The organism is Candidatus Nanopelagicales bacterium (assembly GCA_028687755.1).
Classification (GTDB): domain Bacteria; phylum Actinomycetota; class Actinomycetes; order S36-B12; family S36-B12; genus UBA11398.
This window is the reverse complement of sequence record JAQTZL010000006.1, coordinates 57,672-115,342: the sequence shown is the minus strand read 5'-3', so window position 1 is coordinate 115,342 and position 57,671 is coordinate 57,672. Positions and strand designations below refer to the sequence as shown.

Genomic DNA, 57,671 nt, shown 5'->3' with positions numbered 1-57,671 from the left:
AGCGAGAGTGTCGCGTTCAACTCGAATCTTCACGTGTTCCCCTTAACCAACAGATCACCACAAGGTGTGAGGGGTGATTGTTGCACTACTTATGGTTGTTATTTATCTCGCTATCTAGTTATAAGTAGTAGTAGTCATAGGTCCTGTGGATTGTGTGGATGAGCATTGTTTTGCGTGGTCAGTAGGCGTGGGGTCATCCCAAGGGGGTGGGGACAGCCTGAGGGCGAATCTTTACCCAGTGTGGATAACTACAACCGTGTGCAGATTCGTCCACATCTGAGCTCTTCGTCATCCCCACCCAACGCATGTTCATCAACGGAAATACAAAGTTGTCCACAGGCTGTCCACTGGTGGGGATAGAGGTAATAGAAAATGATGATATTTCCCAAAATTTTGCAACAACTCTGTAAAACGCTGCATCATCCACAAGGTTATACACAACCTTTATCCACACCTGTGGGAAAGATGGGGATGGATGTGACTCGTGTGACGAACGAGGTGTGTAACAACCTCTCAGTTACATCGGCCGCGGCTGGGACTTAATTCTGCTGGTGAGATCAGAAACCTGATTGAACAAACTTCGACGCTCGGCCATAAGTTGGCGGATCTTTCGGTCGGCGTGCATCACTGTGGTGTGGTCGCGGCCTCCAAAGGCCTGACCAATTTTCGGTAGCGATAAATCAGTGAGTTCACGACACAGATACATCGCTATCTGGCGAGCGGTAACCAACACACGGGATCGACTTGAGCCACATAGGTCGTCAACGGTGACACCAAAATAGGTTGCTGTGGCAGCCATGATCTGAGCCGCGGTGATTTCAGGGCCGGCCTCTGATGGGAAAAGATCCTTGAGCACCACTTCAGTAATAGACATATCAACTGGCTGACGATTCAAAGAAGCAAAAGCGGTGACGCGAATAAGTGCACCCTCAAGTTCACGAATATTGCTGGAGACCTTTGAAGCGATGTATTCAAGAACCTCAGGGGGAGCAACCAAACGCTCTTGCATGCTCTTCTTACGAAGGATGGCAATACGAGTTTCGAGATCGGGTGGCTGAACGTCAGTGATCAGGCCCCATTCGAAACGCGAACGCATGCGATCTTCGAAGTCCTGTAACAACTTTGGTGGCAAATCAGAGGTGATGACAATCTGTTTATTTGCATTGTGCAACGTATTAAAGGTGTGGAAAAACTCTTCCTGTGTCTGGACTTTTCCACTTAAGAACTGAATATCGTCGACGAGCAACACGTCAACATCACGGTATCGGCGTTGAAAAGCTGAAGCTTTGTCGTCACGAATACTGTTGATGAATTCGTTGGTAAATTCTTCTGAGGAGACATAACGAACGCGAGTGCCTTGGTACAGCGTTCGGGTGTAGTGACCAATGGCGTGAAGTAAGTGCGTCTTTCCCAGACCTGAGCCACCATAAATAAACAGAGGGTTGTAGGCGCGAGCTGGCTGTTCGGCTACTGCAACTGCAGCTGCGTGAGCGAATCGGTTACTTGAACCAATGACAAAGGTGTCGAAGGTGTATTTCGCGTTGAGGCGACCTTCTTCAGGTCGGGTAGAAGGTGAACCCATACCTGGACGATCCTCACGAGACTCAGCAAAGGTCTGAGTAGGGGCTTCGTTAACCGCCGGAAGTTCATGGGCGTATGTCGCGTCAGCAACATCATCGGTGGTTTCGTCTAGCCGAGGGTCAATCGTGGGATCAACGGTGACCGCTAATCGGATCTCGCGGCCCATGATTGAGGTGAGGGCCTCGATGACCATCGGGCGAAGACGGGTTTCCAAGACATCTTTTGTGAATTCATTGGGGGCCGCAACCAAGGCGGTGTCTTCCATTAATCCCAGTGGTCGGGTCAAAGCAACAAAGGCACGTTGTTGTGGGGTCAAAATTCCCTCGGAAAGGTTCGCGAGGACCTCTGGCCACACTTCTGCCAGGTCACGAGTCTGTTCCATGGTGTCCCCTGCACTCCCGTTGTCGTAATGGGACGCTCAGTGTGCCACTTGTCCACATGGATTTCCACAGGTGTGGACCCAGCACGCTCCCAAGGCTGTGGACCATAGTGAGGAAACTGTAAATTCCACAAGTAAAGGTCTCATGAATTCATCACTTCACCACCCCAGTTTGACCTCAAGGGTGATCTGTCCGTAATCTGTTCCAGTTCTAAGGCACTGAACCTCGTTCAGACTCCTTAGCTTCCCAATCTTTTCAACCTGCAGGAGTCCGATCATGAAGCGCACCTTCCAGCCGAACAACCGTCGTCGCGCAAAGACGCACGGCTTCCGCCTTCGGATGCGTACGCGTGCTGGTCGTGGAATCCTCGCAGCTCGCCGCACTAAGGGCCGTAACCGCCTTTCCGCGTAATGCTTGCCGCACCTCACCGGTTGCGCCGATCAGCTGATTTCACGCTGACTGTCCGCCAGGGTGCTCGTGCTGGTCGTTCCAACCTCGTTATTCATTGCCTACTTCGTCATGTCGATGAACCCGTTCGCGTGGGTTTCACTGTTGGTGCCTCGGTAGGAAATTCCGTTGTACGCCATCGGATAAGCCGCCAACTGCGCGAAATCATCAAACCTTTAATTGCATCGGTTCCCAAGGGAACCGACATCGTGGTGCGGGCGTTACCTGGAGCTGCGACCTGCAGCCACGCTGCTCTGGTTGCAGACGTGTCCGGGGGACTTGCCACGGCACTAAAGAAAGCCTCAGCATGAAATCCGTGTGGCGATGGTTGGTGTGGATATGGGACCACACCTTGGGTTTTGTTCTGAAATGGGTGCTGATCGCTCTTATTCGGATGTATCAATTAACCCTGTCAAAACTTTTGATGCCGAGTTGTCGATTTCATCCCAGCTGTTCGGCTTATGCCCTGGGTTGTGTCTACGAACACGGGGCAATCAAGGGAAGCGCCCTGAGCGTGTGGCGCCTCATGCGATGTAATCCATGGAATGGTGGCGGATTAGACCCCGTGCCTGAACACGGCTATTGGCGACCAGCCATACTTTCCAATGGAAGCCCGCGTGTCGGAGCGAACCACGAGCACGAGAACTAAGGGAGATCATGTTCATTTTCGATTGGCTCAAGAACGCCGTCAGTTGGGTTCTTGTCCAGTTTCATGGTCTCTTTAGTTCGATTCTTGATGCCGACAGCGGATGGACCTGGACCCTGTCCATCGTTGGCCTAGTGGTCACGATTCGCATCATCTTGATTCCACTGTTCGTTAAACAAATCAAGTCACAACGCAATCTCCAACTCATCCAGCCACAGATGAAGGAGATTCAAAAGAAGTACGCCGGTGACCGCGAAAAGCAGTCGCAGGAAATGATGAAGCTGTACAAGGAAACGGGAACCAATCCCCTTGCTTCATGTTTACCGATTATTCTTCAGGCACCGATTTTCTTTGCACTCTTCAGTGTGTTAAATGGTGTTTCGCAGTACAACCCAGACGATAAAACCTATGTAGCACCTGGTGTTTTCGCTTGGGATCAGTACGCAAACCTTGTGCCTTCGATGCACGATGCGCAAATTTTTGGTGTGCCGTTGTACGGGACATTTATGGGTGCCGATGTAACACCGAATGCCTCGGCAACACGCATTCTTTGTGTGGTCATGATCATTTTGATGACAGCCACGACCTTCTTGACTCAGCGTCAATTGATCGTCAAGAACAGCGCACCTGATAACCCAATGGTCAAGCAGCAGAAGATCCTTTTGTACGTCTTCCCAATTATGTTCATGATCTCGGGCATCAATTTCCCAATTGGTGTGTTGATGTACTGGTTCACCACCAACCTGTGGTCGATGGGCCAGCAGTTCTGGGTCATCCGCAATAATCCACAACCAGGAACGCCCGCTTTTGACGCCAAAGTCGCACGCGAGAACGCTCGTGAGGTTCGCAAGGGCGGCAGTTCAGCTACCACCACACTTGAAGTCACTGAGGTTGATGAAAGCGCGACTCCACGCGTCCAACCGAAGAAGACTTCACGAAGCCAACGCAAGAGTAAGTAGGAGAGTTTCATGAGTGACGTATCAACCGAAAAGCGCAGCCTGCTCGAACAAGAAGGCGATGCCGCAGCGGATTACCTCGAAGGTCTGCTTGATATCGCTGATCTTGATGGTGACATCGACATTGACGTTGAAGGAAACCGCGCAATGGTCTCCATTGTTGAGGTGAAATCAGGTGATTTGTCCCATTTGGTAGGGGATAAGGGTGAAGTGCTTGATTCACTTCAGGAACTCACGCGCTTAGCTGCCGCCCGGGAAACTGGCGATCGTTCACGCTTGATGCTCGATGTTGCGGGTCACCGCGCTCAGCGGCGCGCAGACCTCGTGGAACAAGCCAAGGTTGCTATTGCCGAAGCGCAACGCACTGCAGCACCTGTGAGCATGCCAGCGATGACGCCATTTGAGCGCAAGATCGTGCACGACGCAGTTGCCGATGCAGGTCTAGTGAGTGGCTCTGAAGGCGAAGAGCCAAACCGCCGCGTGGTTATCCGCGTCAGCTAATCACGTTTCACGTGAAACACCCCGACCTACCAGCCTGGCTGGAGCCGCAAGCAGAACTCTTGCAACGCTATGCAGACATCTTGGCAAGTGACGGGGTTGACCACGGATTGATCGGCCCGCGTGAAGTTCCCCGTCTGTGGTCGCGCCATTTACTGAATTCAGCCGTCGTTGTTGATCCATCTGCGGAACTTGTCCCATTGAACGCGACCGTGGCCGATGTGGGTTCAGGCGCCGGTCTGCCGGGATTGGTGTGGGCCCTTGCTCGACCAGATCTTCACGTCACCCTGATCGAACCCCTGTTGCGGCGAGCGAACTTTTTGACTCAGGCCGTGGAAAACCTAGGGGTCGGCGATCGAGTAACAGTGCTGCGCGGACGCGGGGAAGCCGTCAAGGCCGTTTGGGGAACCTTTGATGTGGTCACTGCCCGTGCTGTCGCACCACTAGGCAAGCTCTTAGGTTGGACCATTCCCTTACTTCATGAGGGTGGCCGTTTGGTTACGTTGAAGGGGCAGTCCGCAGTAGAAGAAATTGAATCCGCCGCGGCTGAGATCACCCAGTTCCGACTACGCGATGTTCACGTTGTGCAGGTTGGTAGCCCTTGGGTTGAGCCAGCGACCACTGTGGTCACGGCGCACCTGAGTGCGGCACAATAAGCGCATGTCGTCAGCCGATACCCCGAAGCCTGAAGAAAAGCCCCAAACTTCAGCACTTGGTTGGCCTGTTTCACGTGAAACATTGCAGGAACCCACGAAGGATCTTGGGTGGCCGCAATGACCCGCATCATCACGATCGCCAACCAAAAAGGTGGCGTAGGTAAAACCACCAGCACAGTCAACATCGCAGCAGCCCTGGCCATCGGGGGAGCTCGCGTGGTGGTGATCGATATGGACCCACAAGGCAACGCCTCGACTGCCCTTGGTGCTGACCATCGCGAGGGTGTTCCTGGGATCTATGAGGTGCTCATAGGCGATGCCGCGATTGCTGATGTGATCCAAGACTGCCCAGATATCCCCTTGTTGCGTTGTGTTCCCGCCACAATTGACTTGGCTGGAGCTGAAATCGAGCTGGTCTCTCAGGTTGCTCGTGAGTATCGCCTCACCCGGGCTCTGGATGCCTACATCGCCGAATGTGCCGCCGATGGTGAGCCAGTGGACTACTTCCTCCTTGATTGCCCACCATCACTTGGCTTGTTGACCCTGAACGGCTTGGTGGCAGCACGTGAGGTATTGCTGCCCATCCAGTGTGAGTACTACGCATTAGAAGGACTTTCGCAGCTGCTGCGCACAATTGAGATGGTCAAAACCCACCTCAATCCACAACTGGAAGTCTCAGCAATTTTGTTGACCATGTACGACGGACGCACCCGCTTGGCAGCTCAAGTAGCCGAGGAAGTACGCACCCATTTTGGCAAGCGCGTATTGGGAACCGTGATCCCACGCAATGTGCGGGTCAGCGAGGCACCAAGTTATGCACAGACGGTGCTGACCTACGACCCTTCATCGCCGGGTGCCCTCACATATCGCCAAGCAGCTGAAGAGCTCGCAAGTATTTCTCCACAGACTTATCCACAGTAATAAACATACAAACCTAAACAATTCGGACAGTTTGTACACCGATTACGTGACGGAAAGGCAGTTATGAGCGAGACTCCGAAGCGAGGCTTGGGCAAGGGCCTGGGCGCCCTGATTCCGACTGCTGCTGCGCCCACCGCTCTTTCAGACTCAGCCCATGTGGCGAAAGCCAGCGCTGCCCCGATCCCTCAACCTCAGGTTGAGAGTGTGCATGGTCTTTCCTATGCCGAACTCGACATCAATGCGATCGTTCCCAACCCTCGCCAACCACGAACCATCTTCGATGAAGAAGCGCTTGCTGAGTTAGTGCATTCGATTAAAGAAATCGGCTTGCTGCAGCCGATTGTGGTGCGGCCAGCAGGTAGCGGTTATGAACTCATTGCAGGTGAACGTCGACTGCGCTCAAGCAAGCTTGCAGGACTCACCGTCATCCCAGCCATCATTCGTGAAACTGATGATGATGCACTGCTACGCGATGCTCTGTTAGAAAACTTGCATCGTGCAAATCTCAATCCACTTGAAGAAGCTGCTGCCTACCAGCAACTTCTTGAAGACTTTGGTTGCACCCAAGAAGAACTCGCTACGCGTATTGGTCGTTCGCGCCCGCAGGTTTCTAACACCTTGCGCTTGTTGAAATTACCCAGTGATGTGCAAAAGCGTGTAGCCGCAGGGGTTATTAGCGCAGGCCATGCTCGCGCACTATTAGGTCTTGATGATCCAACAGCAATGCAAAAACTCGCCGATCGCATTGTTAAAGAAGGCTTAAGCGTTCGTAGTGTTGAAGAAATCATCCTGGTTACCAAGGGTGATTCACAGGCGAAAAAGAAGTCACGAACATCAGTCACTGCAAGCTCGGATCTGCTGGAACTTGTTGCTGGGCGCCTGGAAGACGCGCTTGATACCCGCGTGACCATTGCAGGATTGAAGTCAAAGAATTCCCGAGGCAAGATCACTATTGAGGTTGCTGATCTTGATGATCTGCGCCGCATTGCTGATGCGATCGATCCCAATTAATTTCCGAAATAGGCATCACGCCGATGCTGAATCCGAAAAATTTCTACGCGCCGTCTATGGCTATTGACGCGATACAAAACCCGATATTCACCTCGTCGCGCGACGATAGCTCCGGCATACGGTCCAGATAAAGGCTTCCCAATTCGAAGAGGATGCAACGACAATGGTCCATAAGCGAACTCAAAAAACGCAGCAGCAACTGACTCTGGCAGTTGGTTAAGATTACGTCGCGCAGCAGAGGTGAAACTAACCCGATAATCCACGACGCTGGCGGTCGTCGAAATCAGCTTTCACTTCTTCAAGAGAGAACAATTCTCTCTCACGAATTGCCGCACTCAGTTCACGAACTTCAGGAGTGTCACTCAAAATATCCAAGGACTCCTCAAGCCCTTCAAGCTCATCCAGAGTCAACATCACAACAGCAGTGCCATCTTCTTGGGTGAGAACAATTCGTTCAGGTGAGACATTCAGACGTGCCACAAGGTCGGAGAGTTCACCAGCCTCCGATAACGGAAGTTGAATAGCCATACTCATAATTTCGCCTACTTTTCACTAGGAGTCAAGAAGGCAAAACTCCAGTAACCCCAGTAGATATTCAACAGCAATCACGTAGCTGTGGATGTCAGCCCACGAAAAACTAGGCTGTGGAAAACGCTGGCTTACTTCATTGTGGCAACTACGCCATTGTGCAATAGCTGCTATCCCCGCGAAATTGCGCGTTCAACCAACGCCTTGGTGACTTCACCGAGATTGAGCCCAGCAGCTGCAAGGGCTTGCGGGTACAGGCTCGTTTCAGTAAGACCAGGTGCCGCATTGGTTTCCAGGAACCAAGGAGTTCCTGATTCATCAACGATGAGATCGGTACGTGACCAGTCCCGCAATCCAAGTATTTGGTGGGCGAGTACAGCAATGCGTGCGCACTCTTCGGCAATTTCTGGAGTCAGACGAGCAGGCACGAAAAACTCAGTGGTACCAGCGGTATAGCGAGCGTTGTAATCGTAAATACCTGACTGCGGAACAATCTCAATTGCAGGAAGCGCGGTGATGCCATCGCTGGTTTCCAACACACTGATCGCAACTTCAGTGCCCTTGATGTATTGCTCCATCATGGCGAATTCGCTGTAGGCAAAAGCGCCAACCATGGCGTGTGGGAAATCATCAGCAGCACGCACGACGGAACATCCAAGTGCTGATCCACCAGATGTGGGTTTCACCATGATGGGTAATCCAAGATTTTCACGAATGCCATCGAGGAGGGCTGCAGCACCGAGCTCGCGGAAGGTCGCGTGTGGCAATGCGAACACGGCCGGAGTTGCAACGCCTTGGTTTGCAATCAAGGTCTTTGCAATTGGCTTATCGAATGCCAATCGTGCCGCCGAACCCGTGGCCCCGACATAAGACAGGCTCAATGAGGTCAACACATCACGCAGCGCACCATCTTCACCGGCTGCACCATGAAGCACTGGAATGACACAGTCTGGGCGATGACGATGCAAAATCTCAATGAGTGATGAATCAACGTCAGCTTCAATCACTTCCGCGTCCGTGACCGAACGCAAGGCTTCAGCGATACGGCGACCAGATCGCAATGACACATCACGTTCAGGGGAGAGTCCGCCGGAGAGCACGAGGAACGATGACATGTGTTCGATCCTTTCCCTGAAAATGTTGGTACTACGCGAGATCTGGAGCGGGGAAGTCAGCGCCGTCACTCTTGCGCAAGACACTGCTGGTGCCGAAGGTATGGGCGATTTCAAGTTCACCTTCGATAACACTTGCCAATCGCCGTACACCTTCACGAATACGTTCAGGGTCGGGATAGCAGTATGAAAGTCGCATATTTGAACGCCCATCACCATTGACATAAAAACCAGTGCCTGGAACGTATGCAACAAGTTGCGAAACGGCTCGTGGCAACATCGCTTTGGAATCAAGGCCCTCAGGCAAGGTGACCCAACTATAGAAACCACCAGCAGGCTTGGTCCATGTTGTTCCAGCAGGCATGAGTTGCTCAAGAGAATCCAGCAATGCATCCCGACGCTCGCGGTAGAGCTCTTGATACGTCTTAATTTGTTCGCGCCATGGTTGCGTGGCCAAATATTGCGAGATGGTGAGTTGGCTGTAGTTCGACGGACACAACACGGCTGATTCAGCAGCGAGCACTAATTTCTCGCGCACACCATGCGGAGCAACAGCCCAGCCCACCCGCAAACCAGATGCGATGGTCTTGGAGAAGGAGCCGAGATAAATCACGCCTTCTTCATCAAGGGACCGAATAGCGGCGGGAGGTTCGCCTTCAAACCCGAGTAGGCCGTAGGGATCGTCTTCAAGCAACAAAATTCCAGCGCTCTTGGCGATGCCCAAAATTTCAGCACGACGAACCTGTGACTGAGTAATGCCAGCAGGGTTATGGAAAGAAGGGATCGTGTAGATCATCTTCACGGTCTTGCCCTCAGCTCGCACGCGAGCGATGGCTTCACAAAGCGCTGTCGGATTCAAACCTTCGTCATTCATCGGCACATGCACGACATCGCACTCATAGGCACGGAAGACACCAAGGGCACCCACATATGACGGAGCTTCCACGAGCACCACATCACCGGGATTACAAAAGACGCGAGTGACCAGATCCAAAGCCATCTGTGAACCAGTGGTCACGATGATGTCATCGGGATGAGCAGTGACCTTCACTTCGGCCATCACATCAAGAATCTGCTCGCGAAGCACCACATCGCCCTGGCCAGAGCCGTATTGGAGTGCGACTGCCCCGCGCTCTAGGAGCAGCTTGGAAACGGTCTCGGCCATCATTTCCATATCGAGGGCCTGCACGAACGGCATGCCACCAGCCAGGGAAACCACCTCGGGGCGGGAAGCCACCGCGAAAAGGGCTCGGATTTCTGAGGCCTGCATCCCATTGGTGCGCTGGGCGTATGAATCCACCCAGGGATCAAGTCGGGAGCTGCTCATGGGACTCAAGGGTACGGGGAGTGCAGATTTATTGCCTAAACGGGCTTGCAGAACCGGCTAATTGCGGCTGCAAGGGCGGCTGCGACCACATCTTGATGGCTGGCCTGGGTCAACCGAGCTAAATCTTGCGGATTGGACAGGTAACCCAGGTCCACGCGTACAGCGGGCATTCGACTCATCCGCAATAAATCCCAGGTTCGTGGGTGTGAGCGGTTGTTGTGCATCCGGGTGCGGGCGCATAGCTCGACTTGGATCTGCTCTGCAAGGGAACGGCCCGTATAGGAGTGGGTTCCTTCTTCGGATTCACCGAAGTAGAAGGTGGCAATGCCATTGGGGCGCGAACTTTGGACACGATCACAGTGCAATGAGATCAGCAGATCAGCATTGGTGCGGTTGGCAAAATCGGCACGCGTTGCATCGTCGGCCAGTGACTTCACTGCAGAGCGGGTCAAAAATACTTGTGTACCCAATGCAGCAAGTCGACCTTCAACGCGCATGGCAATTGATCGTGTAATTTCATTGGCTTGCTCATCATCGGTATCAAAGCCAGGATCGAGCACGATGACCTTGTCGGCAATACCCGTTTGCAACGCAGACACAGTTAAACGGCCACGCAAGTTCGCAGCATTACCACCGCTGATGGTGCGCACTAAGCGTTCAAAGGCTCGAAAGGTTTCCGGACCACAGGTGCCATCAACAGTGTCACCTACACTTTTTTGGAATTCACGCACGGCAACATCGGTTTGACGACCAAAAGCACCGTCAACGCGACCTGAATTAAAACCCAGTGTGTTTAAACGCCGTTGTAGATCAGCAACATCATCGCCACGCACCAAATGCCCTGGTACGAAACGCAATACGCGATCGCCTAATTTCCAGCGCGCCTCATCGAGTCTGCGAAACGTGTCAGGACCAACAATGCCGTCGACCGTTAAGCCACGTTCTTGTTGAAAGGCGCGAACCGCATGATCGAGTTCGTTGTCGAACACGTCACTTGGCGATTCATCGATATAACCCAGATGTGCGAGCCGCGCCCGCACCTCGGCGACGGCCGCCCCGGTATCACCGCGGCGGTGCATCGTTACAGGTAAGGAGCCAGATCAGCGAGGAGTGCAGCCTTTGGCTTTGCACCGATGATCGACTTCACAACTTCGCCACCCTTGAACACGTTCATGGTTGGAATTGATGTGATGCCGTATTGAGCTGAAAGCGCTGGATTCTCATCAACGTTGAGCTTCACGATGGTGATGCCTTCGTTGTTTGCCGCAATCTCTTCGAGGATTGGAGCGATCATCTTGCAAGGTCCGCACCACTCAGCCCAGAAGTCAACGAGCACAGGCTTGTCGCTCATCAGCACATCTTCAGCAAAGTTTGCTTCGGTCACGATCTTGGTTGCGCCCATGGGGGTTCTCCTTGAAGTAGGCAGGTGAAACTGCGGTGGTCTTAGGTTACTCGGAAGCTGCCAGCCAGCGTTCTGCGTCTAGGGCAGCAGAACATCCAGAGCCAGCAGCGGTGATTGCCTGGCGGTAACTGTGGTCGACCAAGTCGCCACAGGCAAAGACGCCAGGAATATTGGTAGCCGTGGTGCGATCCACGACCTTCACATAGCCCTCGTTATCAAGGTCAACTTGACCCTTGACCAACTCTGAGCGCGGATCGTGGCCAATAGCAACAAACAAGCCAGTAATCGCAAGTTCACGAACCTCATCGGTGAGGCGATCGCGCAACTTAATGCCGCTGACCTTTGTGTCACCAAGGATTTCCTCTGGAATCGAGTTCCAAGCAACAGTGATCTTTTCATTCGACAGCGCGCGCTCTTGCATGATCTTGCTGGCACGAAGTTCATCACGACGAACAATCAACGTGACGCTCTTGGCAAAGCGAGTGAGGAAGGTTGCTTCTTCAAGGGCAGAGTCACCGCCACCCACTACTGCAATATCTTGTTCACGGAAGAAGAAACCGTCGCAGGTTGCACACCAGGAAACACCATGGCCTGAAAGGCGTTTTTCACTATCAAGACCCAACTCGCGGTAACCCGAACCCATCGCGAGAATGACTGACTTGGCTTGGTAGGTATTGCCATTGCCATCAACGACAGTCTTAATGTCACCGGTGAGATCGGCACTGACGATGTCGTCAGTAATGATTTCGGCACCAAAGCGATCGGCTTGTGCCCGAATGTTTTCCATGAGTGCGGGTCCCATGATGCCGTCGGTGAAGCCAGGGAAGTTCTCAACTTCGGTGGTGTTCATCAGCGCGCCACCTGCAGTGACCGAACCTTCAAACAGGATTGGGTTCAACTGCGCACGAGCTGCATAGATAGCAGCGGTGTAGCCCGCAGGGCCAGAGCCAATGATGATCACGTTACGAACGTCGTTCATGAAATTCCTCGCCGAAAGTTGGGAAAGTCCCCGAGTACAAGGAACGATTCTACGGGGCTAGTTATTCCGCTGATGCAGCAGAACTTGTCAGGCTGAACGTGAATTCCTTACGAATGTCTGGATTTGATGCCGAGCAATGTGGTCCGACCACCCACACATGCAACTGCGCGGGCATGGTGTCGGTGGCTTGGGTCACGCTGACGGGAATGACGATAACTCCAGCAGCATCGCCATGGAAGGTGGCCATATCCACCACAAGTGCATGGACATGGTCATCTTGAGTCAAGGCGTGAATGCAACCGGTCAGACCATCTGGGGTAGCAAGCTCATCGGTCATCGGGGTTGCTGGCATAGAAGTGGCCGGGGCGGCTTTGAGCATCTGCTTCATACCTGACATGCCCTGAACCAAGTTCTCTACCTGAGTGGTCAAGGTGGTGGGCTGGTAGTCAGTGCCGCTGGCCAGAATCTGTCTCACTGGAAGTGCCCCGCTGGCTTCACGGTTGAGCTGATTGCTGGCAACGACAGGAGCCGGATTTGAGCTTTGAACGCTTTGTACGACGACGCCCACGCCAAGGAGTGCGACACCAGCAGCAGCACTGCCCAATACCCAACCCCGTTTGGATCGGCGATGAGCCTCAAGGCTGACCACATTGGACTGACCACTGGCTTCACGAGCAACCTGCTCTGCGAACAGGCTGCGTTCCAGGTTTGCCCACACGGCATCTGGCATGGGCGGTGTTAGTGGAGCAGTGTCAGGGTTTAAAAATGAGGCCAGATCGTCAAGGGGTGACTGGTTATCCCAGTCATCTTGATTGTCTTGTCTATTGCGCACCATGGCCTCCTTCCGAGTCTTGGACGGGCTGTTCAATGTTTGGGTTCCGTAAATATTCAAGACGTTTGGCTAATTTGGATCGCCCACGTGAACATCGGCTTTTCACGGTGCCAGGTGGGCAGTCCAGGATTCGAGCCGCCTCTTCGATCGGATACCCCTCGATATCCACCAAGAGCACCGCAGCTCGCTGATCATCGGGCAGTTCGGCCAGAGCCTGCGAGACCATGAGTTGGGTCTCGCGCTGTTCAATGAGGTCCTCGCCCTGGGGTAGGCCCTGCTCAGCGGACTCAAATTCCGGTAGCGGCGAACTGGGGCGAGATTTATTTCGACGGATTCGGTCCAAACAGGCATTCACCACAATGCGATGCAGCCAGGTGGTCACCTGTGAATCTCCACGAAATTGATCAGCGCGCCGAAAAGCAGAAATCAGAGCGTCTTGTAGGGCGTCTTCTGCTTCACCCGAATCACCAATGGTGCGCAGCGCAACTGCCCAAAGTCGATCGCGGTGACGAAACACAAGTTCAGAAAATGCGTTCGGATCCCCGGCGACGTGCGCAGCCAGCAACTCCTCATCGGTCATTGTTGCTGGCATAGATGCGCAGCCTACTGCTGCCCTCGAACGATGACGTTTGAAACTCGCACCTGATGTGTGTCTGGGTTCTGCACTGACGGTGGCAGCTTGGGAAACCACAACAACACATATTGACCAGTCACTTGGCGGGGTGTTCGCAAGGTGACACGGTTCTTCCCTGCTGGTGCTTTGGCGAAGATGGTCCACTGGGCAGGGTCGGCAATGACAGTGTTTGCAACACTCGCACGAACAGGCGCACCAACCTCACCGAACTTCACGGTGATGGATGAGATTAATTGCGGTGATCCCAAATCAAGAACGAGGCCAACACCACCCTTGCCGTCAGCATCAGCAGAGTTGTACTTGGCTGACTTCCATGATGTGGTCTTACTGGCGTCAATTGCATTCTTTGCAAGTGCATCACGTTCGCGACCAGTTATGCCATCTGCTTTCCCGTCACCATTGTCATCACCAAAAGGATCAAATGATGTGACGGATGTAATCGTGAGAATTTGCGGTGGCAGTTGGCTGATCGTCATTGATGGACTTGGTGTTGGCATTGCAACAACTACGGACTGATTCTGTGATGTTCCAGATCCAACAAACAGTTGTCGGTAGGCAACCACGCTAATGCCGATGCCAACGAGGACCGCAAGTGCTATCACTGCACGCAGACCCCAATACATGAACAAACTTGAGTCTCGAGCAATTGCAACAGGGTCCACGTGGTCGCGAATTTTGGTGAGTTCGGTGAGAAATTCATCGATGTTGCGGACCTTGGCTGTGCCGCGAGGTCTTTTTATTTCGATCATGGAACGACCGATGAGTACATTCAAAGGTGCTGGCACATCAGCGCGAACATCGGAAGGTGCTGCGATGTATTCCCCATGTCGAGGAGCGGCCGGAAGTTCGTCAGGATTATCGGGCGTATTCACCATGGTGGCGAAGAAGGGTGATTTTCCAGTCAGCAAGAAGTAGAGCAGGCCGCCGAGCGCATCAACATCGGAGCGAATCAAATCTTCATGTGGAGCGCCGAGTAACACTGCATCGATACTCATACCGATGATGCGAACTTCGGCAGCATCGGTCATCACCACACTCGATGGCAAAAGGCGCCCATGGCGAATCCGCAATTCATGCGCACGATGAAGTGTCTGCGCAACTTCCCAAACGATTCCAACGGCCTGATCAACATCAAGTGGTTGCCACTGTCGACTTTCCATAATTTGCGCAAGGGTGTGGCCTTGCACCCACTCATTGATGACTGCGATCAATGCGGGTTGAGTATCAGTGGCGGGAACTTCAATGACATCGAGCACGCGAATAAGTCGACGATCCTCAATCATGGCGCACGAGCGTGCTGCTTCACGTAGAGCCGCAGCGCGTGGATCGTCGGCAACGAGTGTGCGGATAACCACTTCGCGATCGAGGGTGAGGTCGTAACCACGCCAGTATGCGGCCGCTTGATCCGGCACGATTAAATGTTCAATGAGGCGATAACGATCCAAGGGACTACTCATGAACGGCGCAGCACTTTCTTCTTGACTAATGCAGTCGCAGCACGAAGTTCATGCACGCGTAACACGTATGCGGCGAGTAAATACGCCATAAGACCAATGGGTGCCATCACCATGACATCAACGACGACGCTTCCGCGACTTTCAAGTCCTGGGTTATATCCCTGCGAACCAAGCAGCCACCGCGTGAGATACATCGCGAACAACGCAATAAGAGCTGCAAAAAATATGCGAGCGAGCGCCCATGAGGTTGCCCCTGAGCGCATACCTCCCAGTTTGCGTGCGAGGAACCACCATGCAATCGCCATGCCAATCCAGTACGAAAGACCATAGGTCAACGCTAAGGAAGCTACTTGTTGCCCGCCGCCTTCAACCAGATTGAACAATGGAATAGCCATCACCATCCAGGCGATAGAGAAACCTACGGTGACAAAGAATGGTGTTTTGGTGTCTTCAAGTGCAAAGAACCCGCGAAGGATGACGTAGAAGAGCGTAAATGGCACCAGACCAATCATGAACACAGAAACAATGCGACCCATGATTGACGCTTGTTCTGGTGTGGCTGCTCCATAACCGAACAACAACACCGCAATATTGGCACCGAGCACGAACAAAATCGCAGTAATTGGAGCGATCACCGCGACGATGATGCGCATCGTTGAACTGACTTCTCGGCCAACGTCGTGCAAACGCCCTGAATGTGCCAATCGACTCAACGCCGGCAACATTGCAGTGATGATGGAAATTGTGATGACGCTGTGCGGCAACATGAACACGAGGTGCGCTTTTTGATATGTAGTTAAGCCCGCTGCCGTTTCACCCGCGTTCATGGCATTGACGTTTGCTTGCGCTGCCAATCTCGTCACGATGATGTTCGTGACCTGATTGACCACCACGAGTGCGATGGTCCACAGGGCTAAGGAACCGGCCTTACCGAGTCCATTTCCACGCCAGTCGAACCGCGGCTTGAATCTGTATCCGTGCTTAAACAGCACGGGGATCAAAATGATTGCTTGCGCGATAACACCCAAGGTGGTGCCGATGCCGAGAATCAGAATTTGATTATTCGTCAACATTCCATCTGAGGCAGCTGAGGTTCCTGCAACCACGATGAAAAGAACAAAGGTTGCAATGGCGATGATGTTGTTAGCAATTGGTGCAAACATCGGTAAACCGAAATGGCCACGTGAATTAAGGATCTGACTGAGCATCGTGTAGATGCCATAAAAGAAAATCTGAGGTAAACACAGTCGAGCAAATGCGACTGCCAAATCAAATTCCTGTTGCGGGTAGTCGGCTGGCGTATAGAGATCAACCAGGAGAGGAGCACACAACACCGCGATCACCGAGAACAGGAGCAGCGTGATGCCTACGAGGGTGAGAAGTCGGTCTGAGTAAGCATGTCCGCCGTCGGCATCGTCTTTCATATGGCGCACAAGTTGCGGAATAAAGACCGCATTAAGTGCGCCACCGATAATCAAGATGTACACGATGTTCGGTAATGAATTACCGAGTGAGTATGCATCCGAAACGAGATAAAAGCCCAGGGCAGCCGCGGCAGCGATATCGCGGCCGATGCCAGTGACTCGGGAAACCACAGTGCCAGTGGCCATGAGGGCACTGGCACGCATCATGGTTTTTGTGGTCTCACTCATCAGACTTCCTAGCCTGCAGGATTCTTCGAGTAATTCCCACCACCACGAAGATGGCGATTGCACCAAAAGCCGCGACGACTACCCAGCCGGCGGCCCGGGCGTAGGCCGTGGATCCGAGCACAATATTTGCTGGTGTTCCGTATGCCTGACCTTTAGGAGTCAGCATCTGCACCTTTGTAGGTAGCGGATCGCCGCCAACAATGCGGACGGGAATTTCCACACTGATTTTTTGGCCCGGTTCGATCACGATCCCAGTTTTTGGCATTGATTCAAGTCGTGAGCTTGGAACGCCAATTAATGACAGACCAACGTTGACCACACTGTCACTGTCATTAGCCAACGTGACCGGAACTTTGCCGGCATCACCAGAGAAGGTGATGGTTCCACTGCTAATGGGGCGAACTTGATCAATTTGAGTGTTGAGCTCAGCACTAATGGCATTGAGGAGTGCTGAGCCAGTGCCAGGTTCTGCTCGCCAAGCAGCTGATTGGGCTCTCAGTAAAGCCTCTGCGTAGGACTGGTTGACCGGCCCTGGTGTTTGCTGCACAGCAGTGAGTTGCCCAACCTTGTTTTGTACTGTCTTGAGGTGGGCTAAGTAGGCGCTCGTGAGTTCTGAGGAACCAGCGACATAGGGCAAACGATTACTTGAACCCCGTGGGGAATTGAGCAGGGATTCCAGCGTGGTGGGAATCATCCACGGAGCTGACTGGGTGCCACGCAGCACTGAGCGCAAGAAACTAGGCGATGGTGCCCAGCGCAGATCAGCAGGGGCAGCAACGATCGTGAGTGGCTTTGTGGAAAGGGCAGCTGGGCTATCAGCAATAGCGGCGCTTTCAGCCAGGAAGCGTTGTCGAGCCACGATGATTTCTGAGGCCGTGCGTTGCGGTAAGGCAATAGCGGCACTGATGCGCTCATCAATAAGCACTGCCGTGACATTGCCAAAGGTGGTTTCGTAATCAGCAACACCTTGACGAGGCACGTTGCGCTCACCTGCCATTGCAGAGGTTGAGAGCACTGCCGCTGTGGTGCCTGCGCTGGCGAGCAGGTTTGCGGTTTTTTGGTCGAGGCGTCCGTTGGGTGCCCAGTACATGCCACCAGGAATTGTTGATTTCATGAGTGCACTGGTGATTGGTTGTGCAACGGTCATTGCTCGCACCACATCTGAGCTCAGTGCATTCTTACGATCAGCGACTGCATCAATATCTGCGTAAGCAAGTGCATGCGCATTCGATGAGCTGATAGAACTGCGCAATTCATTGAGCCACAATGTTGCGTCAGTGCCCTTATTCCCGACAACGGTTTCGCCATCTTGAATAACTTGATAACCGCGGCTCACTGCATCAGCTGTTTGTAAAAGCGATGGATCAATCATCCAACTCAACGTCGAACTAAATTCCCGTCCGACGTCGACGAGATTGGTCAACCTACCGCCGGGTGAAAGAGCCGTGGGGGTCTGATTGTTGAGCAACACATTGGACGCTGTTCGCGCTGGGTAATCAGCAAGGGGCCACAACCACACCACTCCAATAGCGTGTGGAGATTTTTCTTCTGTGGGGTACCAAGGTAAAAACGTACGGAGGCTACCGACGGTATTGCCAGAATCAACAACATCGATCGCAAGTGCGTACACGCCTTGTCGATTGAATGAAAGTTGTTGGAATGGCAATGAAAAAGCGAAACTCATTTGAGCATTTGGCAAAACAGTGTTAGGTAATTTAAGGGAAGCAACCGTGCGTGTGGCAGCAGTTGGGGCATTGCTCTCAGCGTCAATACCTTGGCGACCAGCAATAGGTGTTGGCGACAACTTGAGATACACAATGGGACTACTCACGGTGCTGGTGGAACTGTTCACCACGCGACCAGTGATGCGTAAATTTTCGGTTGCAGTTGGAATTATGGGAAGGAAGGAATCTAAGACCACTTGGACATTCGCATCGGTCGCACGTGCGGGCAATGCGAATGCGATTGCTGCGCAAGTAATAACGAAACCGAGCAGTGCTCGCATGATGAGTGTTGCGCGCACCTAGTGATCCGACAATCGAGCCAATACATCGGCCACTTTGACCATAAGTTTGCGTTCATCTCCGTAGGCAAGCTTTGCTGCAACTTCTTCTAGTGGTACCCAAGCAACTTCAATCACTTCCCGGTCCTCATCACTGAGCTCGCCACCATGAGCATTCAAAATGAAATGGTGCACGGTTTTATGAATGCGTTTCTCATCAGCCATGAACCAAAAATCAATAGTCCCGAGAGGGGCAAGCACGGTACTTTCAATTCCCGTTTCTTCGCGAACCTCGCGAATTGCGGCGTCCTCGGCACTTTCCCCTGGTTCGACATGCCCCTTCGGCAGTGACCAGATTAATCGACCTCGGCGATCGTGGCGGGCGATAAGAGCCGCCTTCATGGGTTCCCCTGAGCGATCCAAAACCAAGCCGCCGGCACTGGTCTCCTCCACACGAGGGGAGCGAGGCGGGCGAGGGGACATATAGGTGAGATTAACTGAAAGCAGATTTCACTACGCTTCACCAGTGCCCACCTTCGACCCTGCGCTTGCTTCAGCCCAGTTGGCACCCATTCAAGGGCTGCTGACCGGGCTTGGTGAGCGGTTCAATGCAGCAGGATTTGAGATTTCCCTCGTGGGTGGCCCGGTTCGAGACGCCTTCCTGGGTCGCCTTGGCCAGGCCCCAGACCTTGATTTCACGACTAACGCCCGACCAGAGCAGATTTTGGCGCTGCTTGCTGGTTATGCCGAGACCACTTGGGATGTCGGAATTCGGTTCGGAACAGTGGGCGCCCGCATTGCCGGGCAGGAATGTGAAATTACGACCTATCGCAGTGAGCATTACGACCCGGATTCGCGAAAGCCGGAGGTCAATTTTGGCGATTCACTTCTAGGTGACCTTGGCCGCCGAGATTTCACGATCAATGCCATGGCCCTTCAACTACCCGCCATGACACTTGTCGATGAATACAACGGCATTACTGATCTGGCAGCCGGGATCATTCGCACCCCAAATTCACCGGAGATGTCGTTTACTGATGATCCATTGCGCATGATGCGAGCAGCGCGCTTTGCTGCGCAGTTGGATTTCGACATTGAGGCGCAGACACTCAAGGCAATGGTGCAGATGCATGAGCGCATCACCATCGTTTCGATTGAACGTTCCCAGGTGGAGTTCATGAAGATTGTGATGTCTGACAATCCTCGCCTGGGTCTCAAGCTGTTAGTTGATACCGGACTGTGTGACTACATCTTCCCTGAGTTGCCGGGCATGCGTCTGACCACGGATGAGCATTTGCAACACAAAGACGTGTACGAACACTCTCTCACCGTCCTAGATCAAGCAGTCATGATGGAAACCATGCACGAACCGATCAGTGGGCCAGATCCGGTTCTGCGATTGTCAGCTCTGTTCCATGACATTGGTAAACCACGCACTCGAAAATTTGATGATGGTCGTGTCTCCTTTCACCACCATGAAGTGGTTGGTGCACGCATGACGCGCAAACGCATGAAGGAAATGCGTTTCAGTAACGACATGATCGACGATGTTTCCAAGCTTGTGGAATTGCATCTGCGATTTCATGGGTATGGATCAGGTGACTGGACTGACGCCGCAGTGCGCCGCTATGTGCGCGATGCGGGCCCGCTCCTTGTTCGTTTACATAAGCTCACGCGTGCGGATTGCACCACACGTAACAAGAAACGCGCTGCCGCATTGCAACATACCTATGACATGTTGGAAGAGCGCATTGAAGCATTGCAAGCTGAAGAAGAACTCAATGCAATTCGCCCGGATCTTGATGGTGAAGCAATTATGCGATTGCTTGATATTCCAGCAGGTCCAGAAGTAGGGCAGGCATACCGTTTCTTGATGGAGTTGCGTCTAGATCGAGGTCCGTTGGATGAAGAGCAAGCAACCCAAGCGTTGCTTGCGTGGTGGAATGCCCGTTCTTAAAGAACGGTTTCTTCCACCACGATCGCTTCGGCATATACCTCTCGGTCAGGTGTGTTGCACGCTTCAATGATTGCGAACAGCAGTACACCGAGAGCGCCAAGCCAAATCACGCGCACCAAGGAAATCGTGTCGAATGCGGTGAGAACAAACAGCAACACCAGAGCCACGGCCCAACGAAGGAAGAGTGAGTAGCTGCGTACGAAGGTATTGATGCCGGTAGGGATCACAGTGCCGATCTGCTGAAGTCCATTGCACAAGTGCTGACGCACGATGGATGCTGGACGTGAACTTCCAGCGAGCCAACCGACAACAATTGCACCAATGCCAAGAAGAAGGATCGCTTGCAAACCGTTGACAAGGTAGGCAAAGAACGTGGTCCAGAAGGCACTGAGCGCTAAGCCCAGACCGGTCGTGCCAAGTTTTCCTTGCAACACAGTCTCGGTAGATGACATAGAGGCGAGAAGTACGACTGCCCAGATTGCCAAGACGACACCCAAAGTGAGCACTACACGTGGGCGTCGACGAGCGAGTGCAATTGAGAGAGCAAAGAGTGCAAACACGATCAAAGGCAGCCACTGGAGAATTGGTGCGGTGAATGCATAAATTGTTTGCACTTGACCGATGAGCGGTGTTTCAAACAGAACGATCTGGTTGCCAGTGTCTGGGATGGTGATATTTGCCGCTACAGAAAGTCCTGAAGCAACAACCTGTGCCTGAACTTCCTTCAACAGTTGTGTGGTGTCCAAAACTACCTGATCACCATTGCGCTGAATGATGCCTGCTGGCTTACCTTCCAACAGCAGCATCAAACTCTTCTGTGCCGCGGTGTTGGTCTTAATCCAGACTGTTTCGAAGGCCGAGGACGCAAGTACGCGATCAACAGCTTGACCAATGAGGTTGTCGACACCAGCCGAAATTGGTCCGATCAAGCGGTCGGCAATTGCTGGGTTCTGCACGAAGTTGCCGATGAAACCACCGACCAACTCTTCGGTGTTAACTTTTTCGAGCAGTACCTTGGTGACTTGCTGGCCAACTGCTTGTTGAATTGCTGGATCACCAGCGAGGGGACCAACAGTGTTGATGTATTGCTCTGCATCGGTAACGGTGCGGTGTCCCCAGTGACCCACGACGGCAACGGGTGTCAGCACTGTCGCGATGATGAAAATCAAAAGCGATGCAATTGAACGTGCACCCCAGCGACGACCCATGACTTACCCCTTTGCCTTATTCGTGGTGAAGAACCAACCGCCTGTAATGAAAAGCAAGATTCCTGCAGCGCTGATCATTGCAGGTGTTTGCCCACTTGGTGGTGCCCAGATGGCCATAACGGTGATGCCAATGACCAGACAGGCGTTCACAATCATGTCGAAGAGCGAGAAAACACGTCCGAGACGATCATCGGGAATGCCAATTTGAATCTCCGTATCGGCACAAACTTTGACGCACTGGCCAATGAAGCCAAAGAAAGCGGCACCGATGAGGAGCAATGGCATGGCGATGTTCATTGCGCCCAATAAAACAAAGAGTCCGCCCAAAAATCCACCGATGACGAGCACCCAAGATGACCAGCGAGTTGTCCCCCATTGACGGGTCGCAGCTGGTGTCGAGAATGCGCCGAGCAGTGCACCGAATGCGGCTGCGCCAGTGATGATCGCGAACTGACCCAGGGCGTCGTCTGCCTGTGCCGTGGTGTTGAAGGTGTGACGAACAAGGAGAAGCGCAACCACCGTCAACATGCCAAGTGCTACCCGATGCATCCCGACAACAGCAATCGCACGCCGCGGGCGCGGGTGGAACTTCAGTGCTCGCAGGCCGTCAACAAACCCGCGCAGTACACCGAGCAAAGAGTCAGAAGCGCGCTCCCCTGATGGACCAAGCGCAAAGGGAGCAATGCGCATGGCGATTAATGCTGAAAGAACAAAACCGATTGCAGCCAGAATCAAGATGAACTGACTACCCGCATCACCACCGCCAACCATTGACCGAAGTGCAACACCAGTACCAGCGCCTACCGCTGCAGCAATGGTTCCAGCGGTGGGAGTTAAGGCATTAGCAGTCACAAGATCGCGACCTTGTACAACATGCGGAAGTGATGCTGACAAACCTGCAAGCACAAATCGTCCGACGCCAAGGACGAGCAACACCGCGATGCCAAGAAGTGCGCCGTCGTTACTGGCAGAGATCAACCAAAGAATGGGAATGATGCCCAGTGCCTTGATGAAGTTGGCCTTCACCAAAACATTGCGACGTCGCCATCGATCAAGGAGAACCCCAGCGAAAGGTCCGATCACGGAATAGGGCAAGAGCAGGATTGCAAAGGCGAAAGCAACTTTGACCGCTGATGGTTGGCGTTCGGGTGAAAACAGCACGAATGTTGCAAGTGCTGCTTGCACGAGCCCGTCAGAAAATTGCCCAACTAATCGAACAGAAAACAATCGCCGAAAGTCGCGCCGAGCGAGCACCTCGCGTAAGGCGGAAAACTTCGTCACCTACATGAATGTAGTGCGCGCGATAGGCAAGCGAAAGGCCCGGCAGAAGTTCTGCCGGGCCTTTGCGTGAAAACAAATTTAGCTGTTGATCTTTCCTGAAATGAAATCTTCAACTGCTTGCTTTGCTTCTGAGTCGTTGTACTGCACAGGAGGTGACTTCATGAAGTAGCTCGATGCGGAAAGGATTGGGCCACCGATCTTGCGATCCATAGCGATCTTTGCTGCACGAACTGCGTCGATGATCACGCCTGCTGAGTTTGGTGAATCCCATACTTCGAGCTTGTACTCGAGGTTCAATGGCACGTCGCCGAATGCGCGACCTTCGAGGCGGATGAAGGCCCACTTGCGGTCGTTCAACCAAGCAACGTAGTCAGATGGTCCGATGTGCACGTTGTCTGCGCCCATGTCGTGGTTCATCTGTGAAGTTACTGACTGGGTCTTTGAAATCTTCTTTGATTCCAAGCGATCACGCTCAAGCATGTTCTTGAAGTCCATGTTGCCACCAACGTTGAGCTGGTAGGTGCGATCCAGAATCACGCCGCGATCCTGGAAGAGGTTTGCAAGCACGCGGTGGGTGATGGTTGCGCCAACCTGGCTCTTGATGTCATCGCCAACGATTGGCAGGCCTGCATCAACGAACTTCTGTGCCCATGCTGGCGTACCAGCGATGAAGACAGGAAGTGCGTTCACGAATCCACAGCCAGCGTCAATTGCACACTGTGCGTAGAAGCGTGCAGCATCTTCTGAACCCACTGGCAAGTAGCAGACAACAACGTCAACCTGTGCAGCCTTGAGGGCAGCAACAACGTCTACTTCTGGTGCGTCTGATTCAGTGATGGTCTCGCGGTAGTACTTGCCAAGACCATCAAGAGTGCGACCACGCTGAACGGTGACACCAGTTGTTGGTACATCGCAAATCTTGATGGTGTTGTTCTCAGATGCGCCAATGGCGTCAGCGAGATCAAGGCCAACCTTCTTTGAGTCGACGTCGAACGCAGCAACGAATTCAACGTCGCGAACGTGGTAATCGCCGAATTGCACGTGCATCAGACCTGGCACTGCGCCTGCTGGATCTGCGTCCTTGTAGTACTCAACACCCTGTACGAGTGAAGCTGCACAGTTGCCAACGCCAACGATGGCGACGCGAACTGATCCCATGGTTTTCTCCTTGTTTGTGTGTCAGGCCGTGCTTGATTGTTGAGCGACTTCTGCGTTTTTTCGCTCAGTGGAAATAAGTTCGTTGAGCCAGCGCACTTCATGTTCAGCTCGATCGAGTCCGTGGTTTTGTAACTCGAGTGTGTAGGCGTCAACACTTTCGCGTTGACGTTTCATGGATTCACGCAGCATTGCGACGCGCTCTTCCAAACGGGAGCGGCGACCTTCCAAGATGCGTACGCGTACGCGCGCTTCGGTGCGGCCAAAGAATGCAAGGTGTGCGGCAAAGCCTTCGTCTTCCCAGGCTTCGGGGCCGGCTTCGTTGACCCACTGCTCGAAGGCTTCCTTGCCATCACCAGTGAGGGCATAGACCACTCGGGCACGCTTGCCACTAAGCGCTGGAGCATTGCTCTCAATTGCTGGGGTGACGGTGACTTGAGTGATCAAACCGCGCTGCTCGATCCGGCGCAGGCATGGGTACAAGGAGCCAAAGCTCAGGGTACGAAAGGGGCCAAGCACGGTGTCTAGGCGCTTACGAAGTTCATAACCGTGGAGTGGACCCTCGCCGAGCATGCCAAGCACGGCAAATTCGAGAATGTCTGCCCGCTTGGTCATAACGGAAAGATATATCAAATCGATATATCGGAGCAAACTTATGGGGCGTGATTCGCCGCTTAGACTGTTCCCATGGCTGGCCCACGCAAATCTGCGATTCGCGGTTCGGTTGCGCGCGGGCAGTCCAGCAAACCTGCGAAAAACCAGCCGCTACCTCCTGCGGAGCCGGTCAAAGACCCAACGGCCCCTCGTTCCCCCATTGATTACGCCCTCCAGCGCCGAGCATCGCTGTATGCCTTCTTCAATGGCGGCATGCTGAGTAGCGAATTTTGTGATGCCGATCCCTATTTACTGAAGGCAGCCAAATTCCATGGGGAACCAGCTGGTCAAAAGTGCCCGGTCTGCCGGGATCCCGAATTCATGCACGTTACCTATGTCTATGGCGATCAACTAGGGCCCTATTCGGGTCGGGTTCGGCAAACTGAAGATCTTCCAGAACTTTCTCGAAGCTTCGGCGAGTTCAAGGTCTATGTCGTTGAGGTCTGTCAGCGTTGTCACTGGAACTTTCTGATCAAGACCTACGTCTTGGGAGATGGAGTCCCACGTCGTGCACCCCGCACGCCACGTGACCTCATTGAACTTGAAGGGAATGCGTGACCGACAGCGGTAATGGCCGCCGTCCTCCAAGTCGACCAAGTCGACCAACTGGCGGACGGCCCTCAGGTGCGCGTCCCCCCGCTCGACGTCCTGCCCAACGTCCTGCAGCTCGCCGCCCCAAGAAGAAGCAACGGCATTGGCTGCGTCGGATCATTTTCGCCGGCATCATCGTTGCGGTTCTTGGTGTAGTCGGATTCATCATTGCGTTGGCGTTGACCACAGTTCCATCGCCAAATGAACTTTCAACCACGCAAGCAACCATCGTGTATTACGCCGATGGCAAGAATGAAGTTGGTCGATTAGGTGACACCACTCGACGAAGTGTTCCACTGACATCTATTCCCGTGGTTACTCAGCACGCGATTCTTGCTGCCGAAGACCGTGACTTCTATATCCATGGCGGTATTTCACCAATTGGATTTATCCGTGCGCTGTTTAACAACGTCAGTGGTGGTTCAACCCAAGGTGGTTCCACCATCACGCAGCAGTATGCAAAGAACGCATTTTTAACGCAAGAACGTGCGTGGAGCCGCAAGATCAAAGAAGCACTGTTGTCGATAAAACTCGAAACCGTGTCATCTAAGGATCAAATTCTTGAGGATTACCTCAACACAATCTACTTCGGGCGAAATGCCTATGGCATTGATGCTGCTGCTCGAAATTATTTTGGCAAGCCCGTTGAAAACCTCAATTTGGGCCAAAGCGCGATGCTTGCAGCAATCATCAACTCACCAAACTTCTACTCAAACCCTGATAACAGTGAGCGCTTACGCGGCCGCTGGCAATACGTTTTGCAAGGCATGGTGGGTCAAGGATGGATCACGCAAGAAGAGGCTGATAGCGCTAAGTACCCGAATATCAATCGAGCCGTGAATACGAATCGACTTGGTGGACAAACCGGATACATGATGCAAGCAGTGAAAGACCAACTCTTAGGTCAAGGTTTCGATGAACAGGAAATCGAAAAAGGCGGACTTCGCATCATCACCACGCTAGATAAGCAAGCGCAGGATGCAGCAGTTGCCGCGGTCGAGGCACAAGGTCCCAAATCAAAGACCGCAGGATTGCGCATTGGTTTGGCATCAGTTCGCCCAGGCACCGGCGAAATTGTTGCGATGTATGGCGGTGAAGATTTCATCACCAGTCAGATCAATAACGCCACACGCCCCTTTGCTCAGGCCGGTTCAACTTTCAAACCCTTTGCTCTGGCTGCTGCAACGGAAAAGTATTACAACCTTCACACCATTTGGCCAGGCAATTCGCCAATCACAGTCAATGGATACACGCTGACTAACTACAGCGATAAGTCATACGGCCAAGTCTCATTACTTAAGGCAACGCTCAAGTCGATCAACTCTGCATATGTCACTCTCGAATCAGCTGTCGGTGTTGAGGCGGTAGCCGATGCTGCTGTACGGGCTGGAATTCCATCGACCACTCCCGGTTTGAACTTGGACAACCTTGATCTCACGTTCGTCTTGGGTACTGCTTCGCCTTCAGGCTTAAATATGGCTAACGCGTATGCAACTTTTGCGAACCAGGGCACACAATCAAGCACCTCGATTGTGAAGCAAGTGCTTGGTCAAAATGGTGGTTTGCTCTTCGAATACACGCCTACCCTTAACACTGCGTTTGATTCGCGTATTGCAAACACAGTGACCTATGCCCTGAATCAAAATGTTGAGCGCGGAACAGCATTTGCGGCCCGCGCCCTTGAGCGTCCCGCAGCCGCGAAAACAGGAACTACAGATGGCAATAAGAGTGCGTGGTTGGTGGGATACACACCTGAACTATCCACAGCAGTGTTGATGGCTAAAGAAATCAAGGGTTTACCAGTTTCACTTTCGGGAACCGGTGGTTTGAAAACCGTCACCGGTGGTTCATTCCCAACTGCGATCTGGACTGCGTACATGAAAGGTGCTCTGAAGAACGCGCCAGTTTCACAGTTCCCAGCGGCACCGGATTCCATTAATGATCGTTGGAATTGCGCCGACCTAACCGCAAGTAATGGCGGCACACCACCATTGGGTTGCCCGAATGCCAGTGCGATGGAGTTTGCTCCGGGAACCGATGAAGCGGGTAACCCGGATGCAGTCACGATTCCTGGATCCACCACCGTGATTCCAAATCTTCCCAAGGGAGATGGTGCGCCAGTTGTGGGTGGAAAACCAGGTAAGGCAACGAAAACACCAACGCCTACTCCGACTCCTACAAAGACAAAAAAAACGCCAGTACAAAGTGGCGGTGACGGTGCGCCAGGGCGAGCCGGATAAATGAGCGCTGTTGTTCCCACACATGACGATCCGCTGATTGCTGCAAATGCCGAGTTGATTGGTGGCCCACTGGGCAAATTCGCCAATGGCAATCGATGGTTGTCACCACTGCGTGTGGTGCTGATCCTCACGGCACTTGGCTACGCCGTCGGCTATTGGCTCGATAGTGCTTGTCGGAACACCAGTTGGGCTTCACCCCAACGCTATGAGCATCTTTGCTACACCGATATTCATCCATTCTTTTCACTCAAGGGTTTTGCCGACGGAGTCTTTCCGTACATCGGAAATGCCAAACCTGAGCAACTACTGGATTCGCCAGTGCTTGTCGGGCTCTTGATGGAACTAGCAGCGCGAATAACTTCAATGCTCAATGGCATTTGGCCAGTTGATGATCAAGGTGTCACGTTCGTTGATGTCACAGTCGTGTTGTTGTTTCTTGTTCTTGTCACCGTTGTCGTCTCGACAGTGAAGACAGTTGCCAATCGCCCGTGGGATTCGGCGATGATTGCACTCGCTCCCATGATGATCCTCGCTGCAACGATCAGTTGGGATCTCTTGGCAATTGCCTTTGTTTCATTGGCTTTCTGGGCACAGAGCAAGAACAAGAATCTTGCGACGGGAATCTTCCTTGGATTGGCATTATGTAGCGCGAACTATCCAATCGCAGTCGTGATTGCCTTCATTGTGTTTGCTGTGCGCACGAAGGAATGGAAAAAGACCACGAATCTTGTTGGCGTTGTTGCAATCACATGGTTGATCATCAATGTGCCGTTTGCACTTGCACATTACGACGGATGGGTCGTGATGTATCGCAGAGTGTTGGATTCTGGTGCAGAGCTTGGCTCAGCTTGGTATGCCCTCACTCAGATCGGTGGTCCAACACTGAGCACGCCAATGCTCAACGCCATGAGTCTGTTGCTTTTCGTAGCAGCCGTTGCGGCAATTACTGCCATCGTTATTCGGGCTCCGCGCCAGCCGCGTTTAGCGCAGGTGGCGTTCCTTGTTGTAGCCGCATTTGCGTTAACTGCCAAGGGTTTCTCACCCCAGTTCAGTTTGTGGTTAATTCCCTTAGCAGTGCTCGCTCGCCCGCGTTGGCGAGATTTCCTCATTTGGCAGGCATGTGAAGTCACGTATTTCATTGCGGTGTGGTGGTTCTTAGCCGGCTACAACGTTGAAGGGGCCAAGGGGCTCACTCCAGAGTGGTACGCGGTTGCAACGGTCGTGCAGATTGTTGGCACGTTGTATTTTGCCTATCGCGTAATTGAAGACATCAATGCTCCAGCGCAAGATCCCGTACGGACGCCTACTCCAGACCAAGCACAGCATCAAAGCGCGATGTTGTAAATCGCACATCCGCGGGCAAGCGGTCACCAATTCTTGGCACGACAACTCCGCGAGGCAACCAGATCATTGAATGATGTTGATGTGGCGGTTCAGCAAACCAGCGTTGCTTGCCTTCCCAAGTAAATGGCGAGAGTGCTCGGCCGGCTGCATCAAGTGCGCCCGTGCCGGCAGTGACCACGCGCTGACGAAGTGAGGATGCAGGAGTTGGTGCAGATAAGCCAATCCCGTGCGCAGTTCCACCGGACACCACAACTAACGTGCCGCCGTTGGGGCCGCTGCGTTGACGGTAACCCACATGAACGCCATCACTTAATGGGTGAACCGCAAGCACTGAACCTTGAGGAGTCAGTGCTCCGCGATCGCCCAGCCACACGCGAGTACCTATGCGTGCGTGAATCACCGTCTCACCGATGAATTCGCGGACAGTACTGAATTCATCATCGTCGAGATGTGAAAGCCACAGGGATGACTCAACCTTGAGATTCGATGAAGAGATTTCTGCTTGCCAGATGCCATTCCAACGCAAGACTTCGCGAACGCGCGCTGTTCCAAAGCCACCGGGTTCCGATGCGGGTTGTTCAAGAGGCAAATGCAACGCGAGGCCAAGTACGACAAGTCGACCCGCATTGATCGATGACGCCACTGTGTTATCGGCGAGCACGCGCATTAATTCTGATTCCGAAAACCCAAATCGATGCATCGAGGTCTGGCCCTCAAGAATGACTCGAACCGAACCAGATCCTGAAAGTAAGGATTCCAACCCCGCCATCGACGAGATGGTGCGAATGATGCGGTTGCTATCCCACCGCTTAGCGATGTTCCACCAGGTGTTGGATGCGGCTTGATCGCGTGGATCGAAGGGCTCAAGCACGATCACATCAGCAAGGCACGAAGCAAGAACTTCCTCGAGCTCAAAGACAGTGCCGACGGCAACAATGGTTCCAGGAAGTGAGTCTGCAACGCGTGCGAGCCGAGCTTGGCCAAGGCCATAACCATTGCCCTTGATGACGGGAACGATCGGTGAACCTGTCACAGACTCAACAGTCGAAGCAACGGTGTTCACATGATTACGCCAGCGGTCTGCATCAACATTGAGTACGAATGACATGACCTACTCCTTCCTGCAACCGAACATTGTGATTACCCACGTCGTGCTTGGTACAGACCGTAACCCTTGGCCCAAACATTGCGCAGGATGTAATCCCATTCACCAAGGTACTCCTGGGCAAATCCGCCGGTACCCACCTTGAATTGCACGAGTCCAAATAAGTGATCATCTGGATTCAAGGTGTCGGCGATACCGCGTAGGTCATAGATAGAACACCCGGATGCATGTGCCAACGTGATCATGTCCCATTGCAAGGCATTCGACGGGCGAACATCGCGATCAGCAGTTGTTGATGCGCCATAGGAATACCAAGCATGTGTGCCTACGCGCACCATCAGGGTTGCGGCAGCGACATGACCTTCATAGTGAGCAAGGTGCAAGGTGAGTCGACCTTCGTGCGCGCCATTAAGTTCATCCCACATTTTTTCGAAGTAGGAAAGTGCCCGTGGAGTAAAGCGATCGCGGGCTGCTGTTTCAACATACACACGATGGAAGTCGGCAAGATCAGCTCGAGTTCCAGCTGAGACAACAACTCCGGCCTTTTCGGCTTTACGAATGTTGCGACGCCACAATTGATTAAATCCAGCGAACACATCATCAAGAGTTCGATTTGCAAGATCAATTTGAAAGACATAACGAGGTTGTACGTCACCAAAACCCGCGCCACTTGAGGTTTCTTGAATCCAACCACGTGAATTCAGTTGCACGGAAAGGTGTTGTGCGTCAACGCTATGCCAGTCGGCAATCACATCGTGAAGATGTGCCGGTGGTACAGCAACATCCTCGCGCCACTGCGCCATTGCGTTCTTAATTGAATCTGCTTGCCAGCGTCGAGTGGCAACTGGTGGGCCCATCTTTACTTGGAATGCACCGCGGCCTCGACAGTGATCAAGCATTGGTGCGAGCCAGTCATTCAACGGAATTGTTGGATGAGCCGTGGTTAACCAATCAATGTCTGGACCTTCGGGCAAATACGCCAATGAACGAGAAGGAATTTTCGGAACTGGGCGATACAAGACCAACCCAGCACCAACAAGTTCAGAACCTAAAAACCACCCCAAGGATTCTGATTTCCAACCAACTTTGACTTTGCCCCATTCGGGCAATTGCAGAAATGACACTGATGGGCGGGAATCAATCCAAGAGCGATGTTGATCAGCTGTGATAGCTCGAACAGTTAACTTCACGGCAGATTCACATCAATCACTACGGGTGCATGATCAGATGCACCTTTGCCTTTGCGTTCTTCACGATCGACATAGCAATCAGAAACCGCCGATACAAAAGATGAGTTGCCGTAAACCAAGTCAATGCGCATGCCCCACCCGCGACCAAAGGCTGCCTGGCGGTAATCCCAGAAGGTGTAAGGCTCGCCCTTCAATGCGCGGGGCATCACTTCAGAAAGTCCAACGCCCTCAAGCGCAGTTACTGCTTCGCGTTCTGCGGGAGTGACGTGCGTGCTGCCCTCGAATTTTGAAACATCCCACACATCGGCATCAGTTGGCGCAACGTTGTAGTCGCCGATGATTGTGTAGGGAAGATTTGGATTTGCAGCAAGTTCAGTTTCGGCTGTGGCGCGAAGTGCAGCGAACCAATCAAGTTTGTATGAGTAATGGTCGTGATCAATCTCGCGACCATTTGGTACGTACACACTCCAGACTCGAACACCTCCGCACGTTGCACCAATTGCGCGCGGCTCGTCAGCGTCTTCGAATTGAGGTTGCCCATTCAGGCCACGGGTGACATCTGTGATGCCGACCTTGGAAAGTAGGGCTACGCCATTCCAGCGGCCGGTGCCTAAAGCTTCGACCTCGTAGCCCAGGGCTTGCACCGCCATATAGGGGAACGCTTCTGTTGTGCACTTGAGTTCTTGTAGAGCTAAGACATCTGGCTGATTGAGTTCAAGCCAGGCAAGCAACCGTTCCAGGCGTGCGCCGACAGAGTTGACGTTCCAGGTAGCGATGCGCACGGGCTAAGACTACGGGCCAACCGCCATTCCGAGTTCTTCGCAGGCCGCACGCATCTGCTTGTCGAGGGTGAGCACCAGATCGGCGCTCACTGTGAATGCGGTGGCCACATGAATGGCATCGAGCGCAGTGAGATACCGATAGGGGACATCAGCGGCGTTTTGAAAAACTGGCTCTTTCAGGTCGACGAGGGTGACTTGACCAAGGGCAGACTCAACTTGCAGGGGTTGTCTCATGCCTGCGACGCGTCGCATTGTTCGTTCAACTTCAACTTGAGTGATTTGCGAACTCAAGAGTTCGGCATTTTCAAGTAATAATTGTTCGAGGCGAGATTCAATGTCTGCACTATCTGGTTCGTTCAGCACGCGTTTCAACAAAATATTGGCATCGCAGTAGACCCTCATAAGTCTCGCCACCTTCTACCTTCAGCAATAAGGGATTCGCTGGTGACACCTGGCGGCAATTGAAGTTTTGGAGCAGCCATAGCTTCCGGAGAGGCTTTCTTGCCTGGCGTGAGCATGTGTCGAATCTCAGGAGGGAAGGCCCGCAATTTGTAATTGCGGATGTAATCGGCAATCGCTTCTCGAATCAGGTCTTGCTGAGAGCGACCGGTTTCCTCGGCGAGGTCCCGAAGCTCTCCAGCAAGTTCGTCATTCATGCGCACATTCACGGCCATAGTGAAACGGTACCGATTTCGGTACCACATGGGCAAGGTCGTCGTCATTTCCTCACGATGGCTGAAGGAGAACCCCTAAGCCAGCCAGATTTGAGATCTGTGGATGGAATCCCTATATATAGCGGTCTGTGGACAACAAGCGTCCGAGGAATCGCGCTTTTGGCTCTGGCCCCAAAGTCGGCTAACCTTTCAAGGTCCTGTTGACCGAAGAAGTGCGTTTTCTTCAACTGGCAGGCACGCAAGAACCCTCCTGCCGGGGAACGTCCCCGGCCGATTGAGTCCAAAGGAGGTGGGTTTCTTATGCGTCATTACGAGGTCATGGTCATTCTCGATCCAGATCTAGAAGAAAAGACTGTTGCTCCCAGCCTGGAAACGTTTCTGAACGTTGTTCGCGCTGACGGTGGCGAAGTCACCAAGGTTGATATTTGGGGCCGTCGTCGCATGGCTTACGAAATCAATAAGAAGGCAGACGGCATCTACGCCGTGTTGGAGATGACCGCAACTCCTGCCGCTGTTGCAGAACTGGATCGTCAGCTTTCGCTGAACGAAGCAGTGATGCGCACCAAGGTTCTGCGTCCAGAGATCGTTAAGTAATGGCCGCCGGGGATATCGCAGTAACGGTTATTGGCAATTTGACCAATGATCCAGAATTGCGATTCACGCCAAGTGGTGCAGCAGTGGCTTCGTTCACTGTTGCTTCTTCTTCGCGTGTCCTCGATCGCACCACCAACGAATGGAAAGACGGCGAGACCGTCTTCATGCGTTGCAGTGTGTGGCGTCAATACGCAGAGAACGTTGCCGAATCTCTCACTAAGGGAACACGCGTCATCGTTTCTGGTCGTTTGAAGCAGCGCTCATATGAAACGCGTGAAGGTGAAAAGCGTCAGGTGATGGAAGTTGAGGTCGACGATGTCGGCCCAGCACTTCGCTACGCAACCGCCAAGGTCAATCGCGTTCAGCGTCAAGGTGGATTCGACGGTGGCAGCAATGCCGGCGCCGGTGCACCAGCAGACGATCCATGGGCAAGCGGCCCATCAGGTGGCGCAACGTTTGACGAGCCACCTTTCTAATCCAGCAATAACTGACTTCACAGGAGTAAGTAGACATGGCACCACGCGAGAATGATCGTGATAACAAAAAGCGCGCAGCAATGCGCGGCAAGGATGACAAACTTCCAAAGCGCAAGGACTGCATGTTCTGCCGCGGCGAAGTAAAGGTCATCGACTACAAGGACACGAACTTGCTTCGTAAGTTCATCTCAGATCGCGGGAAGATCCGCGCTCGTCGTGTAACTGGTACCTGCACGCAGCACCAGCGCGACATTGCAAACGCAGTGAAGAATGCCCGCGAAGTGGCACTTCTTCCTTACACCTCAACAGCACGCTAAGGAACCCATCATGAAGCTGATTTTGACTCAAGAAGTTTCAGGCCTTGGCATTGCTGGCGACATCGTCACAGTCAAGGATGGTTACGCACGTAACTTCCTGATGCCACGTGGACTAGGCATTGCCTGGACCCGCGGTGGAGAAAAGCAGGTCACCCAGATCAAGCGCGCCCGTAAGGTCCGCGAGATCCGCGACACTGCTCACGCGAACGAAGTGAAGCAGGCCATTGAAGCGCTCAAGGTTCGCCTTGAAGCTAAGGCCGGCGACACCGGACGCCTCTTCGGTTCCATCACCTCAGCAGATATTGCTGATGCAGTGAAGGCAGCCGGCGGCCCAGTAGTCGACAAGCGCAAGGTCACCATCGCAGGTCACGTCAAGACCGTTGGTAAGTACAACGCGACGATCGTGGTTCACGAAGGTATCTCCGCGAAGTTGAACTTTGAGGTTGTTGCTGGTTAATCCTCACCAAACAACATAAAAGGGGGCGTTCCTTAGGGAACGCCCCCTTTTGTTTGTCCACTAATGGATGGCGAACTTGGCTCCACCGTCGCTACAGTTTCTGAACTTAGTCAAACAGGAGGTTTCAAATGTCTTTCGGTGATTCCATCAAATACTGTTTTGGAAACTACGCAAACTTCAACGGGCGCGCTGGTCGCCCGCAGTTCTGGTATTTCATCGTATTCACCTGGGTCGTGGGTGTGATCCTGAATGTAATTGACGCAGTCGCGTTCAGTAACTCAAGCATCGGCGTTCTCTCAACAATTTGGGCGATCGCAGTTGTGATCCCACACTTGGCTGTCGGCTCACGTCGACTCCACGACACAGGAAAATCGGGATGGATGCAGCTGCTGCTGTTGATTCCTTGCATTGGAGTCATCATCTTGATCATCTTCTGGGCGATGCCTACATCAATTGCAGCAAACAACTACGGTTCAGAAACCGTTTAAGTTTTTCACTAACGAGAGAGATTCATCATGGGTTTTGGTCAAGCAGTTGCGTATTGCTTCAAGAATTACGCGAATTTCAATGGTCGAGCAGGTCGTTCGGAATTCTGGTTCTTCTTTCTATTCAACTTGATTATTGTGGCTTTGCCGTCAGGTTTAGGGGCAGGATTAGTTGTTGCAGGCACAACAGTTTCTGATGATGGCACTGCTACCGACATGAGCGCGGTTGGTGTCTTTGGCTTGATTCTGATTCTGTTTGCAATCTTGGTTGCAATAGCGCTGTTCATTCCGAATCTTGCTGTTGGATGCCGCCGCCTGCATGACCGCGGCACCTCAGGCTGGTTGCAGTTGTTACAGCTTGTGCCATGTGGATCAATCGTGTTGTTGATTTTTTGGTTGCTCGAAAGCCAGGGTCCAAACGCTTATGGCGAAGGTCCAGCTCGGGCATAACAAATACGAAAGTTCAGGGGCGTTGCGAAAGCAGCGCCCCATTCTTTTGCCTAATTCAAACGCTGTGCAAGCTCGGCGACAAGAGCGTCCGCAGCGTCTTCAATCATGCGCAGCACTTCAACGAAACTTTCATCCCCGCCGTAATACGGATCAGGCACATCGAGATCACTACTTGGATGCGCGTGGTGAGCAAGGTTTGGGTCAAATGATCGGAACATGCGCAGTTGCGTTTCGGTGCCTGCTTCGTCCAGCATCACTTGAAGATTCTTGAAGTTTTCGGTGTCCATAGCTAAGGCCAGATCGATCTGGTCAAACCAACTCGCATTAATCTGGCGCGCCTGATGATCGAGTTCGTAGCCAAAGTTGGTCATCGTTGCAGCAGCACGTGGGTCAGCCGGATAGCCAATATGCCAATCCCCCGTACCGGCAGAATCCACGGTGACCTTGTTACTGAGCCCTGCTTTTTGGATCCGATCGCGTAGAACGGCCTCCCCGATAGGAGAGCGGCAAATATTGCCCAGGCAGACGACAGTAATACGAAATTCCGACACGCAGGTGAGCGTAACGCGCAGGTGGAAAGTATTTTTTGTCCACAGGTTAACGACCGGATTTTTGTCCCCTACATGAGGGAAATGTCCGAAAAATATCTTGGTTATCCCCAGCTCATCCCCAGCCCATGCCCAAGATCCTGCGGAGTGTTCCCCAGCTCATCCACAGGTTTATCCACAGGTGAAATAGACATAGGGCTCAGGGCTTTCTATGGTGCGTCAGACCCTTGGGGTAGAACGTCTATATATATGGAAGGGGTGCACGGATGAGCGTTACTGAATTGCCAATGTCGCATCAGCCCGATCGCACTCCACCCCAAGATATTGCCGCGGAGCAATCAGTTCTCGGTGCAATGTTGCTTTCCAAAGATGCCATCGCTGATGTTGTCGAGCAGATTCGCGAAAACGATTTCTACCGCCCCGCGCACCAGAGCATTTACGGAGTTGTCCTTGATCTTTACGGCCGCGGGGAGCCTGCTGATGCGGTCACGGTTGCCGCCGAACTCACCAAGCTTGGTGACCTTGCTCGTGTAGGTGGCGCTGCCTACCTGCACACCTTGGTCTCAATGGTTCCAACCGCAGCCAACGCTTCCTATTACGGCCGTATTGTTCGTGAGCAAGCCGTGCTGCGTCGCTTGGTAGAAGCAGGCACGCGCATTGTTCACATGGGTTACACCGGTACCGGCGATGTCGACGACATGGTTGATCGCGCGCAGGCCGAGGTTTATGAAGTAACAGAACGTCGCACGAGTGAGGATTACGCGCCACTCAAGGACATCATGAGTGATGCACTCAATGAGATTGAGGCAATCTCAAATCGCGGTGGCGAAATGATTGGTGTTCCTACGGGCTTCACCGATCTTGATTCACTCACCAATGGTTTGCATCCAGGTCAGTTAATCATCCTTGCTGCACGTCCAGCCATTGGTAAATCAACTCTTGGCCTTGATATTTGCCGAGCAGCATCAATTAAGCATGGTCTTACTTCTTGCATCTTTTCTTTGGAAATGAGCCGCAACGAAATCGTGATGCGCTTACTTTCAGCTGAAGCACAGGTTCCGTTGCATCACATGCGCGCCGGCACAATGAGCGACAGCGACTGGACAAAGCTCGCAGCGAAAATGGGCACGGTGAGTGAAGCCCCGCTCTTTATTGACGATTCACCAAACATGACGCTCATGGAAATTCGCGCAAAGTGCCGTCGCCTGAAGCAACGTCATGATCTTCGTCTTGTCGTCGTCGACTACTTGCAGTTGATGACTTCTGGCAAGAAGGTAGAAAGCCGTCAGCAGGAAGTTTCTGAGTTCTCACGCTCGTTGAAGTTGCTTGCCAAGGAACTTGAAGTTCCGGTCATCGCGATTGCGCAGCTCAACCGTGGCCCAGAACAACGCACTGACAAGAAGCCAATGCTTTCTGACCTTCGTGAATCCGGCTCCTTGGAACAGGATGCCGACATGGTGATCCTGCTCAGCCGTGAAGATGCTTACGAGCGTGAATCACCACGCGCTGGTGAAGCTGACTTCATCGTGGCAAAGCATCGCAACGGGCCAACAGCAACGGTGACTGTTGCGTTCCAGGGGCACTATTCGCGTTTCGTGGATATGGCGCAGGTCTAGTCACGTCAGTGATTCCTCAAGAACTGTTCACAGTCGCAGCGATTGTTGATGCCTGTTCGCGCTTGAGTGCACCTCGTAGCCCGCTGTATTACTTCCACAATCCTGAAGTGGTGATTCCTTCCGCGCTTGTTGTTCCAGTTGTTGAAGTTGACGGTTTGGCTTCTCTTGTGCTCACCAAACGCCCAGCGACCATGAAGAATCACGCTGGCGATTGGGTATTTCCCGGTGGCCGTATCGATGAGGCTATCGACATTGACCCCAAGGCTGCAGCGTTGCGCGAACTCGAAGAAGAACTTGGAATTCCCAGTACTTCTGCGCACATCATCGGAGAAATGGACATGCGTGGCCCAACACTCCAGGGTCACACGATCAATGTGTTTGTGGCAGTCGTGGATTCGATCACTTCAATTCATGCAGATCCATATGAAGTGTCAGAAGTTGCCGTTGTTTCACTTGCGGCCCTGGCTCATCCCTCATGTCATTACACATCGAACAAAGTCCCATATGGCTATGGAACAAATGCTGATGAAGGCGAACCACACGAGGTCCCGTTCCAGATGTATTTCTTCGCATTTGAACAAGATCAACTTATCTGGGGAACGCAGGGTGAGATTCTCTGGGATTTACTGGCGTGCGTATTGGGTGACCGTCAAACAATCGCCGAGATTCGAACCTAGCTATTGCTCGTCACCACGCGAAATAGTCGCTTCAAGTGCCTTCGTAGCAATCAGTGGTGCATGCACATGGGTTTCATAGATCACTGCGCGACGATCCTTCGTGGTGTCCCAAGCACATACGCCACCAATGGAAAGCTTTCCATCATCTGTGATGTGTTGTGATCGCGGAATGAAAGTTCCGCTCACTTCCGTGAGTTCGCCGAGTGAATTATGAACCTTGATGCATATAGGCATTGTTGGCGTAGTTGTGGTTGTTGCGGGAACGATGATGCGTGCCCCTGCTTCATGCAGGTCAACAATTTGTGCAAGGTCGGAGCCAAGCATTCCCTGCAGGTTCACTGGGAAACGCCATAGCAAACGATATTGACGACGCTTCGTGAAACGATAAATAGTTCGAGCCAGTGTGGTGATTTCCCAGAGTGCGAAGAAAGCGATCACCACCATGACGTTTTGTTCAATTTTCGGCAAGTACCAAGTGCCAGTCGTTGCACCAATGATTTGAACTGCAATGCGCACAAGCAGTGAAAGCAGGGTGATGCTTAACATGATTGTTGGCAGCTTGAGCAATTGGAGAGCGGTGACACCGCCTTCATCCACACCCTCTTTAGGCGTCACTTTGAAAGACGACTTCTTTTTCGTGATGAGCACTAACCATGCATTGAGATATGGCCTTGCGGTGACCCAGGTGTTGAGGTCGCCTTCCATTGGCCGTTGATTACCGCGTGACATGCCCCAGGCTGCAGCAAAAGCAAACATGGTCCACACGGCCCAAGCGATCATCATCGAATACGGAATTTGACCAACAGGTAAGAGTGCAGTCCACAAGGTGAGGATCATGAGCACAGCAAAGATCATGCGTTGAATCGGCATGATGTAGTAGAAGAGATTTCCCAAATACGCCAAACGTGTACGAAGGCGCCAACCAGGCGCCCGCAGCGGGCTGTTGTCTAGGAAAAGAACACGCAATGTTCCTCGAGCCCATCGATCACGCTGAAGCAGATACGCGGCCAAGTTATGCGGGGCCAAACCTTGCAGCAGGTGTTCGTGGTGGTACTTGATTGTGTAGCCGGCACGCTGAAGCACAAGGGTGGTTTCAAGATCTTCAGTAATCGTGCGCGTGGCAACACCACCAATTGACTTCAGTGCTGCCGTGCGAATAACCGCACCTGAGCCGCACCAAAACACAGCATCGAGGTGCTCACGTCCGGGCAAGAGCACTTCAAAAAACAATCCCTGTTCATGATTTTCTGCAGATGAGTGCTGCGCACTGTCACGATTACGGAAGAAGTGCGGGGACTGCACTAACGCAACCTTCGGATCAGCGAAGTAGCCCGTCATTGCTTCCAAAATATTTGGCGCTGGCACGTGATCGGCGTCAAGAGCAAGAATGAGTTCACCCTGGAGTAGTGGCAGTGCATGATTGATATTGCCGGCCTTAGCCCCGGAGTTGCCATCGCGAGTGACGTATTGAAAACCAAAGGATTCAGCTAACTCCCGTACCCATGGTCGTTTTCCGTCATCGAGAATCCAAACCGTGACATCACCACGAATTTCAGCGCAACCCACCATGGTTGCTTCCAACACGTTTGGGCCTTCGTCGTACGTGGGTACCAAGACATCGACAGGCACACGAAGAGGGGGTTTGCGTTTCGAAGGAAGGACGCGCCAAGTTTCGTGTGCATGGAGGATGAGGCCAAGCCAACCAAATATTTCGGCACCGATCAGCAACCAAAACATCCACATGGCTGCACCGGTTTGGGAGCCAACGAGGCGCCAAGTGAGGTAACCAAACCCAGTTAGAATCGCCAGAAGGGCGAGGATATGAACTTGCCTTGCTGGCCAGTGGGTATGAACAAGCGGGTCAAAAACCGGGAGTTCATCTAATGGCTTGTGCACATGCACCCTGATCCGTTGAATTTTTAAGGTAAAGAAAATTCTACACTTCTTTGAATCCCCTAGGCTTCCCACGAATCAAGTTGAGGAGCAAGTATGAGTCGTTGGGCTATTCGGCACCCGTTGATCGCACTCATTGCATGGGTGGCGGTGCTCATCGGATTAGTGGGTGCCTCGGCCGCTCTCAAACCCTCATACAACAACAGTTTTGCTCTGCCAGGTTCGCAATCGCAGATCGCACAAGACCTCCTTCAGGAATTGCCGGCCTCAGCTGAGCCCAACGTCACGATGCAAATGGTGTGGTCACCCACAAGCGGCACTGTTGAGACTGCTGCAGTCCGCAAATCGATCGACCCCCTGATGGACAATCTCTCCACCTTTGATGGCGTGCAATGTGTTATTGGCCCTTACGAAAAGAACTATGGGAAGAAGTGCCCAGCAGCTAGCCCGCGTGATCTTTCCGCTGCAATCGTCGCAGCCGTCACGAAGAAACTTGGAATCACTGAGAAACAACTTGCGCAACTCCTCGCCGCGATCCCCAAGCTGTATCCAATTGCTGAGGCAAATGGTGACGATCTGGCAAAGATCGCAACAACCCTTGCTTGGCTCGCGAAAGCGGATGCAACTCAGTGGGCAGCGATTGCGAAGGCCCTACCTGGGGATGTTGCGAAATTGCGCCAAGCAGTGGACGCTGCAAACGAAATTTGGAACACATACGTGCCAGCTGGTCAAGCAGCAATCAATGCCACGAGCCCAATTTCCAAAGACAAGACAGTTGCGTATGCGACGGTCACTTTCGATGGCACCGCGCCGGGTGTTGTTGAAGCAACCGACATTCAAAATTTGATTCTTGATGCGAACACTCCTGCACTCACCATTGGTGCAAGTGGAAGTGCCTTGGCAGCTGCGGGTGGAACTCCTGATTCAAGTGAAGCCATTGGCTTACTTGTCGCCATTATTATTTTGCTCATTGCCTTCGGTTCGTTGATTGCTGCGGGTCTTCCTATTGTTGTTGCCCTGACAGGGCTTGTAGGTGGCCTGTTGCTCGTTGGCGTCGCAAGCAATGTGTTGAACATTGCATCATTTGCACCGACACTGGCAATGATGATCGGACTGGGCGTTGGTATCGACTACGCGTTGTTCATCATGAATCGTTACAAGCAAGGGCTTGATGAGCTTGAGCCAAAAGAAGCAGCGATAAAGGCAGTTTCAACAGCGGGCCGAGCTGTGTTGTTTGCGGGATCCACTGTGATCGTTGCGCTCCTAGGCATGTTTGTGCTTGGCATCTCGTTCTTCAATGGTCTAGCAGTTGCGGCTGCTGCCACCGTATTAATGGTGATGCTTTCTGCGCTATGGATGTTGCCAGCGCTGTTGTCGCTGCTTGGTCACAAGGCCATGGGCATTCGGATGCCGTGGGCTCGCCATCCCAAAGTGGTTGATCTTGATGAAAGCAAGTGGTCAAAGTACGGTGCTTTACTGCAACGCAAACCATTGATTCCAGCGGTGTTGTCTCTGGTGTTCATTGGCGTTCTGGCCGCTCCGGCACTTTCATTGCAGTTAGGTTTTCCGGATAACGGAACACAACCGCCAGGATCATTACTGCGCAATAGTTTTGATTTGATGTCAAAGGGCTATGGAGCGGGATCCGGAGGTGAATTCTTCGTCGCGGTAAAACTTAAGACTCCGCGTGACATTGCTGAGTTGAGCACTGTTGTCAAAGCTTTGGAAGAAACACCTGGAGTTGCCAGCACGCTTCCGAATTCAAAGTTTGTGATCTTGCTGAAGGGAAGTAAGTCAGCATTCAGCCCGGATGGAACGATCACTTCAGTGCTTGTTCAGCCAACAACTGACCCGCAAGCTGAAGCAACGGCCGAAACTCTGGACCGAATTCGAGAGGTCACTGCACCAAAGGTTGCTGATTCCGCAACGATTTACGTCGGCGGAACTCAGGCGGTTTCGACTGACTTCACTTCTATGCTGCAAAGCAAACTGCCGCTGTTCTTATTGCTCGTTATTGGGCTTGGCTTCGTCGCGCTCATGATGCTGTTTCACTCACTCGTTATTCCGCTCACTGCAGCAGTCACGAGCCTGGTTAGTTTCGCGGGTGCGTTAGGTATCACTGTCGCGGTCTTCCAAAACGGAACGCTGTCTTCACTGCTTGGGGTATACGGAACAGGCCCAATCCTGCCGTTCTTGCCGGTGATGGTGTTTGCAATTTTGTTTGGCTTATCAATGGATTATGAAGTTTTCCTGGTGAGTCGCATGCAAGAGGAATGGCATAAGAGTGGCGATAACCAAACAGCAGTTCGCCGAGGCTTGGCGGGATCGGGTCGCGTTGTCGTGATCGCAGCAACGATTATGGCCAGCGTCTTCATTTCGTTTATCCCAACGACGAATCCGACAATCAAGTTGTTTGGTATTGCTCTTGGTTCGGCAGTATTGATCGATGCCTTCATCGTTCGTCTGATCTTGGTGCCGTCGCTGATGTCACTTTTCGGTCGTTCCAATTGGTGGTTGCCGGGTTGGCTCAACAAGATTTTGCCGAAGATCACACTCGACTAAGCAGTCGATCCTTTCGTTTTCATCTTTGAGTGAGTGTCATTGAAGTAATGTCTCTATCTGTGCATGAACAAAACTTTGAAACGCTACTGAAACTCAACACCCTCGGTGAATTTCTTTTTAGTGGCACAGCAGTTGGTGAAAATGGACACCTTTTCGGTGGGTACACACTCGCCTTCGCCTTAGAAGCAGCAAGCGCGACAGTGAATCCACAGATGTGGCCACAGTCGCTCCATGCCAATTTCATTGACTCAGGTAAGTCCGGACATGAATTGCGCATGCATGTTGATGTGCTTCGCGATACGCGCGCTTTTGCGATGCGTCAGGTCACAGTCAAGATGGGTGACTTAACACCATTGCTTATGCAGGCTTCGTTCCACACTGGTGAAGAAGGGCCTGATTGGGCTCCAGATGTTGTGTTTGATTACCCAGATCCGGAATCCCTTGTGACTGATGAAACCTACTTACCATTCATGAATCCCATTGATGTGCGACCAATCAACGGCCCAAGCCTTCGCGGGCCTGGACATCGGGTTCCACAAGTACATCCCTTTTGGGTTCGCCCATATGTTGAACTGCCTGACAATCACATGTTGCATGCAGCAGTTGTCGCATTCATTTCCGATTACATGGTGGTCGGTGCGGCACAAGCCCCTGGTCGAGATATTCCAGATGGCAGTTTGGTCGTCACTATGGAACATGCGTTGTGGTTCCATCGCCCCGTTAATGCCAATGATTGGTTGCTCTTCACTGCGGAGCCATTGTCGAGTTATCACGGTCGCGGAGTCAGTAATGGCAAGGTTTACAACCGCGAGGGTCTACTTGTCGCCTCGTACGTGCAAGAAGTGCTGACCCGCGCACCACGTGTAAAGGCGTAACTCCGAGCGTACGGGCAGCGCTCCTAGAGCGAGGCTTCGTAACCTGCTGCAACGATTGCGGCGATCAATGCTGCTGAATCGGGCGAACCCTCAACGGTTGCCGTTGCTGCATCAAGATTGACGTCAACGCTGGTCACGCCAGCAACTGAGTTCACTGCTTCAGTGACATGACGAACGCAGTTCGTGCAGGTCATACCACTTACTTTTAACGTTGTCATGTTCCTATCTTTGCCTAGGGCAGCCGTTATGGTCCAACCGTGAAGTCATTTCTGTTCATCCATGGGGCTTGGCATGGAGCCTGGTGTTGGGATCCTGTCCGGGAGTTGTTGACGCAGGCAGGGATTACATCTCTTGCAATTGAACTGCCCGGTGATCAACCAGGAGGTTCCATTGGCACTGACGCAGCTCTTGCTTTTGCGGCTATGGATGAGATGGATGGTGACGTGATCGTGGTCGGCCATTCGCTTGCTGGGTTGGTCGCGCCATTTGTTGCAACTCACCCCAAGGCTGCTGGCGTTGTGATGGTGGCCGCCCTCTTCCCTGAATTTGATGTTAGCGCTGCGCAGCAGCGAGATCGAAACCCGGATTTGTATACCGAGCATTACCGATCAGCGCAGATCATCCGCCACGAAGATGGCAGCACCGAAGTTCCCATGGATGAGGCCATCGCGTTGATGTTCAACACCTGTGAGCCTGAGGTCGCCCGATGGGCTGCAAGCCAACTGCGGCGCCAGTATTGGGAATCCTTTGTCGAGCCATCACCTTTGTGGGCCTGGCCAGAAGTGCCAACCTTGACCATTGCATGTACTCAAGATGAATTGACCAATCCAGAACCAATGCGCAGAGCTACCCAACAGATCGCGGCGGCTCGCTACGTGGAGTTGGAGTGTGACCACTCTCCTATGCTTTCAATGACGAAAACCTTCGCCGATTTGCTGATTCACTTCTCGGAATAGGCCTGAGTGCTCTAACTTCAGGCTACGAGATTTAAGTACCTATGAGTGGAGCACTGTGTCTGACTACAAGTTCGTAACGTACGAAACCTTTGACGACGGCAAAATCGCCCGAATCATGTTGAACCGCCTGGAAACCCGTAACGCTCAGAGCCGTGGTTTGCTTGTTGAGCTTGATGACGCGTTCATGAAGGCAGAGAAGGACGACCAGGTTCGCGTGGTCATTCTTGGTGGTGTTGGACCTTTGTTCTCCTCAGGTCACGATCTTGGTTCAGCTGAGGCAATGGCTGAATACGAAAAGGGTGGTCCGGGTGAGCATCCAACCCGCTTGATCAACGGTGGCACTCGCGTTGGCGCTGAAAACCGCATGCTTCAGGAATGGCATTACTTCTTCCAGAACACACTGCGTTGGCGCAACCTGCGCAAGATCACGATTGCTCAGGTGCAAGGCACGACATTCGCAGCCGGCTTGATGTTGGTGTGGGCATGCGATCTCATCGTTGCTGCTGAGAACGCAAAGTTCGCTGACGTTGTTGGTGCACGTTTGGGTATGTGTGGTGTTGAGTACTTCGGTCACCCATGGGAGTTCGGCCCACGTCGAGCCAAGGAACTTTTGCTCACCGGCGATTCAGTTGAAGTTGAAGAAGCCTTCCAACTTGGCATGGTCAGCAAGATCTTCCCAACTGATGAGCTCTCCGAGCGCACGTTGGAATACGCACGCCGCATTGCTCAACTTCCAACCATGGCTGCGTTGCTGATCAAGGAATCAGTGAACCAAACCGTTGACAACATGGGCTTCTACAACGCGTTGCAGGCCTGCTTCACCTTGCACCAGTTGAACCATTCACACTGGGCTGAAATTCATGATGGTTACCCAGCAGGTTTGCCAGAAGATGGCACACCTGATTGGCGTTCAGCACCAAAGGTTATGCCACGCGATCCACGAGTTTCGGATCCTTACAAGGCGTAAGACTCACACAGACAATCAGCGGTGGTCTTCTCTTAGGAGAAGGCCACCGTTGCGTCTATCAGGGTGCGGCGCTGATGTGCCTCTTGCACACGCGCTTCAATGAGCAACATCTGCTTCATCCAGTAGTTGGCTGCTTCATCGCCCTTACCTTCTGCAACAAAACTCATTGCCTTAACAATGGTCTTCTTCCAGTTGGGATTTGTCGTTTCTTCGTCTTCAGATGAAATCGAATCCGTGAGTTCGCTGCGAACTACTTCAGTCAATGTTCCGTACAACAGTTCGAGTGTTTTGTTTCCGCAGCTCTTAAACAAATGAGCGTAGAAACGACTCCACACATCAACGCGAACTCGTGCATCAACACCTGGAACAATTTCATCCATAATCGCCAACAGCTCATTTGCTGCTTCTTGACGATTCTCCCGACGTGCAAGCAAGCGCAAAGCAAGTGGTTCGATCATGGCGCGAGCCTCGAACACGTCGCTTAAGAGCACGCCGTCGAATTGCATAAGCAATCCAAGGTATCGAGCGGCAACAGATACGTCCGGCCGAGTTGCACGTGCTCCGCCACGGGAACCGCGACGAACAGTGATGAGCTTCTCAGATTCAAGAATGCGGAAGGCTTCACGCAAAGAAGGGCGCGAGACTCCGAAGTGGACCATGAGTTCGGCTTCGCTTGGCAGTGCTGCACCTTCGGCAATATCGCCGCGGACGATTTGATTGCGAATGGCCTGGGCCACGACCTCTGCAGTCTTAGGGACGTGAACTGGCTCCGCGCTAAGTGGCGGCATTTGCGTGGTCAACCCCAGACCTCCTGAAATCACACCCCCGACGGAGGATCAGGCGAATGATACGCCTTATTAGCCCAAAGGCAATGGGTTGAAGCCACCCAAGGGGTGCGAATAACACAATAAGATAACTAATGGTTTGAGCAAACGCGAACATACCGTGAGGGAGAACGAAGAGATGCTGTTTATCGGTGGCGAATGGGGCCCAAGTTCATCAGGTGCCATCTTTGACTCAACTGACCCAGCTACGGGCGAGGTCCTTGGCCAAGCAGCCGATGGCACTCGCGAAGACATGGTTCGAGCAATCGCTGCGGCAAAAGAAGCTTTCCCTGCTTGGTCAGCGAAGACCGCCTATGAACGCGCTGCCATCTTGATGAAGGCCAACCAGCTGATGTTGGCCAAGCGCGATGAGCTCGCCACGTTGATGACCAAGGAGCAAGGCAAGCCAATTCGCATGGCTCGCACCGAAGTCACGTATGCCGCTGACTTCCTGTCCTGGTTCGCAGAAGAAGCTAAGCGCGTCTATGGCCAAACCATTCCGTCTTCGCGCGCTGATCACCGTTTCATGGTGTTGCAGCAGCCCGTTGGTGTTGCAGCAGCGATCACTCCATGGAATTACCCAATCTCAATGTTGACTCGCAAGATTGGCCCCGCGCTTGCTGCAGGTTGCACGATCGTCGTCAAGCCAGCTGAACAAACACCACTTTGCGCAATTGCAACAATCAAAATCCTTGAGGAGGCTGGCGTTCCTGCTGGTGTCGTGAACTTGGTGACCACATCTGACCCAGTCAATGTTGGCGAAGAAATTCTTACCAACCCAACAGTGCGCAAGATCAGCTTCACCGGTTCAACTGAAGTCGGCAAGCTCATCGCCTCCAAGGCTGCTTCAACAATGAAGCGCGTATCGATGGAGCTTGGCGGCCACGCACCATTCATCGTCTTTGCAGATGCAGATCCAGTGAACGCCGCGAAGGGTGCTGCAGCATTGAAGTCACTCAACACTGGTCAGGCCTGTATTTCACAAAACCGTTTGTTTGTGCACAAGTCAATTGCTGCGAAGTTCACTGAAGTGTTGACCGAGCGGATGGCTGCAATGCCGGCGGGTCATGGACTTGATGACAAGGTCACTGTTGGCCCACTCATTGACGAACATGCAATGGACAAGATGGAACGCCAAGTTGCTGATGCAGTAGCAAAGGGCGCAACTGTTGCAACCGGTGGCAAGCGCCTTACCGAAAACGGCTTAGATAAGGGCTTGTTCTGGGCACCTACTGTGCTCACTGGTGTCACCGAAGACATGTTGATCTATCGCGAAGAAACCTTCGGACCGATGGTGCCTGTTATTGAATTTGATGACGAAGACGACATCATCGCAATGGCAAACGACACTGAATACGGTTTGGCTGCGTACGTCTACACACCTAGTTTGAGCCGGGCATTCAAAACAGCTGAAGCTCTTCAATTCGGCATGATCGGTATCAACGACATCAATCCAACTTCCGCAGCTGTTCCATTCGGCGGTATTAAGGAAAGTGGATTGGGTCGCGAGGGTGCACGTGAAGGCATCCTTGAATACCTCGACTCAAAGGTGCTTGGCATTTCATTGTGACAATTACCGATCGACCACACATCACCGTCACTGGTCATCTGCAAAAAGAGGCTTGGCGGGTAAGGGAATTACCACCTGTTGAGTTGGTGCGCCCAGGGCTTTGGTCGATTCCAGTCATCTTCCCCAACAATCCATTGCGTTACGTCAATGTCTACGTCATTGAAGTGCCCAATGGCATTGTGTTGGTGGATGCGGGTTGGCCAGTTGATGAAGCCTGGGAGAACCTCAACGACGGTATCCAGTCCATTGGCTATTCAATTACCGATGTCGAAGGTGTGCTTGTTACCCACAACCATGCAGATCACCTTGGTCTAGCTGGCCGTATTCGCGATGCGTCTGGTGCCTGGATTGCCATGCATGAGCTTGATCAAATCGAAGTGGATTTCGACGTAGATCCAGAAGTATTCAAACGCGCTGGTGAAACATGGTTGATCAAGGCTGGTGTTGAAGAAAGCGACATGCCTGATCTCATTATCGATGCAGGCCAATTCGTAGAGTTTGCAAAGATTCCCAAGGCAGATCGTTTAATCGTCGACGGCGAACGCCCACTTCCCGGCGCACAACACATTCGCACGCTATGGACGCCAGGCCATTCGCCAGGTCACGTGTGTTTCATCGATGAAAAGCACGATCTCTTAATCAGTGGTGATCATGTGCTGCCACGTATTTCTCCCCATATCTCTGTGCATCCACGTGAACATGGTGATCCGCTTGGTTTGTATATCGATTCACTCAACGCCATGCGTGGCATGAATCCCGAAGAAATCCTGCCCGCTCACGAGTATCGCTTCAGCGGTTTAGATGCGCGTATTGAGCAAATGAATGTGCATCATGAGGAACGGCTCACAGAAGTACTCAATGCAATTAGTGAGCACCCAGGCGCTGGCACGTATGAGATCTCATCGAAACTTAGTTGGTCACATGGGTGGGACAACACGCACGGCATGCTGCGTCGCGCAGCAATGGGAGAAACCCTCGCCCACATCGTGCACCTAGAACGCCGCGGGCTCATCAATAACATTCCACGCGATGGTCGTATGTATGAAGGTGATCTGATCACCACGGACGCGTGGTTCCCAGCAGCACTTGGCTAAGTACTCATACCGCTGGTATTGGTTTTACAGGTGCGCGTCGAAGAATGCGATGGTTCGCTTCCAAGCGTCATCTGATGAAGCCTGATGAAATACCGCTGGGCGATCTGGGCAGTGGAAGCCGTGGTCAGCGTCGGGGTAACGCACAACTTCAACGTCTGCCTTTGCTTCACCCGCAGCAATCTTCAGAACCTCGAGATCGTCAACAGGAATGCCGCGGTCCAGGTCACCGAACAGACCAAGCCATGGAGTCTGCAGCTTGTCTACTTGGTCAATGAATGATTCATAACCCATGCGACCTTTAGCAACACCGCCACCGTAGAAGGTGACTGCTGCACCTAACTTCAAGCGCACTGCGGTGTTGTAAGTAACAGTGCCGCCCATGCAAAAACCGGTGATTCCGCACTGCGCTTGCGTAAGTCCTTCTGACTGCAAGTACTCAAGTGCATCATCAACATCTGCTGCCATATCAGCAGGCGTGAGTTGCGACATCACTTCGATTGCTGCCGGGATGTCGTCATACGCCACGATAGGTGAGCCTTGGCGATGGAACATCGCTGGAGCAACCGCAAGGTAACCCGCTTCAGCTAGGCGATCACACACATCCTCAATGTGCGCAGTGACACCGAAGGCTTCTTGGATCACAACGACGCCACCCTTGGGGTTTCCGGCTGGCTTGCGAATCGTGAGTGGTGCGGTCATGACTTCTCCTTCGTTGTCGCAGTGAGACTGCCCATCGCAGCAGCTGCGTATCGGCCACCTGCAGCAGCACCATAAGGGGCAATGGCATTCACCGCATCAAGTTCCGCAGGAGTTAATTGAATGGTTGCTGCTGCAACGTTCTCTTCTAGATATTTGCGGCGTTTGGTGCCAGGAATTGGCACCACATCTGAGCCCTGGGATTGCACCCAAGCCAATGCGAACTGCGCAGGAGTGATGCCACGAGCCGCAGCAAATTCACTCAACTGGGCAACAAGCTTGAGGTTGGCATCAAAATCCTCGCCCTGGAAGCGTGGATTGGTCAGGCGCCAGTCATTTGCCACAAGTTCATCCGTGTTCTGAATCGTGCCCGTGAGGATTCCGCGACCAAGAGGAGAGTAGGGAACCATGCCAATGCCCAGTTCGCGGCAGGTGGCAAGCACGCCATCTACTTCTACATCGCGCGTAAAAAGTGACCATTCATATTGACCGGCAGTCATGGGATGCACTGCATGTGCACGACGAATGGTTTCCGGTGCAGCCTCGCTAATACCTAAGTAGCGAACTTTTCCTGCAGCAACGAGTTCAGCCATTGCGCCCCAGGTATCTTCGATCGGTACGTTCTTATCAACACGGTGGTAGTAGTACAGATCAATCGTGTCGATTCCAAGACGCTTCAAACTGTCATCGCAGGCTTGCTTCACATACGCAGGATCGCCAGTAATCGTCATCTTGCCGTCTACCAAATGGTTAGCAAACTTCGTTGCGAGCACGACTTCATCGCGACGCGTCTGCAGCACCTTGCCAATGAGTTCTTCATTGTGATGCGGGCCGTAAACGTCGGCGGTGTCCCAGAAAGTCACGCCAAGATCGAGCGCCTTATTCAGTGTTGCGGTGGACTCAACATCATCGCGCGTTCCGTACACCATGCTCATGCCCATGCCACCGAGGCCTTGCAATGAAACGTCTACTGCAGCAGCACCTGTTCCCAAAGTGTGAGTTGGAAGTGACACATTGACTCCAAAGGTTGAAGGTGAAGAAGTGTTGGTGTGCGGTGGTGTTTAGCGAGGTGCCATGCGGATAGCGCCGTCAATGCGGATAGTTTCGCCGTTGATCATTGGGTTTTCCACAATGTGCTTCACAAGTGCTGCGTATTCTTCAGGCTTACCTAGGCGACTTGGGTGCGGAACTTGATCACCCAGTGACTTCACTGCCTCCGGTGGAAGCCCGGCAACCATCGGTGTTTCAAAGGTTCCAGGTGCAACAGCGATGACGCGAATAAGGAATTGAGCGAGATCGCGAGCCAGTGGCAAGGTCATGCCAGCAACGCCCGCTTTTGAAGCGGCATAAGCGACCTGACCAACTTGACCATCAAATGCGGCGACCGATGCAGTGTTCACAATGACGCCGCGTTCTTCACCTGCGGGTTCGGTCACCGACATACGCTCGGCAGCCAGGCGAATCACATTGAGCGTGCCAAGCAAGTTGATGGAGATCACGCGCTCGAACTCGGCTTGAGCAGTTGCAACTCCCTTACGCATCACACGGTTAGGAGTTGCGATTCCTGCGCAGTTCACGACCAGGCGAAGTGGACCCATATCTTCGGCAGCATCGAGGGCCACCTTGATCTGATCCTCATCGCGCACATCAGCAGCGACAAACACGGCATTTGGACCGATTGCTGCGGCTTCGGCTTCACCATTTGAGGAAGGAAGGTCAACGATCACCACGTTGGCACCGGCCGCAGCCATCGTTTTTGCCGTGGCAAGACCAAGGCCTGACCCAGCTCCGGTGATTACTGCGCTGATTCCTGCGATCTGCATAACGAGAAGTCCTGTTCCGAATTTGCCCGAACTAACGCCCGGTCCGCGGCTTTTGATGGGATACTCACCACCATAACTGTGTAGCCGACCCTTCGTGGGGCGTATGCCCAAACGCCGTCGAACATCACACTTCGCTTGCCAAGGAGAACTTCAATGAACACGATCTCTACAGATCTCAACTTTTATAACCTCGCCATGCTGCTCATTCGCTTGGCCATCGGCCCAATGCTGTTCGTCCATGGCTACAACAAGGTGTTCGGCGCAGGTGGCCTCAAGGGCACTGCCGGTTGGTTTGAATCCCTTGGACTGAAGCCAGGCTGGGTTCATGCACGCGTTGCAGCTGGCACCGAAATGGCAGTCGGTATTGCGATCACCATTGGTTTCCTCACCGGCTTGAGTGCCGCTGGTGTGGTTGGCCTGATGGTTGTCGCCATGTTGACCGATCACCGCGGTAAGGGCTACTTCGTATTCAAGGGTGGCTGGGAGTACGTGCTCTACATCTTGTTGACCGCTTTGGCTTTGGCTTCAGGTGGTTCAGGTGAATGGTCAGTCGACAATGCATTGAACATCGAAATGTTCGGAGTGAACTGGGCGATCATCGCTGGAGTGCTTGGCACCGGTGCCGCATTGTTGATGCTCGCAACTTCTTACCGACCTGCAAAGAAGTAACTAACTCGCGAGTTCTGCTCGCACTAGATCGTTATCCGCACCGAGGGCTCGGGCTGTTCCATGAACAGTTCGAGCCTTTGGTCGTTCTACGGGACGAATGCCGAATTCTGTTTCGACGACCCACTTCCCGTTTAGTTGAGTCGGATCGATAACTGATTCATTACTTCGAGTCGCAGCTGCAACATTTGCCAACGCAATATCGATCAAGTGCGTTCCACCTTGTGTTGCAAGCGCAGCAGCCGCCACTGCAGCATGAATGCCGGTCAGTGGATCAGCGAGTGCATCTGCAACAGGAATCGGAATGCCATCAATCCAACGCACTAATCCTGCGGCCATTGCAGTGTCATCACCGAAACCAATCCAATTGGCTTCTTCACCTGTAGAACCATAAGCACTGAGTTGCACCCACACGCCGTTATTTCGATTTGCCAGCCAACGTTGGGGATCTAAGTCAAGAGATACCAGACCACGTGGCCGCGCAGAAGTGATCACAATGTCTGCGGTGTCGATGAGTGCATGCAGAAAATCCAAATTCCCTGGATCAAAGGTCACTGACAATTGACCGAGGTGCAGAAGATCATCAAACGCTAGAATACCTTCACGGCTTCCATCTGGGCGTGATGCACTTTCAACTCGGATGACTTCTGCCCCTGCCGTGTGCAGCAAGTTGCCACAAAGCGGGCCGGCCCACAGAGTTGAGAGATCGATAACGCGCATACCCTTGAGCTCGCGGACCGCACTTTTTCCTGTCGATTCAATACGCATCAGCTCACGTGAGGGCACTGAATCAATTGCGCCCGCTGGCATTCCCAACAAACGACATCGATCTACTGCTTCTTGAGTTGTATGTGTGCGAGCCCACGCATCAACACTGATCCACTCATTTGTTGTCGGTGCACTGATGAGGGCAGGCACATATGCAAGGTCAGTTGGACGTGCAAGGGAAAGAGCGAACCAACCATCAAGTGTTCTCACTGCACGGCAATGCAGACCTAACGTCCATGGCGCTTTGGGTGGCCAACCTGATAGCGCAGCACGTTCGCCGAGCAGTTGCTCTCCTGCAATACCGGTTGAACCGGTAATAGAGTCAAAGGCCAACATCGCACCTCTGGCAGCCGTTGCCGCAAAACCAGTTGGCATCAGTGGTTGCTTTGGTGTTCCGGTTATGGCGACGGCGCCACTGCGCGCCCAATCTGTTAAGGGAGCGCTTTCAAATGTGGGTGCTTCAATGCGCCGTGAATTTCCAACGTGGGTGAGAAGTTGATTCGCCCAATCTGTGGCGTTAATTGATGGGAGCGATGTCATCAATTAATCCCCACGCCAATGCATCGTGCGCAGTAAGAGTTGTTCCGGTGAGCACTATCCATAATGTGCGCCAGCGCCCAATGCGATTCGCAATGCTCACGCAACCACCCGCTCCCGGAATCAAACCCATCGATAATTCAGGCAACGAGAATGTTGTTTCCGGATCTGCAATGACATGCGATGCGAAGGAAGGCATTTCAACGCCAGCGCCAATGCATTTGCCGTGCATATGCACAGTGGTGCGATCAGCAAGTTCTGCGATGCACCAACCAGGATGTTGTGTCATGCGCACAGCCCATGCAGTTGATGCGTCAGGTGTTGAACCGAACTCGCGTAAATCACCACCATTGCTGAAGCAGGACCCTTCGCCGGTGACTTTCACTTGAAGTGTCGGATCAGCAAGTGCGATGGCAAACGCTTCGACAAGTGCAGCGCGCATTGGTCCGTCAATTGCATTGAGTCGCAGTTTTCGATTCATTCGAATATTGAGTGTGTTGCCAGTAATCGAAGTCAGAACGCGATCCGGTTCAGCTGCTGGCTCGAGCTTCTTGACCGAACGCGCGCTTAACCATTCCGCAAATTCAGGTCCAGCTAAGAGGGTTGAGTAAGCCGCAGCTTCTGCAGCAATTGCATCAGAAATATCTAACTGCGGTGTTTGTCGTAGTACTGCTGCTAACACCATTGCACTGCGTGCGCGGTTGGCCATGGCCGCATCGATCAGCGAAACGGCTTCATTGAGATCAGCAACCGTGACGAGCGATGTGTCATCAATCGTTGCAGTGGTCAGCGTGAGGTCAAGGAATTTGGAAACCGCTCGTACTTCCGAGGTTGGATTGCTGGTCAGGCCAATGAGGAGACATACGCGGTCACGCAAAGCTTGGACATTCTTGGGAATTTCTTGGTCTAGATCAATGAATCGAACAGCATTCGTTACTTCACCTCGAGTGCTGATCTCGGGATACCAATCCCGAGCAGCAATCAGCGCTGTCAAATTGGTGATCACGGGCGAAGGGTACGCTGATACCAACATAGTTAACTGCACGTGGTTCATGGTGGCCAGCGATCACCTCATGGCTAGTCCAAAGCCAGCCTGTGGCATCAAGCACATCAACACCTTAACGGATGCAACTATGCAAGATTAATCCACTCAATACTTACTTAACACGCAATACAGATGAATTCGCATATGTCGACTAAGTCAGGTCAAAAACTCCAAGTTTCATAACGAATTGAACACGCTTTCTTATTCGGGCTTTTCAATGTGTCAATCGAAGGTCACTCTTTCGTCACCTTGCTCGATCACATCGGTGCAAGTGGGTTCGACTCAACTGTGCAAGGTGCACAGTTGCTCACCTCTAGGGGAGTGTTGATGTCGGTTTCTTCAAACAAGCGCCGTAGCTCGGCCTTTGTTGTCGGCGGTCTTGCCGCGGCAATGGTGGTTTCAGTTGCGGCCACTGGTGCTCAGGCTGCGCCTGCTCCAAGTAATGCTGCAAAGAATGCAAAGTGCGCACCAGTTGACGGTGTCACGCCAACCACGATCAACCTTGGCTGGCTTGGTCCAAAAACCGGCGCCGCTTCTGCAAACTACATCGGTTCATCTCAAGCTGCTCAGCTTCGTGCCGACCAGGAAAACGCTAAGGGTGGCATCAACGGCCGCAAGATTATTTTCAAGGTGTATGACGATGCCTCAAGCCCAACCACTCAGGTCTCGGCCGCTCAGCAGGCTATTCAGTCAGACAAGATGTTTGGTTTGACGCTTCAGTCTTCAACTGTTTCAGCATTCCCAACCTTGAAGACAGCCAATATTCCGGTAACTGGCTTTAACAACCAGGCCTTCAACTCTGATCGCAATGCCTTTGCCCCAACTGGTGCACCACCTCCTGTCGGAATTGGTTCGCTCCTTGTGATTCAAAAACTCAAGGAAATGGGCGTCACTAAAGTGGCCAACATCAACCATGCCTCGGCTGGTGCGGCCATTTCTGGAAACACGACTTCAGGTTTGTTGAAGCTCGTCCCAGGCATCACTGAGTCACTTCGTATCGCTGATGAACCACAAGGTTCACATGATGCAACGGCAACCGCACTGCGCATTAAGAGCACCGGATCAAACGGCGCGATTATTGTTGGCTTCATTGAAGGTGGCGTATCAATCGCTCAGGCATTGAAGCAGCAGGGCGTCACGCTGAACGGTATGAGCATTGTTGGTCTTTCAGATCCAGCGGTGCTTCGTACGACGGGTACAGCCCTTGATGGTGCGCTCGGCACCAACTACGGCACGGTTCCTGTTGGTGTTCCACGTGCTGCAGTACGCACCTACACAAACGGCATGAAGGCTGCAGGCTTGAACCCTTACTCAGCTGCAGCACCTCAGGGTTACCTTGGTGTGGATCTGTTGATCCGTGGTCTCAAGGAAGCCGGCCAATGCCCAACGCGTGATCTCTTCATCAATAAGTTGCGCAACGTCTCCAACTACACCGGTAACGGTCTGGTACCAGAAAAGATCAGCTTCAAGCCAGGCTCAACGCCAAATGGCAACATGGCTGATTGCACCTGGTTCATGATCGCCAAGGGTGATCAATTGGTTCCGGATAAGAATCCAACCTGTGGTGCTAAGTACGTCAACACCTCAACTGGGGCTGTTGTACAGGGCTAGTAGTGATGAACACCTTGCAGCGGGTGCCGAGCGAAAGCTCGGCACCCGCTGTCTCATTTATTCAGGGGATAGCGCACCATTGACTCGTGAAGTTGTACGCAGTTCTCTCGATGGGTTTGGTTTGTGTTCTGGGCCTCTCTGCGTGCGGTAACTCAAGTAGTGACACCAACGCCTCTGGGTCATCAACACCAACACCGTCACGAACCTGCGCAACAGTTCCGGGAATCACAGATTCGACTATCACCATTGGAGTGGTGTTCCCAAAAAGTGGAACAGCAGCATCGACATTTTCAAACTTTGATGTAGCAGCACAGCTGCGCATGAATGAAATGAACGCTCTTGATGGAATCAATGGACGAAAGATTCGCCTGAAAATTTATGACGATCGTAATGATCCCAGAGCTCAAAATTCCGTTGCTCAGCAAGCGTTGAAGGATGGCGTGTTTGGCATCATTGCCGCCTCGCAACAACAATCAATGTATCCGATTTTGAAACAAGCTAATGTTCCTATCGCAGGTGTTCCTAATCTTCCTCCGTATGCAACTGACCTCAACGCTTTTGGTGTCACAGGTGCTTATTCCACTGGCTACACGTCGACAGCAGCTGCACAGCGCTTTCGAAAAATCAAAGCTAGATCAATCGCTACCGTTACCTTGAAAACACCTGGCGCGCTGAACAGCGCACGAGGATTCGTTGCCACGTTGCCATCGCAAGCGTTGAAGTCAGCACTTCCCATTCAATCGTTGACGTCGAGTTCATCCAGCACTTCTGCGATTGCGAAAGCGATCGTCAAATCAAAGGCTGATGCAGTCAATGTGATTGCCCCGGTTAGCGTCGGACAGTCGTTGACCAAGTCATTGAAGAGTTTGGGCGCAGAACAGATGCCTGTCATGGTGAATGGACTCATTGATCCCGCGACAGTGCTCGATGCACAGGGCGCTCTCGACGGGGCTATTGGCGTT

General features: G+C 52.7%; 61 protein-coding genes (2 of these 61 cut by a window edge). 29 read left to right on the top strand and 32 right to left on the bottom strand.

The genetic code is table 11. The annotated features are described in order from the left end of the window. Positions 1-33, bottom strand: partial view of a DNA polymerase III subunit beta gene (gene dnaN / locus PHN51_09040; GenBank protein ID MDD2818924.1) — the 5' end (the start) only. Its footprint begins 1,092 nt before the window's first position; the window shows 33 of its 1,125 coding nt (coding positions 1-33); its start codon is at positions 31-33; its stop codon lies beyond the left edge, outside the window. Between the two features lie 484 nt (positions 34-517). Continuing rightward, positions 518-1,963 carry a chromosomal replication initiator protein DnaA gene (gene dnaA, locus PHN51_09035; GenBank protein MDD2818923.1) on the bottom strand — a complete coding sequence of 482 codons (1,446 nt, stop codon included), beginning with the start codon at positions 1,961-1,963 and terminating at the stop codon, positions 518-520. Positions 1,964-2,237: 274 nt separating this feature from the next. On the opposite strand from dnaA, the gene rpmH reads away from it, so the two are divergent. From rpmH to PHN51_08995, 8 genes are all read left to right on the top strand, one after another. Further along, positions 2,238-2,372 (top strand): 50S ribosomal protein L34, encoded by a 135-nt coding sequence (rpmH, locus tag PHN51_09030; protein ID MDD2818922.1) that lies wholly within the window; start codon positions 2,238-2,240, stop codon positions 2,370-2,372. After that, positions 2,372-2,719, top strand: coding sequence for a ribonuclease P protein component (rnpA, locus tag PHN51_09025; protein ID MDD2818921.1), 348 nt, complete (start codon positions 2,372-2,374; stop codon positions 2,717-2,719). Before rpmH ends, rnpA begins: the two co-directional genes overlap by 1 nt. Continuing rightward, positions 2,716-3,057 (top strand): membrane protein insertion efficiency factor YidD, encoded by a 342-nt coding sequence (gene yidD, locus PHN51_09020; protein MDD2818920.1) that lies wholly within the window; start codon positions 2,716-2,718, stop codon positions 3,055-3,057. The genes rnpA and yidD overlap by 4 nt, the downstream gene beginning before the upstream one ends. Before the next feature lie 8 nt (positions 3,058-3,065). After that, complete coding sequence (yidC, locus tag PHN51_09015) at positions 3,066-4,013, top strand: membrane protein insertase YidC (GenBank protein ID MDD2818919.1); 948 nt, start codon at positions 3,066-3,068, stop codon at positions 4,011-4,013. A 9-nt stretch (positions 4,014-4,022) separates the two neighbouring features. Continuing rightward, positions 4,023-4,511 carry a single-stranded DNA-binding protein gene (locus PHN51_09010; GenBank protein ID MDD2818918.1) on the top strand — a complete coding sequence of 163 codons (489 nt, stop codon included), beginning with the start codon at positions 4,023-4,025 and terminating at the stop codon, positions 4,509-4,511. Between the two features lie 11 nt (positions 4,512-4,522). Then, complete coding sequence (gene rsmG, locus PHN51_09005) at positions 4,523-5,164, top strand: 16S rRNA (guanine(527)-N(7))-methyltransferase RsmG (protein ID MDD2818917.1); 642 nt, start codon at positions 4,523-4,525, stop codon at positions 5,162-5,164. Positions 5,165-5,281: 117 nt separating this feature from the next. After that, positions 5,282-6,085 (top strand): ParA family protein, encoded by an 804-nt coding sequence (locus tag PHN51_09000; GenBank protein MDD2818916.1) that lies wholly within the window; start codon positions 5,282-5,284, stop codon positions 6,083-6,085. 63 nt (positions 6,086-6,148) lie between these two features. Continuing rightward, on the top strand, positions 6,149-7,096 hold the full coding sequence (locus PHN51_08995; GenBank protein ID MDD2818915.1) for a ParB/RepB/Spo0J family partition protein: 948 nt from the start codon (positions 6,149-6,151) through the stop codon (positions 7,094-7,096). Between the two features lie 246 nt (positions 7,097-7,342). Here PHN51_08995 and PHN51_08990 read toward each other — a convergent pair whose 3' ends face one another. The 12 genes from PHN51_08990 to PHN51_08935 all read right to left on the bottom strand — a co-directional run bounded on the left by PHN51_08990 (position 7,343) and on the right by PHN51_08935 (position 19,504). Beyond that, positions 7,343-7,630 (bottom strand): hypothetical protein, encoded by a 288-nt coding sequence (locus PHN51_08990; GenBank protein MDD2818914.1) that lies wholly within the window; start codon positions 7,628-7,630, stop codon positions 7,343-7,345. Positions 7,631-7,794: 164 nt separating this feature from the next. After that, positions 7,795-8,739 (bottom strand): D-alanine--D-alanine ligase, encoded by a 945-nt coding sequence (locus tag PHN51_08985; protein ID MDD2818913.1) that lies wholly within the window; start codon positions 8,737-8,739, stop codon positions 7,795-7,797. Positions 8,740-8,770: 31 nt separating this feature from the next. Continuing rightward, a complete protein-coding gene (locus PHN51_08980; protein ID MDD2818912.1) occupies positions 8,771-10,063 on the bottom strand; it encodes a PLP-dependent aminotransferase family protein in 1,293 nt (430 codons plus the stop codon). Positions 10,064-10,098: 35 nt separating this feature from the next. After that, positions 10,099-11,142 (bottom strand): peptidoglycan-binding protein, encoded by a 1,044-nt coding sequence (locus PHN51_08975; GenBank protein ID MDD2818911.1) that lies wholly within the window; start codon positions 11,140-11,142, stop codon positions 10,099-10,101. A gap of 2 nt (positions 11,143-11,144) precedes the next feature. Next, positions 11,145-11,465 (bottom strand): thioredoxin, encoded by a 321-nt coding sequence (gene trxA, locus PHN51_08970; GenBank protein ID MDD2818910.1) that lies wholly within the window; start codon positions 11,463-11,465, stop codon positions 11,145-11,147. A 46-nt stretch (positions 11,466-11,511) separates the two neighbouring features. Continuing rightward, positions 11,512-12,444, bottom strand: a complete 933-nt coding sequence (trxB, locus tag PHN51_08965; GenBank protein ID MDD2818909.1) for a thioredoxin-disulfide reductase — start codon at positions 12,442-12,444, stop codon at positions 11,512-11,514. A 61-nt stretch (positions 12,445-12,505) separates the two neighbouring features. Beyond that, on the bottom strand, positions 12,506-13,276 hold the full coding sequence (locus PHN51_08960; GenBank protein MDD2818908.1) for a hypothetical protein: 771 nt from the start codon (positions 13,274-13,276) through the stop codon (positions 12,506-12,508). Beyond that, positions 13,266-13,868, bottom strand: a complete 603-nt coding sequence (sigM, locus tag PHN51_08955) for an RNA polymerase sigma factor SigM (protein MDD2818907.1) — start codon at positions 13,866-13,868, stop codon at positions 13,266-13,268. Before sigM ends, PHN51_08960 begins: the two co-directional genes overlap by 11 nt. An 11-nt stretch (positions 13,869-13,879) precedes the next feature. After that, positions 13,880-15,367 carry a hypothetical protein gene (locus PHN51_08950; GenBank protein ID MDD2818906.1) on the bottom strand — a complete coding sequence of 496 codons (1,488 nt, stop codon included), beginning with the start codon at positions 15,365-15,367 and terminating at the stop codon, positions 13,880-13,882. Next, entirely contained in the window at positions 15,364-17,019 is a 1,656-nt protein-coding gene (gene murJ, locus PHN51_08945; protein MDD2818905.1) for a murein biosynthesis integral membrane protein MurJ, read from the bottom strand. The genes PHN51_08950 and murJ overlap by 4 nt, the downstream gene beginning before the upstream one ends. Further along, entirely contained in the window at positions 17,012-19,042 is a 2,031-nt protein-coding gene (locus tag PHN51_08940) for a DUF6049 family protein (GenBank protein MDD2818904.1), read from the bottom strand. Before PHN51_08940 ends, murJ begins: the two co-directional genes overlap by 8 nt. After that, entirely contained in the window at positions 19,043-19,504 is a 462-nt protein-coding gene (locus PHN51_08935) for an NUDIX hydrolase (protein ID MDD2818903.1), read from the bottom strand. 43 nt (positions 19,505-19,547) lie between these two features. Between PHN51_08935 and PHN51_08930 the strand changes: the two genes are divergently transcribed. Further along, positions 19,548-20,978 (top strand): CCA tRNA nucleotidyltransferase, encoded by a 1,431-nt coding sequence (locus PHN51_08930; GenBank protein MDD2818902.1) that lies wholly within the window; start codon positions 19,548-19,550, stop codon positions 20,976-20,978. Here PHN51_08930 and PHN51_08925 read toward each other — a convergent pair. The 4 genes from PHN51_08925 to PHN51_08910 all read right to left on the bottom strand — a co-directional run bounded on the left by PHN51_08925 (position 20,975) and on the right by PHN51_08910 (position 25,237). Beyond that, positions 20,975-22,186 (bottom strand): hypothetical protein, encoded by a 1,212-nt coding sequence (locus PHN51_08925; protein MDD2818901.1) that lies wholly within the window; start codon positions 22,184-22,186, stop codon positions 20,975-20,977. The two genes, PHN51_08930 and PHN51_08925, sit on opposite strands and share 4 nt — an antisense overlap. A gap of 3 nt (positions 22,187-22,189) precedes the next feature. After that, a complete protein-coding gene (locus PHN51_08920; GenBank protein ID MDD2818900.1) occupies positions 22,190-23,467 on the bottom strand; it encodes an MFS transporter in 1,278 nt (425 codons plus the stop codon). 78 nt (positions 23,468-23,545) lie between these two features. Beyond that, positions 23,546-24,625, bottom strand: a complete 1,080-nt coding sequence (locus tag PHN51_08915; protein MDD2818899.1) for an inositol-3-phosphate synthase — start codon at positions 24,623-24,625, stop codon at positions 23,546-23,548. Between the two features lie 21 nt (positions 24,626-24,646). After that, positions 24,647-25,237 carry a PadR family transcriptional regulator gene (locus tag PHN51_08910; protein MDD2818898.1) on the bottom strand — a complete coding sequence of 197 codons (591 nt, stop codon included), beginning with the start codon at positions 25,235-25,237 and terminating at the stop codon, positions 24,647-24,649. A 72-nt stretch (positions 25,238-25,309) separates the two neighbouring features. On the opposite strand from PHN51_08910, the gene PHN51_08905 reads away from it, so the two are divergent. The 3 genes from PHN51_08905 to PHN51_08895 are packed head-to-tail and all read left to right on the top strand — an operon-like array spanning position 25,310 to position 29,451. After that, positions 25,310-25,834, top strand: coding sequence for a DUF5318 family protein (locus PHN51_08905; protein ID MDD2818897.1), 525 nt, complete (start codon positions 25,310-25,312; stop codon positions 25,832-25,834). Then, complete coding sequence (locus tag PHN51_08900; protein MDD2818896.1) at positions 25,831-28,107, top strand: transglycosylase domain-containing protein; 2,277 nt, start codon at positions 25,831-25,833, stop codon at positions 28,105-28,107. The genes PHN51_08905 and PHN51_08900 overlap by 4 nt, the downstream gene beginning before the upstream one ends. Further along, complete coding sequence (locus PHN51_08895) at positions 28,108-29,451, top strand: hypothetical protein (GenBank protein ID MDD2818895.1); 1,344 nt, start codon at positions 28,108-28,110, stop codon at positions 29,449-29,451. It abuts the gene before it with no gap. Here the strand turns inward: PHN51_08895 and PHN51_08890 are convergent. From PHN51_08890 to PHN51_08870, 5 genes are read right to left on the bottom strand one after another with little or no spacing between them, the layout of a single operon-like run. Further along, positions 29,411-30,559, bottom strand: a complete 1,149-nt coding sequence (locus PHN51_08890) for an alanine racemase (GenBank protein ID MDD2818894.1) — start codon at positions 30,557-30,559, stop codon at positions 29,411-29,413. The genes PHN51_08895 and PHN51_08890 overlap by 41 nt on opposite strands. 32 nt (positions 30,560-30,591) lie before the next feature. After that, positions 30,592-31,746 (bottom strand): peptidoglycan bridge formation glycyltransferase FemA/FemB family protein, encoded by a 1,155-nt coding sequence (locus tag PHN51_08885; GenBank protein ID MDD2818893.1) that lies wholly within the window; start codon positions 31,744-31,746, stop codon positions 30,592-30,594. Continuing rightward, a complete protein-coding gene (locus tag PHN51_08880; protein MDD2818892.1) occupies positions 31,743-32,528 on the bottom strand; it encodes an exodeoxyribonuclease III in 786 nt (261 codons plus the stop codon). Before PHN51_08880 ends, PHN51_08885 begins: the two co-directional genes overlap by 4 nt. 9 nt (positions 32,529-32,537) lie before the next feature. Continuing rightward, a complete protein-coding gene (locus PHN51_08875) occupies positions 32,538-32,930 on the bottom strand; it encodes a type II toxin-antitoxin system VapC family toxin (protein MDD2818891.1) in 393 nt (130 codons plus the stop codon). Then, a complete protein-coding gene (locus PHN51_08870) occupies positions 32,927-33,202 on the bottom strand; it encodes a ribbon-helix-helix protein, CopG family (GenBank protein ID MDD2818890.1) in 276 nt (91 codons plus the stop codon). Before PHN51_08870 ends, PHN51_08875 begins: the two co-directional genes overlap by 4 nt. 300 nt (positions 33,203-33,502) lie before the next feature. Here PHN51_08870 and rpsF point away from each other — a divergent pair, with 300 nt between their 5' ends. From rpsF to PHN51_08840, 6 genes are all read left to right on the top strand, one after another. Continuing rightward, a complete protein-coding gene (gene rpsF, locus PHN51_08865) occupies positions 33,503-33,796 on the top strand; it encodes a 30S ribosomal protein S6 (protein MDD2818889.1) in 294 nt (97 codons plus the stop codon). After that, positions 33,796-34,272, top strand: a complete 477-nt coding sequence (locus PHN51_08860; protein ID MDD2818888.1) for a single-stranded DNA-binding protein — start codon at positions 33,796-33,798, stop codon at positions 34,270-34,272. Before rpsF ends, PHN51_08860 begins: the two co-directional genes overlap by 1 nt. Positions 34,273-34,352: 80 nt before the next feature. After that, on the top strand, positions 34,353-34,589 hold the full coding sequence (gene rpsR / locus PHN51_08855) for a 30S ribosomal protein S18 (protein MDD2818887.1): 237 nt from the start codon (positions 34,353-34,355) through the stop codon (positions 34,587-34,589). Positions 34,590-34,599: 10 nt separating this feature from the next. Next, on the top strand, positions 34,600-35,046 hold the full coding sequence (rplI, locus tag PHN51_08850) for a 50S ribosomal protein L9 (GenBank protein MDD2818886.1): 447 nt from the start codon (positions 34,600-34,602) through the stop codon (positions 35,044-35,046). 128 nt (positions 35,047-35,174) lie between these two features. Then, positions 35,175-35,534 carry a DUF805 domain-containing protein gene (locus PHN51_08845; GenBank protein ID MDD2818885.1) on the top strand — a complete coding sequence of 120 codons (360 nt, stop codon included), beginning with the start codon at positions 35,175-35,177 and terminating at the stop codon, positions 35,532-35,534. Positions 35,535-35,561: 27 nt separating this feature from the next. Continuing rightward, complete coding sequence (locus PHN51_08840; GenBank protein ID MDD2818884.1) at positions 35,562-35,981, top strand: DUF805 domain-containing protein; 420 nt, start codon at positions 35,562-35,564, stop codon at positions 35,979-35,981. Positions 35,982-36,031: 50 nt separating this feature from the next. On the opposite strand, the gene PHN51_08835 is transcribed toward PHN51_08840, so the two are convergent. Next, positions 36,032-36,532 (bottom strand): low molecular weight phosphotyrosine protein phosphatase, encoded by a 501-nt coding sequence (locus PHN51_08835; GenBank protein ID MDD2818883.1) that lies wholly within the window; start codon positions 36,530-36,532, stop codon positions 36,032-36,034. Positions 36,533-36,795: 263 nt separating this feature from the next. Between PHN51_08835 and dnaB the strand changes: the two genes are divergently transcribed. Then, positions 36,796-38,145, top strand: a complete 1,350-nt coding sequence (gene dnaB, locus PHN51_08830; GenBank protein MDD2818882.1) for a replicative DNA helicase — start codon at positions 36,796-36,798, stop codon at positions 38,143-38,145. Between the two features lie 8 nt (positions 38,146-38,153). Then, on the top strand, positions 38,154-38,822 hold the full coding sequence (locus PHN51_08825) for a CoA pyrophosphatase (protein MDD2818881.1): 669 nt from the start codon (positions 38,154-38,156) through the stop codon (positions 38,820-38,822). On the opposite strand, the gene PHN51_08820 is transcribed toward PHN51_08825, so the two are convergent. Next, complete coding sequence (locus PHN51_08820; protein MDD2818880.1) at positions 38,823-40,718, bottom strand: glycosyltransferase family 2 protein; 1,896 nt, start codon at positions 40,716-40,718, stop codon at positions 38,823-38,825. Between the two features lie 93 nt (positions 40,719-40,811). Between PHN51_08820 and PHN51_08815 the strand changes: the two genes are divergently transcribed. Further along, entirely contained in the window at positions 40,812-43,277 is a 2,466-nt protein-coding gene (locus PHN51_08815; protein MDD2818879.1) for an MMPL family transporter, read from the top strand. A gap of 29 nt (positions 43,278-43,306) precedes the next feature. Beyond that, entirely contained in the window at positions 43,307-44,152 is an 846-nt protein-coding gene (locus PHN51_08810; protein MDD2818878.1) for a thioesterase family protein, read from the top strand. Positions 44,153-44,175: 23 nt separating this feature from the next. Here the strand turns inward: PHN51_08810 and PHN51_08805 are convergent, their stop codons facing one another. After that, on the bottom strand, positions 44,176-44,370 hold the full coding sequence (locus PHN51_08805) for a heavy metal-associated domain-containing protein (GenBank protein MDD2818877.1): 195 nt from the start codon (positions 44,368-44,370) through the stop codon (positions 44,176-44,178). Between the two features lie 39 nt (positions 44,371-44,409). Here PHN51_08805 and PHN51_08800 point away from each other — a divergent pair, with 39 nt between their 5' ends. Together PHN51_08800 and PHN51_08795 are read left to right on the top strand one after the other, a co-directional pair. Beyond that, positions 44,410-45,108, top strand: coding sequence for an alpha/beta hydrolase (locus tag PHN51_08800; GenBank protein MDD2818876.1), 699 nt, complete (start codon positions 44,410-44,412; stop codon positions 45,106-45,108). Between the two features lie 55 nt (positions 45,109-45,163). Continuing rightward, on the top strand, positions 45,164-46,075 hold the full coding sequence (locus PHN51_08795; GenBank protein MDD2818875.1) for an enoyl-CoA hydratase: 912 nt from the start codon (positions 45,164-45,166) through the stop codon (positions 46,073-46,075). A 32-nt stretch (positions 46,076-46,107) separates the two neighbouring features. Here the strand turns inward: PHN51_08795 and PHN51_08790 are convergent, their stop codons facing one another. Then, a complete protein-coding gene (locus tag PHN51_08790; protein MDD2818874.1) occupies positions 46,108-46,812 on the bottom strand; it encodes a GntR family transcriptional regulator in 705 nt (234 codons plus the stop codon). 208 nt (positions 46,813-47,020) lie between these two features. Between PHN51_08790 and PHN51_08785 the strand changes: the two genes are divergently transcribed. Both PHN51_08785 and PHN51_08780 read left to right on the top strand, forming a co-directional pair. Further along, positions 47,021-48,469 (top strand): NAD-dependent succinate-semialdehyde dehydrogenase, encoded by a 1,449-nt coding sequence (locus PHN51_08785; GenBank protein ID MDD2818873.1) that lies wholly within the window; start codon positions 47,021-47,023, stop codon positions 48,467-48,469. Then, positions 48,466-49,563: an MBL fold metallo-hydrolase gene (locus PHN51_08780; GenBank protein ID MDD2818872.1), complete on the top strand. Its 1,098-nt coding sequence runs from the start codon at positions 48,466-48,468 to the stop codon at positions 49,561-49,563. The genes PHN51_08785 and PHN51_08780 overlap by 4 nt, the downstream gene beginning before the upstream one ends. 24 nt (positions 49,564-49,587) lie before the next feature. On the opposite strand, the gene PHN51_08775 is transcribed toward PHN51_08780, so the two are convergent. The 3 genes from PHN51_08775 to PHN51_08765 are packed head-to-tail and all read right to left on the bottom strand — an operon-like array spanning position 49,588 to position 52,082. Then, positions 49,588-50,262 (bottom strand): dienelactone hydrolase family protein, encoded by a 675-nt coding sequence (locus tag PHN51_08775; GenBank protein MDD2818871.1) that lies wholly within the window; start codon positions 50,260-50,262, stop codon positions 49,588-49,590. Continuing rightward, positions 50,259-51,272, bottom strand: coding sequence for an aldo/keto reductase (locus PHN51_08770; protein MDD2818870.1), 1,014 nt, complete (start codon positions 51,270-51,272; stop codon positions 50,259-50,261). The genes PHN51_08775 and PHN51_08770 overlap by 4 nt, the downstream gene beginning before the upstream one ends. Before the next feature lie 48 nt (positions 51,273-51,320). Further along, positions 51,321-52,082 (bottom strand): SDR family NAD(P)-dependent oxidoreductase, encoded by a 762-nt coding sequence (locus PHN51_08765; protein ID MDD2818869.1) that lies wholly within the window; start codon positions 52,080-52,082, stop codon positions 51,321-51,323. 153 nt (positions 52,083-52,235) lie between these two features. On the opposite strand from PHN51_08765, the gene PHN51_08760 reads away from it, so the two are divergent. Further along, a complete protein-coding gene (locus tag PHN51_08760; protein ID MDD2818868.1) occupies positions 52,236-52,751 on the top strand; it encodes a DoxX family protein in 516 nt (171 codons plus the stop codon). Here the strand turns inward: PHN51_08760 and PHN51_08755 are convergent, their stop codons facing one another. Both PHN51_08755 and PHN51_08750 read right to left on the bottom strand, forming a co-directional pair. Beyond that, positions 52,752-54,056, bottom strand: coding sequence for a CoA transferase (locus PHN51_08755; protein MDD2818867.1), 1,305 nt, complete (start codon positions 54,054-54,056; stop codon positions 52,752-52,754). Further along, positions 54,034-55,059: an enoyl-CoA hydratase/isomerase family protein gene (locus PHN51_08750; GenBank protein ID MDD2818866.1), complete on the bottom strand. Its 1,026-nt coding sequence runs from the start codon at positions 55,057-55,059 to the stop codon at positions 54,034-54,036. Before PHN51_08750 ends, PHN51_08755 begins: the two co-directional genes overlap by 23 nt. A 258-nt stretch (positions 55,060-55,317) precedes the next feature. On the opposite strand from PHN51_08750, the gene PHN51_08745 reads away from it, so the two are divergent. Both PHN51_08745 and PHN51_08740 read left to right on the top strand, forming a co-directional pair. Continuing rightward, positions 55,318-56,709, top strand: coding sequence for an ABC transporter substrate-binding protein (locus tag PHN51_08745; protein MDD2818865.1), 1,392 nt, complete (start codon positions 55,318-55,320; stop codon positions 56,707-56,709). 86 nt (positions 56,710-56,795) lie between these two features. Further along, positions 56,796-57,671, top strand: partial view of an ABC transporter substrate-binding protein gene (locus tag PHN51_08740; protein ID MDD2818864.1) — the 5' portion only. It continues 360 nt past the right edge of the window; the window shows 876 of its 1,236 coding nt (coding positions 1-876); the start codon lies at positions 56,796-56,798; its stop codon lies beyond the right edge, outside the window.

What these genes read in the sequence shown, in the direction of transcription:
- PHN51_08875 (MDD2818891.1), bottom strand. Translation starts at nt 32,930, where the DNA reads ATGAGGGTCTACTGCGATGCCAATATTTTGTTGAAACGCGTGCTGAAC.
- rpmH (MDD2818922.1), top strand. Translation starts at nt 2,238, where the DNA reads ATGAAGCGCACCTTCCAGCCGAACAACCGTCGTCGCGCAAAGACGCAC.
- PHN51_08815 (MDD2818879.1), top strand. Translation starts at nt 40,812, where the DNA reads ATGAGTCGTTGGGCTATTCGGCACCCGTTGATCGCACTCATTGCATGG.
- sigM (MDD2818907.1), bottom strand. Translation starts at nt 13,868, where the DNA reads ATGCCAGCAACAATGACCGATGAGGAGTTGCTGGCTGCGCACGTCGCC.
- PHN51_08995 (MDD2818915.1), top strand. Translation starts at nt 6,149, where the DNA reads ATGAGCGAGACTCCGAAGCGAGGCTTGGGCAAGGGCCTGGGCGCCCTG.
- PHN51_08760 (MDD2818868.1), top strand. Translation starts at nt 52,236, where the DNA reads ATGAACACGATCTCTACAGATCTCAACTTTTATAACCTCGCCATGCTG.
- dnaB (MDD2818882.1), top strand. Translation starts at nt 36,796, where the DNA reads ATGAGCGTTACTGAATTGCCAATGTCGCATCAGCCCGATCGCACTCCA.
- PHN51_08905 (MDD2818897.1), top strand. Translation starts at nt 25,310, where the DNA reads ATGGCTGGCCCACGCAAATCTGCGATTCGCGGTTCGGTTGCGCGCGGG.
- PHN51_08870 (MDD2818890.1), bottom strand. Translation starts at nt 33,202, where the DNA reads ATGGCCGTGAATGTGCGCATGAATGACGAACTTGCTGGAGAGCTTCGG.
- PHN51_08910 (MDD2818898.1), bottom strand. Translation starts at nt 25,237, where the DNA reads ATGACCAAGCGGGCAGACATTCTCGAATTTGCCGTGCTTGGCATGCTC.
- rplI (MDD2818886.1), top strand. Translation starts at nt 34,600, where the DNA reads ATGAAGCTGATTTTGACTCAAGAAGTTTCAGGCCTTGGCATTGCTGGC.
- rnpA (MDD2818921.1), top strand. Translation starts at nt 2,372, where the DNA reads ATGCTTGCCGCACCTCACCGGTTGCGCCGATCAGCTGATTTCACGCTG.
- rpsF (MDD2818889.1), top strand. Translation starts at nt 33,503, where the DNA reads ATGCGTCATTACGAGGTCATGGTCATTCTCGATCCAGATCTAGAAGAA.
- trxA (MDD2818910.1), bottom strand. Translation starts at nt 11,465, where the DNA reads ATGGGCGCAACCAAGATCGTGACCGAAGCAAACTTTGCTGAAGATGTG.
- PHN51_08845 (MDD2818885.1), top strand. Translation starts at nt 35,175, where the DNA reads ATGTCTTTCGGTGATTCCATCAAATACTGTTTTGGAAACTACGCAAAC.
- PHN51_09000 (MDD2818916.1), top strand. Translation starts at nt 5,282, where the DNA reads ATGACCCGCATCATCACGATCGCCAACCAAAAAGGTGGCGTAGGTAAA.
- trxB (MDD2818909.1), bottom strand. Translation starts at nt 12,444, where the DNA reads ATGAACGACGTTCGTAACGTGATCATCATTGGCTCTGGCCCTGCGGGC.
- PHN51_08950 (MDD2818906.1), bottom strand. Translation starts at nt 15,367, where the DNA reads ATGAGTAGTCCCTTGGATCGTTATCGCCTCATTGAACATTTAATCGTG.
- PHN51_08895 (MDD2818895.1), top strand. Translation starts at nt 28,108, where the DNA reads ATGAGCGCTGTTGTTCCCACACATGACGATCCGCTGATTGCTGCAAAT.
- murJ (MDD2818905.1), bottom strand. Translation starts at nt 17,019, where the DNA reads ATGAGTGAGACCACAAAAACCATGATGCGTGCCAGTGCCCTCATGGCC.
- PHN51_08980 (MDD2818912.1), bottom strand. Translation starts at nt 10,063, where the DNA reads ATGAGCAGCTCCCGACTTGATCCCTGGGTGGATTCATACGCCCAGCGC.
- PHN51_09010 (MDD2818918.1), top strand. Translation starts at nt 4,023, where the DNA reads ATGAGTGACGTATCAACCGAAAAGCGCAGCCTGCTCGAACAAGAAGGC.
- PHN51_08840 (MDD2818884.1), top strand. Translation starts at nt 35,562, where the DNA reads ATGGGTTTTGGTCAAGCAGTTGCGTATTGCTTCAAGAATTACGCGAAT.
- PHN51_08755 (MDD2818867.1), bottom strand. Translation starts at nt 54,056, where the DNA reads ATGACATCGCTCCCATCAATTAACGCCACAGATTGGGCGAATCAACTT.
- rpsR (MDD2818887.1), top strand. Translation starts at nt 34,353, where the DNA reads ATGCGCGGCAAGGATGACAAACTTCCAAAGCGCAAGGACTGCATGTTC.
- PHN51_08935 (MDD2818903.1), bottom strand. Translation starts at nt 19,504, where the DNA reads ATGTCCCCTCGCCCGCCTCGCTCCCCTCGTGTGGAGGAGACCAGTGCC.
- PHN51_08975 (MDD2818911.1), bottom strand. Translation starts at nt 11,142, where the DNA reads ATGCACCGCCGCGGTGATACCGGGGCGGCCGTCGCCGAGGTGCGGGCG.
- PHN51_08805 (MDD2818877.1), bottom strand. Translation starts at nt 44,370, where the DNA reads ATGACAACGTTAAAAGTAAGTGGTATGACCTGCACGAACTGCGTTCGT.
- PHN51_08890 (MDD2818894.1), bottom strand. Translation starts at nt 30,559, where the DNA reads ATGTCATTCGTACTCAATGTTGATGCAGACCGCTGGCGTAATCATGTG.
- yidD (MDD2818920.1), top strand. Translation starts at nt 2,716, where the DNA reads ATGAAATCCGTGTGGCGATGGTTGGTGTGGATATGGGACCACACCTTG.
- PHN51_08925 (MDD2818901.1), bottom strand. Translation starts at nt 22,186, where the DNA reads ATGGGTCGTCGCTGGGGTGCACGTTCAATTGCATCGCTTTTGATTTTC.
- PHN51_08985 (MDD2818913.1), bottom strand. Translation starts at nt 8,739, where the DNA reads ATGTCATCGTTCCTCGTGCTCTCCGGCGGACTCTCCCCTGAACGTGAT.
- PHN51_08775 (MDD2818871.1), bottom strand. Translation starts at nt 50,262, where the DNA reads ATGACCGCACCACTCACGATTCGCAAGCCAGCCGGAAACCCCAAGGGT.
- yidC (MDD2818919.1), top strand. Translation starts at nt 3,066, where the DNA reads ATGTTCATTTTCGATTGGCTCAAGAACGCCGTCAGTTGGGTTCTTGTC.
- dnaA (MDD2818923.1), bottom strand. Translation starts at nt 1,963, where the DNA reads ATGGAACAGACTCGTGACCTGGCAGAAGTGTGGCCAGAGGTCCTCGCG.
- PHN51_08990 (MDD2818914.1), bottom strand. Translation starts at nt 7,630, where the DNA reads ATGAGTATGGCTATTCAACTTCCGTTATCGGAGGCTGGTGAACTCTCC.
- PHN51_08860 (MDD2818888.1), top strand. Translation starts at nt 33,796, where the DNA reads ATGGCCGCCGGGGATATCGCAGTAACGGTTATTGGCAATTTGACCAAT.
- PHN51_08915 (MDD2818899.1), bottom strand. Translation starts at nt 24,625, where the DNA reads ATGGGATCAGTTCGCGTCGCCATCGTTGGCGTTGGCAACTGTGCAGCT.
- PHN51_08765 (MDD2818869.1), bottom strand. Translation starts at nt 52,082, where the DNA reads ATGCAGATCGCAGGAATCAGCGCAGTAATCACCGGAGCTGGGTCAGGC.